43 protein-coding genes (2 of these 43 only partly in view) are annotated in these 57,671 nt (G+C 39.8%); 32 read left to right on the forward strand and 11 right to left on the reverse strand.

The features are described from left to right. Positions 1–1,082, forward strand: partial view of a biosynthetic arginine decarboxylase gene (speA, locus tag ACE1EF_RS02175; protein WP_375718965.1) — the 3' portion only. It extends 814 nt beyond the left edge of the window; only the last 1,082 of its 1,896 coding nucleotides appear in the window; the start codon falls outside the window, past its left edge; its stop codon occupies positions 1,080–1,082. Between the two features lies 1 nt (position 1,083). On the opposite strand, the gene ACE1EF_RS02180 is transcribed toward speA, so the two are convergent. Then, a complete protein-coding gene (locus ACE1EF_RS02180; RefSeq protein ID WP_375718966.1) occupies positions 1,084–1,974 on the reverse strand; it encodes an EamA family transporter in 891 nt (296 codons plus the stop codon). A 341-nt stretch (positions 1,975–2,315) separates the two neighbouring features. Between ACE1EF_RS02180 and mce the strand changes: the two genes are divergently transcribed. The 6 genes from mce (at position 2,316) to ACE1EF_RS02210 (ending at position 8,210) form a co-directional block, all read left to right on the forward strand. After that, the gene (gene mce / locus ACE1EF_RS02185) at positions 2,316–2,726 is read left to right on the forward strand and encodes a methylmalonyl-CoA epimerase (RefSeq protein WP_375718967.1); all 411 of its coding nucleotides are present in this window, start codon (positions 2,316–2,318) and stop codon (positions 2,724–2,726) included. Positions 2,727–2,744: 18 nt separating this feature from the next. Further along, a complete protein-coding gene (locus ACE1EF_RS02190) occupies positions 2,745–4,304 on the forward strand; it encodes an acyl-CoA carboxylase subunit beta (RefSeq protein WP_375718968.1) in 1,560 nt (519 codons plus the stop codon). An 11-nt stretch (positions 4,305–4,315) separates the two neighbouring features. Continuing rightward, a complete protein-coding gene (locus ACE1EF_RS02195) occupies positions 4,316–4,672 on the forward strand; it encodes an OadG family protein (RefSeq protein WP_375718969.1) in 357 nt (118 codons plus the stop codon). Between the two features lie 9 nt (positions 4,673–4,681). Then, positions 4,682–5,101, forward strand: coding sequence for a biotin/lipoyl-containing protein (locus tag ACE1EF_RS02200; protein ID WP_375718970.1), 420 nt, complete (start codon positions 4,682–4,684; stop codon positions 5,099–5,101). A 19-nt stretch (positions 5,102–5,120) separates the two neighbouring features. Beyond that, positions 5,121–6,362 carry a sodium ion-translocating decarboxylase subunit beta gene (locus tag ACE1EF_RS02205; protein WP_375718971.1) on the forward strand — a complete coding sequence of 414 codons (1,242 nt, stop codon included), beginning with the start codon at positions 5,121–5,123 and terminating at the stop codon, positions 6,360–6,362. 66 nt (positions 6,363–6,428) lie between these two features. After that, positions 6,429–8,210: a MutS-related protein gene (locus ACE1EF_RS02210; protein ID WP_375718972.1), complete on the forward strand. Its 1,782-nt coding sequence runs from the start codon at positions 6,429–6,431 to the stop codon at positions 8,208–8,210. A gap of 56 nt (positions 8,211–8,266) precedes the next feature. Here the strand turns inward: ACE1EF_RS02210 and ACE1EF_RS02215 are convergent, their stop codons facing one another. Genes ACE1EF_RS02215 through ACE1EF_RS02225 form a run of 3 tightly spaced genes read right to left on the reverse strand, consistent with a single transcriptional unit; the run spans position 8,267 to position 11,344 of the window. Continuing rightward, on the reverse strand, positions 8,267–9,754 hold the full coding sequence (locus ACE1EF_RS02215; protein WP_375718973.1) for an outer membrane beta-barrel protein: 1,488 nt from the start codon (positions 9,752–9,754) through the stop codon (positions 8,267–8,269). 23 nt (positions 9,755–9,777) lie between these two features. Continuing rightward, positions 9,778–10,854: a hypothetical protein gene (locus tag ACE1EF_RS02220; protein ID WP_375718974.1), complete on the reverse strand. Its 1,077-nt coding sequence runs from the start codon at positions 10,852–10,854 to the stop codon at positions 9,778–9,780. Between the two features lie 10 nt (positions 10,855–10,864). Then, complete coding sequence (locus tag ACE1EF_RS02225) at positions 10,865–11,344, reverse strand: RNA polymerase sigma factor (RefSeq protein ID WP_375718975.1); 480 nt, start codon at positions 11,342–11,344, stop codon at positions 10,865–10,867. A 384-nt stretch (positions 11,345–11,728) separates the two neighbouring features. On the opposite strand from ACE1EF_RS02225, the gene mnmA reads away from it, so the two are divergent. The 4 genes from mnmA to ACE1EF_RS02245 all read left to right on the forward strand — a co-directional run bounded on the left by mnmA (position 11,729) and on the right by ACE1EF_RS02245 (position 16,242). Next, the gene (gene mnmA / locus ACE1EF_RS02230; RefSeq protein ID WP_375718976.1) at positions 11,729–12,904 is read left to right on the forward strand and encodes a tRNA 2-thiouridine(34) synthase MnmA; all 1,176 of its coding nucleotides are present in this window, start codon (positions 11,729–11,731) and stop codon (positions 12,902–12,904) included. Positions 12,905–13,160: 256 nt separating this feature from the next. Further along, complete coding sequence (locus tag ACE1EF_RS02235; RefSeq protein WP_375718977.1) at positions 13,161–13,433, forward strand: HU family DNA-binding protein; 273 nt, start codon at positions 13,161–13,163, stop codon at positions 13,431–13,433. A gap of 61 nt (positions 13,434–13,494) precedes the next feature. Next, positions 13,495–14,178: a TrmH family RNA methyltransferase gene (locus ACE1EF_RS02240; RefSeq protein WP_375718978.1), complete on the forward strand. Its 684-nt coding sequence runs from the start codon at positions 13,495–13,497 to the stop codon at positions 14,176–14,178. A gap of 93 nt (positions 14,179–14,271) precedes the next feature. After that, positions 14,272–16,242 carry a ComEC/Rec2 family competence protein gene (locus tag ACE1EF_RS02245; RefSeq protein ID WP_375718979.1) on the forward strand — a complete coding sequence of 657 codons (1,971 nt, stop codon included), beginning with the start codon at positions 14,272–14,274 and terminating at the stop codon, positions 16,240–16,242. Here the strand turns inward: ACE1EF_RS02245 and ACE1EF_RS02250 are convergent. Then, the gene (locus ACE1EF_RS02250) at positions 16,226–17,140 is read right to left on the reverse strand and encodes an ABC transporter ATP-binding protein (protein ID WP_375718980.1); all 915 of its coding nucleotides are present in this window, start codon (positions 17,138–17,140) and stop codon (positions 16,226–16,228) included. The two genes, ACE1EF_RS02245 and ACE1EF_RS02250, sit on opposite strands and share 17 nt — an antisense overlap. Positions 17,141–17,430: 290 nt before the next feature. Here ACE1EF_RS02250 and ACE1EF_RS02255 point away from each other — a divergent pair, with 290 nt between their 5' ends. From ACE1EF_RS02255 to ACE1EF_RS02300, 10 genes are all read left to right on the forward strand, one after another. Next, positions 17,431–18,600 (forward strand): AIR synthase related protein, encoded by a 1,170-nt coding sequence (locus ACE1EF_RS02255; RefSeq protein WP_375718981.1) that lies wholly within the window; start codon positions 17,431–17,433, stop codon positions 18,598–18,600. Positions 18,601–18,607: 7 nt separating this feature from the next. Further along, positions 18,608–19,696, forward strand: coding sequence for a peptide chain release factor 1 (gene prfA / locus ACE1EF_RS02260; protein ID WP_375718982.1), 1,089 nt, complete (start codon positions 18,608–18,610; stop codon positions 19,694–19,696). A 236-nt stretch (positions 19,697–19,932) separates the two neighbouring features. Next, on the forward strand, positions 19,933–20,766 hold the full coding sequence (gene pyrF, locus ACE1EF_RS02265; RefSeq protein ID WP_375718983.1) for an orotidine-5'-phosphate decarboxylase: 834 nt from the start codon (positions 19,933–19,935) through the stop codon (positions 20,764–20,766). 112 nt (positions 20,767–20,878) lie between these two features. Further along, the gene (locus tag ACE1EF_RS02270; RefSeq protein ID WP_375718984.1) at positions 20,879–21,850 is read left to right on the forward strand and encodes a polyprenyl synthetase family protein; all 972 of its coding nucleotides are present in this window, start codon (positions 20,879–20,881) and stop codon (positions 21,848–21,850) included. 63 nt (positions 21,851–21,913) lie between these two features. After that, entirely contained in the window at positions 21,914–23,416 is a 1,503-nt protein-coding gene (gene atpD / locus ACE1EF_RS02275) for a F0F1 ATP synthase subunit beta (protein WP_375718985.1), read from the forward strand. Further along, entirely contained in the window at positions 23,416–23,667 is a 252-nt protein-coding gene (gene atpC, locus ACE1EF_RS02280; RefSeq protein WP_375718986.1) for an ATP synthase F1 subunit epsilon, read from the forward strand. Before atpD ends, atpC begins: the two co-directional genes overlap by 1 nt. Positions 23,668–23,691: 24 nt before the next feature. Beyond that, complete coding sequence (locus ACE1EF_RS02285) at positions 23,692–24,729, forward strand: glycosyltransferase family 9 protein (protein WP_375718987.1); 1,038 nt, start codon at positions 23,692–23,694, stop codon at positions 24,727–24,729. Between the two features lie 231 nt (positions 24,730–24,960). Further along, positions 24,961–26,109, forward strand: a complete 1,149-nt coding sequence (locus ACE1EF_RS02290; RefSeq protein ID WP_375718988.1) for a glycosyltransferase family 4 protein — start codon at positions 24,961–24,963, stop codon at positions 26,107–26,109. Between the two features lie 51 nt (positions 26,110–26,160). Beyond that, positions 26,161–27,015 (forward strand): polysaccharide pyruvyl transferase family protein, encoded by an 855-nt coding sequence (locus ACE1EF_RS02295; protein ID WP_375718989.1) that lies wholly within the window; start codon positions 26,161–26,163, stop codon positions 27,013–27,015. 56 nt (positions 27,016–27,071) lie between these two features. Further along, entirely contained in the window at positions 27,072–28,007 is a 936-nt protein-coding gene (locus ACE1EF_RS02300) for a glycosyltransferase family protein (RefSeq protein ID WP_375718990.1), read from the forward strand. Here the strand turns inward: ACE1EF_RS02300 and ACE1EF_RS02305 are convergent. Together ACE1EF_RS02305 and ACE1EF_RS02310 are read right to left on the reverse strand one after the other, a co-directional pair. Next, positions 28,002–29,051 (reverse strand): glycosyltransferase, encoded by a 1,050-nt coding sequence (locus tag ACE1EF_RS02305; protein WP_375718991.1) that lies wholly within the window; start codon positions 29,049–29,051, stop codon positions 28,002–28,004. The genes ACE1EF_RS02300 and ACE1EF_RS02305 overlap by 6 nt on opposite strands. Beyond that, the gene (locus ACE1EF_RS02310) at positions 29,048–30,142 is read right to left on the reverse strand and encodes a glycosyltransferase family 4 protein (RefSeq protein WP_375718992.1); all 1,095 of its coding nucleotides are present in this window, start codon (positions 30,140–30,142) and stop codon (positions 29,048–29,050) included. The genes ACE1EF_RS02305 and ACE1EF_RS02310 overlap by 4 nt, the downstream gene beginning before the upstream one ends. A gap of 109 nt (positions 30,143–30,251) precedes the next feature. Between ACE1EF_RS02310 and ACE1EF_RS02315 the strand changes: the two genes are divergently transcribed. The 5 genes from ACE1EF_RS02315 to ACE1EF_RS02335 all read left to right on the forward strand — a co-directional run bounded on the left by ACE1EF_RS02315 (position 30,252) and on the right by ACE1EF_RS02335 (position 35,234). Beyond that, the gene (locus ACE1EF_RS02315; RefSeq protein ID WP_375718993.1) at positions 30,252–31,505 is read left to right on the forward strand and encodes a peptidase U32 family protein; all 1,254 of its coding nucleotides are present in this window, start codon (positions 30,252–30,254) and stop codon (positions 31,503–31,505) included. 2 nt (positions 31,506–31,507) lie between these two features. Further along, complete coding sequence (locus ACE1EF_RS02320) at positions 31,508–32,143, forward strand: ribonuclease H1 domain-containing protein (protein WP_375718994.1); 636 nt, start codon at positions 31,508–31,510, stop codon at positions 32,141–32,143. Between the two features lie 119 nt (positions 32,144–32,262). Then, positions 32,263–32,715, forward strand: coding sequence for a D-aminoacyl-tRNA deacylase (dtd, locus tag ACE1EF_RS02325; protein WP_375718995.1), 453 nt, complete (start codon positions 32,263–32,265; stop codon positions 32,713–32,715). Beyond that, positions 32,715–33,023, forward strand: a complete 309-nt coding sequence (locus ACE1EF_RS02330) for a hypothetical protein (protein ID WP_375718996.1) — start codon at positions 32,715–32,717, stop codon at positions 33,021–33,023. Before dtd ends, ACE1EF_RS02330 begins: the two co-directional genes overlap by 1 nt. A gap of 141 nt (positions 33,024–33,164) precedes the next feature. Beyond that, positions 33,165–35,234, forward strand: a complete 2,070-nt coding sequence (locus tag ACE1EF_RS02335) for an ATP-binding protein (protein WP_375718997.1) — start codon at positions 33,165–33,167, stop codon at positions 35,232–35,234. Here ACE1EF_RS02335 and truA read toward each other — a convergent pair. Together truA and ACE1EF_RS02345 are read right to left on the reverse strand one after the other, a co-directional pair. Next, a complete protein-coding gene (truA, locus tag ACE1EF_RS02340) occupies positions 35,203–35,970 on the reverse strand; it encodes a tRNA pseudouridine(38-40) synthase TruA (protein WP_375718998.1) in 768 nt (255 codons plus the stop codon). The two genes, ACE1EF_RS02335 and truA, sit on opposite strands and share 32 nt — an antisense overlap. 98 nt (positions 35,971–36,068) lie before the next feature. Then, positions 36,069–36,644: a superoxide dismutase gene (locus tag ACE1EF_RS02345; RefSeq protein ID WP_375718999.1), complete on the reverse strand. Its 576-nt coding sequence runs from the start codon at positions 36,642–36,644 to the stop codon at positions 36,069–36,071. A gap of 326 nt (positions 36,645–36,970) precedes the next feature. Here ACE1EF_RS02345 and ACE1EF_RS02350 point away from each other — a divergent pair, with 326 nt between their 5' ends. Next, positions 36,971–38,617, forward strand: a complete 1,647-nt coding sequence (locus tag ACE1EF_RS02350; protein WP_375719000.1) for a hybrid sensor histidine kinase/response regulator — start codon at positions 36,971–36,973, stop codon at positions 38,615–38,617. A gap of 77 nt (positions 38,618–38,694) precedes the next feature. On the opposite strand, the gene fmt is transcribed toward ACE1EF_RS02350, so the two are convergent. Beyond that, positions 38,695–39,663, reverse strand: coding sequence for a methionyl-tRNA formyltransferase (gene fmt, locus ACE1EF_RS02355; protein ID WP_375719001.1), 969 nt, complete (start codon positions 39,661–39,663; stop codon positions 38,695–38,697). A 13-nt stretch (positions 39,664–39,676) separates the two neighbouring features. Next, positions 39,677–40,561, reverse strand: coding sequence for an NAD kinase (locus ACE1EF_RS02360; RefSeq protein WP_375719002.1), 885 nt, complete (start codon positions 40,559–40,561; stop codon positions 39,677–39,679). Between the two features lie 248 nt (positions 40,562–40,809). Between ACE1EF_RS02360 and ACE1EF_RS02365 the strand changes: the two genes are divergently transcribed. The 5 genes from ACE1EF_RS02365 to ACE1EF_RS02385 all read left to right on the forward strand — a co-directional run. Further along, positions 40,810–44,826, forward strand: coding sequence for a lectin-like domain-containing protein (locus ACE1EF_RS02365; RefSeq protein WP_375719003.1), 4,017 nt, complete (start codon positions 40,810–40,812; stop codon positions 44,824–44,826). Between the two features lie 376 nt (positions 44,827–45,202). Beyond that, positions 45,203–50,827: a lectin-like domain-containing protein gene (locus ACE1EF_RS02370; RefSeq protein ID WP_375719004.1), complete on the forward strand. Its 5,625-nt coding sequence runs from the start codon at positions 45,203–45,205 to the stop codon at positions 50,825–50,827. A 368-nt stretch (positions 50,828–51,195) separates the two neighbouring features. After that, complete coding sequence (locus ACE1EF_RS02375; RefSeq protein WP_375719005.1) at positions 51,196–51,753, forward strand: DUF4347 domain-containing protein; 558 nt, start codon at positions 51,196–51,198, stop codon at positions 51,751–51,753. Between the two features lie 17 nt (positions 51,754–51,770). Next, on the forward strand, positions 51,771–57,197 hold the full coding sequence (locus ACE1EF_RS02380) for an Ig-like domain-containing protein (RefSeq protein WP_375719006.1): 5,427 nt from the start codon (positions 51,771–51,773) through the stop codon (positions 57,195–57,197). A gap of 268 nt (positions 57,198–57,465) precedes the next feature. Next, on the forward strand, positions 57,466–57,671 hold the start of the coding sequence (locus ACE1EF_RS02385) for a DUF4347 domain-containing protein (RefSeq protein WP_375719007.1). The gene runs 352 nt beyond the window's last position; the window shows 206 of its 558 coding nt (coding positions 1–206); its start codon is at positions 57,466–57,468; the stop codon falls past the right edge of the window.

The raw sequence follows: 57,671 nt of genomic DNA on the forward strand, positions 1-57,671 counted from the left end.
GCAAACTGGGCTTTAATATTGAATTTGTGGATATCGGTGGTGGATTAGGTGTGGATTATGACGGTACTAAATCATCAAACAGTGAGAGCAGTATCAATTATACAATTCAGGAATATGTAAATGATTCAGTCAGTACATTCGTCGATGCCAGTGATAAAAACGATTTGCCACATCCCAATATTATTACGGAATCGGGGCGATCACTGACTGCACATCACTCCGTTCTGATTTTTGAAGTGCTGGAGACCGCCACATTACCCTCGTGGGATGAGGAGAAAGATAAGCTTGAGGACGATGCTCATGAGCTGGTTGTGGAGTTATATAATCTATGGGATACATTAAATCAGACGAAGATACTGGAAACCTGGCATGATGCACAGCAGATACGGGAAGAGTCGCTTGACCGGTTTAGTCTGAGGCTGATTGATTTGAAAACCCGTGCGCAGATTGAACGTCTGTTCTGGAGCATTGCCCGTGATGTTTATGATCTGGCTGTTGAGTTAAAGCATACACCTTATGAATTACGGCAGTTGCCCAAAATGCTGGCAGATAAATATTTCTGTAACTTCTCTCTGTTTCAGTCACTGCCGGATTCCTGGGCAATAGATCAGATTTTCCCGATTTTACCCATTCACAGATTAAATGAAAAACCAACCCGTGTAGCTACTTTGCAGGATATCACCTGTGACTCCGATGGGAAAATAGATAATTTTATTGCGACAAAAAACATCTCATATTATCTCCCGGTTCACCGATTAAAAAGCAATGAATCGTACTATATCGGCGTATTTCTGGTTGGAGCATATCAGGAAATACTGGGAGATCTGCATAACCTGTTCGGAGATACGAATGCCGTCCATGTATCGGTAGATGAAAAAGGGTATTATATTGATCAGGTGATTGATGGAGAAACAGTGGCTGAGGTGCTTGATTATGTGCAGTATAATGCTAAAAAACTTGTTCGTACGGTTGAAACCTGGGTAGGCAGCTCTATTAAAGCCGGTAAAATCTCCATGGAAGAAGGGAAAGAGTTTCTTTCCAATTACCGGTCCGGTTTGTACGGATATACCTATCTGGAGTAAGTCAGCTGATCATCAGCAAAATTACACCGGCCAGAATTCCGGCCAGGTATAAGCTTTTTCTTCGGATATTTTTTTCCCTGAATAAAAGTGCACCGAAAGTGAACGCTACAACTACGCCACTTCTCCGGATGACAGAGATTATTGAAATCAGCGAGTCTTCATAGCTCAGGGCATAAAAATAGGTGAAATCTGAAACGACCAAAAAAAGGCCTATTAAAGGAATAGTCCAGCGCCATTTAAATGGTACAGCCTTGCGTCTGGGATACCAGAATAATAGTGTTGCCGGTAACAAAAGCACAACCTGGTATACTGAAAACCATGCCTGAACAGCAATCCTGTCATAATACCTCATTAAATGTTTATCGTATAGTGCACTGGCTGAACCTAAAAGAGTGGCTAAAATGATAAACCAAACCCACTTATTCGTTCTGAATGATATGCCTTCCGTTTTGCCGGCAGTGGAAAACAGATAGAAAAATATTATTGTAACACCAAGACCTGCCCATTGAACAGGAGTAAGCCGCTCTGAAAAAATCAGTAAGGCACCGGTTAATGTCCACACAGGTGCTGTTGCTCTAATCGGTGAAACAATGGTCAGTGGAAGATGCTTTAATGCAAAAAATGCAAAGATCCAGGACGATACAACAAGTATGGATTTCAGAATGACAAGAAAATGCTCATGTTTGCTTAATGCGGGTAAGTATAATCCAATGGATTTCATTAACTCCGGATGCACAGCAGACATAATAAATACAGGAACAAAAAGTAGTGCAGAGGTTGAACACGAAAATAACAATACTGGAAATACTGCATTGTCATTGACAGAATACTTTTTAAAAACATCATAAATCCCCAGTAAAACCGCTGAAACCAGCGCCAAAGCTAACCACATCCGCTATTTATTTGCGCGCAAAGATAAGACAGGACGGCTTAATTTCGGAATCAGCCGGTATAAAATAGTGATTTTTTTTATGCTGCGGTTGTTATGAACTGGTAGGTTGATTAAATATTTGTTGGTTAAATAAATACATATATAGAAGTTTGTCTATGAGGAATAATTATAAATTACAAATTAAAAAGAATAAACGCTTACAATTGCGTGTTTTTTAATATAATTTTGTGCCTTAATTTCGAATTGGATAAATTTTTCTTTAATTAAAATTCGTAATTTCTGGTGATTGAGCGTTATGTATTCAACAAATAAATTTGGATTATTACAATAAAATTAATTATATGAAACCTTCTTATATTGAACACATTGGTATTGCTGTTAAAAGTTTGGACGAAGCGATTCCTTTTTATGAAAATGTATTTGGTTTGGAATGTTATGCTGTTGAGGAAGTTGCAGATCAGAAAGTGAAGACTGCATTTTTCAAGGTAGGTCAAACCAAAATAGAGTTACTTGAATCTACCGATCCGGAAGGACCGATAGGTAAGTTTTTAGAAAAGAAAGGTGAAGGAATTCACCATATGGCTTTTGCAGTAGAGGGGCTTGCTGATAAGTTAAAGGCTGCAGAAGAGAAAGGGGTAAGGCTTATCGATAAATCTCCTCGTAAAGGTGCAGAGGGCCTGAATATTGCATTTTTACATCCTAAATCCACATTCGGTGTTTTAACCGAACTGTGTGAACATCCTAATGAATAAAATTAAACATTCAAACTTATGTCAAATAAAGATAATTTGAAAAAGCTCATTGACCTGAGAGAACAGGCCAAAATGGGTGGTGGTGAAAAAAGAATTGAAAAACAACATGAACAGGGCAAGATGACTGCCCGTGAACGTATTGAGATGCTGCTTGATGATGGTAGTTTTGAGGAACTCGATATGTTTGTCACACATCGTTGTACAAATTTTGGAATGGAAAAAAAGAAATTCCTGGGTGACGGGGTTGTAACCGGTCATGGTACAATTGATGGTCGTGTTGTTTATGTTTATGCACAGGACTTTACGGTATTTGGTGGTTCTCTTTCAGAAACACTGGCGCAGAAAATCTGCAAGGTGATGGACATGGCAATGAAAGTTGGAGCCCCGGTGATAGGTATCAATGATTCTGGAGGTGCACGTATTCAGGAAGGGGTAACATCGCTGGCTGGTTATGCTGAAATCTTTGAGCGTAACATCCTGGCATCAGGTGTTGTTCCGCAGATTTCTGCCATTTTTGGTCCTTGTGCCGGAGGTGCCGTATACTCACCGGCGCTGACAGATTTCATTATGATGACAGAAGAAAACAGTTATATGTTTGTTACCGGACCTAAAGTTGTTAAAACAGTGACCGGAGAAGATATCTCAGTTCAGAACCTTGGTGGTGCAGAAGTTCATTCCTCAAAATCAGGTGTGTCGCATTTTATGGTAGAAAACGAAGAAGAAGGATTAATGCTTATCCGCAAGCTGATCTCATATCTGCCCCAAAACAATCTGGAAGAACCGCCATTAGTTGAATGTACCGACCCGATAGACCGTCTTGAAGAAGCATTGAATGAAATTGTACCCGATAATCCAAACCAGCCATACAATGTTAAGGATGTCATACACGCCATCGTGGATGATGGTGAATTTCTGGAAATACACAGAAATTATGCAAAGAATATTGTTACAGGATTCTGCAGGCTCGAAGGGATGAGTGTTGGTGTGATTGCCAATCAGCCAAACTACCTTGCCGGTGTACTTGATGTGGATGCCTCGCGTAAGGCTGCCCGATTTGTCCGGTTCTGTGATGCCTTTAACATACCAATTCTTACGCTGGTAGATGTTCCCGGTTTCTTACCCGGTTCAGGACAGGAATATAATGCCATTATTACCCACGGGGCAAAACTGATGTTTGCTTATGGTGAAGCTACCGTTCCGAAAGTAACTGTAACCCTTCGAAAATCCTATGGTGGTGCACATGATGTAATGAGCTGTAAACAGTTAAGGGGAGACTTCAACTATGCATGGCCTACGGCTGAAATTGCTGTTATGGGAGCTCAGGGAGCCATAGAGGTACTAGAGGGCAGAAACATTGCAGCAATTGAAAACGAAGAGGAAAGAGCCAGATATATTCAGGATAAAACAGATGAATATAAAGAGAAATTTGCTAATCCGTATCAGGCTGCTTCCATGGGATATATAGACGATGTTATTGAACCAAGAAATACGCGGTTCAGAATCATCAGAGCATTCCAGAGTCTTCAGACCAAGAAAGTGAGCAATCCACCGAAAAAACACAGTAACATACCATTATAGGAGGAACAGATATGATATTTCTATTTAATTCACAGGTTTGGATTATCACCTTTCTGGGGTATGTAATTGTATTCGTTGCCTTAGTAGCTTTGGTTTATGTATTCTTGCTTGTTCCAAGAATTTTGAATTTTCAAACAAGAAGAAGACTTAAAAAAGAAGGGAAACTTCATCCTGAAGATGTTGTTTCAGATGATGATCTTCAGATTAGTGGTGAGGTAAGTGCTGCTATAGCGATGTCATTACAACTTTTCTTCAACGATTTACGCGAAGAAGAAAGTAATGTGATCACTATTAAAAAGATAGAACGGCGCTATTCACCATGGAGTTCTAAAATTTATGGTTTAAATAATGCAAATTTTCCAAAGTAAGAAGATAAAATGAAAAAGCTTGAATTCACAATAAAAGGCAATAAATACAGTGTCCATATCAAAGACATGGAAGATAATATTGCACATATTGAAGTCAATGGTACTGAATATGCCGTTGAGATTCATCAGGAAGTAAAAAGAACAAAGACTCCCAGGCTGGTACGTAAGGACGTAGTGAAAAAACCGGGAGAAGGTACCATTAAGAAAAGTGCCGGGGGTAGCACATTAAAAGCTCCGTTACCGGGAAGCATTTTCAAAATTCTGGTTTCGGCTGGTGATGAGGTTAAAAAAGGTCAGAACCTGCTCATTATGGAAGCCATGAAAATGGAGAACGAGATACAGGCTGAAAAGGATGGCGTAATCAAAACAGTAAAAGTTAGTGTTGGTGATGCTGTACTTCAGGGAGATGTTTTAATTGAATTTGAATAAGCAGGCTACTATGAAATTTATGAATAAAAAGAACATCGTGATGATCGGTATTGTCGGTGTGTTGCTGGCCCTGAACTATGTTTTGGGTTATGCACAAACCGGAACTGAAGCCGAAGCCACATCCGGTGTTATACGAGGATTATATAAGTTATGGGAGTTCACCGGTTTTGCCAATTTTGATATCCGAAATCTTATCATGATTGGTGTTGGTATCTTTTTTATCACACTGGCCATAACTAAAAATTATGAACCATTGCTACTAATTCCGATTGGAACCGGTATACTTATTGGAAATATCCCGTTTTTAACCGGATATAAGATCGGTATTTATGAGCAGGGATCTGTGATGAACTATTTATACTATGGTGTTCGTCAGGGGATTTACCCACCGTTAATCTTTTTAGGTATCGGAGCCATGACCGACTTTTCGTCTTTAATATCCAATCCTAAGCTATTTCTGTTGGGAGCAGCTGCGCAAATTGGTATTTTCGGAACATTTCTTGGAGCTGTGGCCCTTGGTTTTACCCTACCCGAAGCAGGTGCCATTGGAATTATTGGTGGAGCGGACGGTCCGACTGCCATCTTTCTTTCGTCAAAGCTGGCGCCTCATCTCATCGGACCAATAGCAATTGCAGCATACTCATATATGGCATTGGTACCAGTAATACAGCCTCCTTTTATGCGGTTGCTGATTACTGAAAAAGAATCTAAAATCAGAATGAAACCACCCAGGGCGGTATCAAAAACAGAAAAAGTAGTTTTTCCGATTCTCGGCTTAATTCTAACCTTGTTTATCGCCCCTAGTGCTTTACCGCTTTTAGGTATGCTGTTCTTTGGAAACCTGCTGAAAGAATCAGGTGTAACCAACCGATTGGCTGAAACAGCAAGGACTTCAATGATCGATATTGTGACCATATTACTTGGTGTGACGGTAGGTGCATCAACTCAGGCTGATGTTTTCCTGACCTGGGATTCCATTAAAATATTCTTTCTGGGAGCCATATCGTTCTGTATCGCCACAATGGGTGGACTTTTCTTTGCAAAAGTAATGAACCTGTTTCTGAAAGGCGACCGCAAAATAAATCCCTTAATCGGTGCAGCTGGTGTTTCAGCAGTGCCGGACAGTGCAAGGGTTGTACAACATCAGGGTTTAAAGGCCGATCCGACCAACCACCTGCTGATGCATGCCATGGCACCCAATGTTTCCGGTGTTATTGGTTCTGCAGTCGGCGCAGGTATTTTACTCAGCTTTTTAATGTAATCCAATCATTTATTCTATATTTAAGGGTGCTTTACAGCACCCTTTTTTGTTTAAACAAGTATCACTATGCTACCATCAGGAGAATATAATAAACGTATTGCAGACCTGGACGTTGAAATTCAGAAATTAACAAAAAAACATAATATATATTCTGTTTTGAGACTGGTTCTTTTTCTCATATCAGCAGCAACTATCTACCTTTTTGTTAAAGGGTATTCATTTTTAGTTCCATTAGTAGCGGTGGCGCTTTTTGTAGCCACTTTAATTAAAGATGGCAGATTATCAGATATATTGAAATATAAAAAGGCTCTCAGGGCTTTAAATGAAGACGAATTAAAATCGGAGAAGCAACATTCACATCCTGTATTCGATAATGGAAAAAATTATATTGATCCCAGACATCCGTATAGTTACGACATTGATATATTTGGAGAAGGATCCCTTTTTAAACACATAAACCGTAGCGTCACACCTAAAGGTGAAGTCGTTTTAGCAGCTGCATTAAACCAAATCAGGAAGGATACTGAAACCATAAAACTGCGTCAGGAAGCTATTAATGAGCTCTGTGGAAATACCGCATTAAGGCAGGATTTTATTGCAGAGAAGTACCTCCATCCATTGGTTCCGAAGGATAATATTAAAGAATTGCTTCAGTCAGATGAACTTTATACCGTCCATTCAGAGAAGATTACTTACAGACTACTGTTATTATTTGTGCCATTATTATTCTTGTTTACTGTTATTCTCGCATCACTGGGAACAATAACTTCTACTATTCCTGTTGTTGTTTTTCTGTTGCAGCTTTTTATTGTTGGATCATTTTTAAAACGCATCAACGGCTACCACCGGATTATTGATATAATAAGTAAAAACCTGAAACGGGATGCCAGATTACTTAGAACGATTGATCGGTATAAGTTTAAATCCGCCTTGCTGGGAAATCTTAAACGTGAGTTGATTGATAAACCGGACTCAGCTTTAAATGCCATAAAACAATCGGAACTTTTGCTAAATGCATTTGAAAACCGGTTAAATATGTTTACTTCATTTTTATTGAATGGTATCTATATGCGGGACCTGTGGTTAATTCTTCGGTTTAACCGTTGGCTGAACAGGTACAGGGAAGAGGTTGCGGTATGGATTGTTCAGATTGCGGAATTTGATGCATTAATAAGTATCGGAAATTTTAATTACAATAATCCAGCGTTTGTATTTCCTGATCCAGAGGGAAAAGAATTCTTAAATGCGGTTAAACTGGGACATCCTCTAATTCCTTCTGATAAAAGGGTATGCAATGATTTTATAATATCATCAACAGGTGAATTGCATATAGTTACCGGGGCTAATATGTCCGGTAAAAGTACCTTTTTACGTACTGTGCTGGTGAATCTTGTTCTGGCATCTGCCGGATCCGCAGTGTGTGCCAACAGGTTTCGGTATAAGCCGGCATCCATATTTTCAAGTATACGAACCTTTGATAATTTAATCGATGACGTCTCCTATTTTCAGGCTGAGCTGATCCGGTTGAAACATATGATGGATGAGGCAGTCAAGGGTGAGCCGGTGGTGATAGCGATTGATGAGCCTTTAAAAGGTACAAACTCTGAGGATAAGCGAAAAGGATCAGTATTATTGCTGAAAAAAATGATTGAATTGCCTGTTTGCGGTTTGGTAGCAACTCACGATCTGGAACTTAAAGTATTATCTGAAAATGATAAACGTTTTCATCTTATATGTTTTGAACTGAATTTTGAGGGTGAAAAGGTAATTTACGATTATACCATCAGGGATGGAGTAACAACCACGATGAATGCCACCATATTAATGAAAAATATGGGGCTGATATAAAAAAAGGCAGATGTTGAACCTACATCTGCCTAAAAATGATTAAAACGAATTTAGTATTACATGATACCGATACCAACTGAAAACGGAGTGGTAAGCGGTCCCTTGTTTTCCTGGAATAATTCTGAAACGTAGTAAGTGCCGTAGAGGCTCAGACCTTTGTAACCGATTCTGGCAGTAAAACCATAACGGAACGGATTCAGATAAAAGTCACCATGATTCTTTTCCTTAACATTGGATGTTTTATACTTTGTGTGTGATCCGAGCTTTAGTGCACCGATGGCACCGGCAGATATGAAAGCATCGCCACCTGGCAATGTGATTTCAAGCATGACCGGAACAGTAAGATAACTTGTTGTGAGTTTTGTCTTCTTCGCTTCAATATTTTCTGTAACGCCAAGATCAACCGGTTCAATGCGGTTATTCATTTTTGCAAGAGTCAGATTATTATCGAAGGTATAATTATTAAAATTAAAGCCCAGACCGGCAACAATTCCCATTTTAGCCGAATGCTGAGTCCTGCCGTTAATAATTCCCAGGTTAAAATGGAACGGATTAATATTAACCTCAACGGATTTATTATAATTCAGTTCCATGAATTCATTGGTGGGAGTAAAGCCGGGATTAGCACCGTACATGCTGTAATCGGGAGCAGTAAATGTATTCATCCCAAGATCAAATGTTGACCAGTGGCCTTTGAATTTTCCTTTTTTAACATGATGTTCAATAGCTTCCTCATCGTCATCTTTTTGAATCCTGTCGAATGAAACATCTGCTTTTCCGTTTATATCGGTAACACGCATCATTTTCTTTCCAAGGCGAACCTCAACGGTGTCACCGCCTTTATCTGCGATATATATGTTGTTGTAGCCACCAATTGCCAGTTCGGAAGCATCATTGCCATCAACTACTTTGACTACGGATTTGCCCACAATTTTGACTTCCGTTGTATCTGCATTCGACTTTTTTGTAATGGATGTGGATTTCAGTACCGGTTCAGCTATTTCAATGGTAACTTTCCCGTTGATATTTTCCAGTTCATCACGGTTTTCCATAATAGCATCCTTAACCTTTTTGTACTGTTCCATCTGCGCCAGCTGCTTTCTGTATTCCTGTTCACTGGCTATCATCTGTTCCCTGAGTTCTGACTGCTGTTCTTTCATAGCCATTTTTTGGGCCTCCAGTTCTTTTTTCCTGGCTTCAACCTGCTCTTTAGCCATCTTTTGCTGTTCATCGGCCATAAGCTGTTGCTCTTTTTGATCGATGGCATTCTGCTCTTTAATGGCTTTGTCGAGTTCCTTTGACATCTTATCCATGCTTACTGAAAGTTCCTTGAGCATCAGATTCATACTTTCCACGAGTTCTGAGGCCACGGTTTCAATCACCTGGTTAAGGCTGTCCGCATCAATGGTAATGACCGTTGACGTTCCTTTATTTACAACAGTTACTTCTCCTTTTGTACCTACATCCAATTTTGTAGTATCCTGTGCGCTTATTGACCAGATAAACACAAATAATCCCCCTAGTAAAACTGTTAATCGCTTCATAATTAATATTTGTTAGTTGTTTGTTATTTATTGTTTTTTCTTATGGGTAGAGTAAAAGCCAGTAAATCGCTGTTTACATTTATTTTACTCACCTTGCCATTTTTACTTGTTTCGTAATTTATTCTATCGTTAGATGCCATTTTCAGTACGTTTAACACCCCTTTTTCAACCTGTTCCCGTTCGATATTTATTCCCTGGGAGAGCAGTTTTTCGCCTGTTTTAGCAAAACGCTGCATAGGTTTTTGATCGTTGGCAGCTATGAATTCATCATTGGCTGTAATGGTCGGCCTGACAATCAGAATATATTTAGCCGGCTTTGCTTTTTTGGGTTTAAGTTCCTGATATTCGGTTCGTTCTCCGGTAAACTCTTCAACAGACTCTGTTCTGTAAGCGGTTTGATCCGAAATTTGAACGGTTGAATTTTTAGTCTGCTTATTATTTGCAATTTCTGGCGTAACCACTGCTACAACACCTGCTGCATCTGTTGCATTGTCCTTTAATTCTTTGTCTGTATCCGATAATTTCTCCGCAGAAGAATCTGATTGAATATCTGACAATTCTGCAATCTTTTGTTGTTGCTGAATTTCAATAGGTTGTGTTTTCCGTATCTGCCAAGGTTTAAAATAAAACATGGCAAACAGAAAAATAGCCGCAACTGATGCTATTCTGCCAAAGCGCATAAATAAAGGAATAACCTTTGTTTTATGATATAACATATCCTTGTCAGGAAACAGCACCGTTAAATCAGGCCTGAGTTTGGTTAATGAAAACAACGCGAAAGCTCTTTTTGCTGAATTGTGTGTATTGATAAAGGTCTCAAAATCTGCTTTTTCATCTTCTGTGATATCATTCTCCAGATATCCAACAGCTGTTTCATTAAAGAACACTTCGTCTTCAAATACCGATTGTTTCAGAGCTGCTTTATCCGGGTATGAAATCTTTTCAGGTTTAAGAAATGTTGCATCCAGTCCCTGCACTTCTTTCCATATATCCGGATTTTCCACCAGGAAGAGCTGTAATTCTTTCTTTACATCTTCTGAGATGGTCCCATCCAGCAAATCGACAATAAATAATTCGTAATTTTCTCTGTTAATGTTCATCTCAATCTTTTTAAATAACAACGTCCAATGCGCCTATGTACTCTTTTAAAGCGACTCTGCCACGATATATGGTTATCTTTACCTGACCTTCATTCAATTCCATAATTTCGCCAATTTCCTGGTAAGAATAACCTTCGTAATCCCTTAATATAATAGCGGTGCGTTGTCTTTCATTGATTTTAGAGAGTGCCTCATCCAGGATCTCTTTCAAATCGCTGTAGTTCCGTTCTTCACCCTGTTCAGGCATGGTATCTGTATAAATCTGCCTGTAGCCTTTACGTTTAACATCTATAACCGCATTATACGATGTTTTAAAGAGCCAGGGAGCAGCTTTTTCAACCTCAACCTTTTCACGGTTTTTCCAAAGCTTTTCAAAACTGTCCTGTACGATGTCCATGGATGCATCCGCATCTTTCATGGTCTTCAAAACGTAACGGTAAAGTCTGTCACTAAAATCATCCACTATGATATTGTACTCTTTTGTCGTCACTTTCTCATCTTATTTCCATATGCAAGACGTAATACTATTTAAAAAGTTACATCAGTATTAAAATTTATGAACACGAATTAAATATGCTGTAAATTTAAGATATTGTCTGCAGCAAATAAGAACTTTTAACGAAATACCTGATTGGTAACCCATTAAGCTGACTCCGTAATTCAATTTTCATTTGTTATCTTTGTGGCTTAATAAGTATCAAGTATCAAGAATCAAGACACAAGATAATTTTGGAGATAGTTTATGGGTAGTTGAAGACTGCTAATGAAAAAATAAATGAAAAGATTTAAAAGTCAACAAAATTTGTAATTCAATATTTCAAATTCGTAATTAAAAAGTCCTGATACCTGATACCTGATACCTGATACTTAAAAGATGAAAATAATTGTTGGTTTATCGGGTGGGGTTGATTCCAGTGTCGCAGCATATCTGTTGAAAGAGCAGGGTTATGATGTACACGGTCTGTTTATGGTGAATTGGCACGACAGGACAGGAACAATAACCAGCAGTTGTACCTGGGAGGATGATTGGGATCTGGCACAAATGGTGGCTAAAAAACTGGATATTCCCATTGAGCTGGTCGACCTGTCTGAAAAATACAGGCAGCGGGTTGTGGACTATATGTTTGATGAGTATGGTAAGGGTCGTACGCCTAATCCGGATGTATTGTGCAACCGGGAGATAAAATTTGATGAATTTCTGAATGTAGCTCTTGAAAAAGGGGCAGATCTTGTAGCAACGGGACATTATTGCCGCAGAGCTGAACATAATGGAACATATGCGCTGTTGGCCGGTCGGGATGACAATAAGGACCAAAGTTATTTTTTATGTCAGCTTAGCCAGGTACAGTTGTCAAAAGCTCTGTTTCCTATCGGTGAATTAACAAAACCAGAGGTTCGGAAAATTGCGGAAAAAGCGAAACTGCCTACCGCCAACCGGAAAGATAGTCAGGGGATTTGCTTCGTGGGTAAGGTGCATTTACCGGATTTTTTAAAACAGAAACTGGAACCTCAAAAGGGAAATGTGATAGAAGTGTTCTCTACACAACGAATCTTTAAGGAACAGCAGGATGATAAGATTTTATCGGATGAAGATCTGATCCGTTTATCAGCACCTTATGATTTTACTGCGGTTCGGGGAAAAAAAATAGGGGAACATAACGGGGCGCACTACTATACCGTAGGGCAACGAAAAGGTTTAAACATTGGTGGGTATAAAGAACCCCTGTTTGTATTGGGAACCAATACGGATACCAATATAATATATGTTGGAGAAGGGCAGGAGCATCCGGGATTGTTCAGAAAGGGATTGTTTATAAAAAAGGATGAAGTCCATTGGGTGAGACCGGATTTAGAGATGCAACAGGGTGACGAGCGTAGGTTTGACGTCAGGATAAGATACCGTCAGCCGCTGCAGAAAGCTACTTTATATATGAGGCCTGCTGGTGTGTTTATTATTTTTGATGAATCTCAAAGGGCTGTTACACCGGGACAGTTTGCAGCCTGGTATCATAACGATGAGCTGATCGGTTCAGGTGTAATAGATGCTTAGAATTTAATTCACGGATTTAGATTATTAAATTTGTGTTAAGCAAAAATTTTCATTTTTCGAATAAAAATTCCAAAACGCTTTTCATACGCGAATTTTGGTGCTCTACAGCATATTTTTACTACTTAATATTAAATAAAGGTACAAATCATTAAATAAATGTGATTTTTCCCTGAAAACGTTTGGTTAATTGGTTTTTTCATATAAATTTGTGAGTGTTTCAAGAAAAACTAATTGTTAACTCTAAAAAAAATTTATTATGAACAAAGCTCAATTAATTGATGCAATTGCTGATAAAGCTGGACTTAGCAAAGCCGATGCCAAAAAAGCCCTCGACGCTGTTGTTGCTTCCGTTACTGATGCACTTAAAGCTGGTGATCGTGTAGGTTTAGTAGGTTTTGGATCTTTCTCAGTATCTGAAAGAGGTGCCAGAACTGGTATCAACCCTCAAACTAAAGCTACTATTCAAATCCCTGCCAAAAAAGTTGTTAAATTTAAAGCAGGTGCTGAATTAGGTGATGCAGTAAATTAATCAGTTTTTCTGGTAAAGATATTTGGGAGTGCACAACGCGTACTCCCATTTTTATTTTATAATGTTTGATCCGGATTTAATACAATACCTTACACAATTCCTTACTGATGAACGTAATGCTGTGATAAACAGGGTTCTTGCCGAACGAACCCGTTATATTACTGTTGTTCTGGAAGATATTTTTCAGTCACAAAACGCCAGTGCGGTGCTGAGAACATGTGATTGTTTTGGGGTACAGGATGTACACATCATTGAAAACTATAACGAATACGATGTGAATCCGGATGTGGCACTTGGATCAGACAAGTGGCTGACTATGCATAAGTATAACGGCCGGACTGAAAATACGGCAAATGCATTGAAACAGTTAAAAAATGAGGGATACAGGATTATCGCGACCACACCACATACAAACGATATTTTACTGGAAGATTTTAACCTTGAAGAGGGCCGGTTTGCCCTGGTATTCGGAACAGAGCAATCCGGAATTTCAAATACCGTAGAGGAGTATGCGGATGCATTTCTGCGTATTCCAATGTATGGTTTTACCGAAAGTTACAATATTTCAGTATCTGCAGCCATTTGCCTGCATGATCTGGTTAAAAGATTAAAAGCCGGTGGTATAAACTGGCAACTTACAACGGCTGAATCAAATGCCCTTAAATATGAGTGGTTGACGAAAACCATTAAGAAAAGCGATCTTATCCTTGAGCGTTACAATAAAGAACGAACCTGTTTGAAATAATTTCCTTAAATTTGGTTGTTATCCAAATTTAATGCCTTGAACCCAAAGTCTGTAATACCACTAGTATCTTTTTCAAGATTACTGTTACCGCTCATGACGGGAACATTTGTATATTTCTTTGTCTCCCTGGAAAAACATGATGGTTTTATTTTGCCATTGAGTATAAGCACAGTTTTACTTTGTATTTTTCTTTGTTATTATCACATTCAAAAAGGTCTGAAAAATGCGGTATTTGCTGTATGCCTGAATGTATTCCTGATCGCAGCCGGGTTTCTTTTATTTCATCTTCATGAAGCAAATCATATTGTATATCCGCAATACGGTCGGGATATCATTGTTGGCCGGGTGGAGCAAAAACGTCCTTTAACTGAAGAAAGAGCTATAATAGTGGTTAAAACCATTAAGGCACAAAATTCAGAAAGGGAATATAAGGCAAGCTTATTTCTTAACACAGATGATCCTGAAGTGGTTCCCGGAGCCATCATACTTATCCGTGCTGTTTTCGCTAAAGTTCAGAACAAAGGGAATCCGGGTGAATATGATTTTGCATCATATTTGAAGCGGCAGCATATTACAGCCAGCGGGTTTGTGGAATCGACAGAAGTTTTAGAGGTGAAAAAAGATTATTACCACCTTGTCTGGATGCTCAAGGAAAAACTGAAACGGCTGTATCGTGATGCAGGTTTTAAACCTGAAAATGAAGCATTACTGTATGCACTGACTTCCGGTGATAAAAGCCTGATATCCGATGAGCAGAAACTGGCTTTTCAAAATTCGGGGGTTATACATATTTTGGCAGTCAGCGGCTTACATGTGGGAATTTTATACATGATGATTTTTTCTTTGTTAAAAACTGTCTCTAAAACAAAATACGGAGGGTCGCTTTCATTCTTAATTATTACTGTTGTTCTGGTTCTTTATGCTTTTTTTACAGGTTTAAGTCCATCGGTGACCAGGGCAGTCATCATGTTTATTCTCATTGATCTGACCAGGTTGTTGAGAAAACCTCATCTTATTTATAATGTGATTTCCATCAGCGCTTTTATTATTGTTATAGCAGATCCCCATTATTTGTTTGAACCGGGATTCTGGTTGAGTTATGGTGCGGTTTTATCTATTTTGCTTTTTATGAATCTTGTGGCACCTTACCTGAGAGAAAAGCCGGTTTTAATAAAAAGATTTTTTGAAATATCACTTGTGACATTGGCAGCACAACCAGGGACTTTGCCACTGGTCTTATTATGGTTTAAGCAGTTTCCAAAGTATTTTCTGATCACAAACATATTTATAATACCGTTTATCGGTATTGCGCTGATTTACAACTTTGTTATCATTATCCTCGGAGCAATTGGTATCCCGGTTAGGTTTATTGCCAAACCACTGGATTGGCTTATAACTTATATTAATCTCGTTCCTGAATTTGTTTCCGGATTGAACAGTGCTGTTTTTTCAGGAATTAATATCACTTTTATAATGGTATTGCTATTGTATGGACTTTTCATTGCTGTGATTATGCTGCTGTATCGTCAGAATCCCGGATTAATAAAACACATTGCCGTTTTGGGGATCGCTTTGATTTTGCTCAGTGGTTTCACCAGCTACCAGACAGAAAAGAGGAGAGAGGTGGTTCTGTTTAATTCCGGTTCAACCATTATAGCCGATCGCAGTGGAAAAACATGTACATTTTATCATTCCAATTTGGATGAGCCTGATCAGTGTGTTGAGGATTATGTAAATAGTACAGGTATTCAAAATGTAAATGAAGAACACCTGAAAAAATTTACGTATGCAGGAGAACAACTGTTTCAACTGGTTTCGGATCGAAACGAACGGATGATGGGATTACCGGTTCAAAGATATCTGCTTTTCGAAACCTTTCCCAAGGATTTAATAAGTGCCTTACCCTATATAAAACAGTGCATTATTCTGCGTTCATGCAGTTATTACGACCGGGAAAAGATTAAAGACTGGTGCAAAACAAATACCATTTCTTATCATGATATAAGGGAAGATGGTGCATTTGTTATAGTATTAACTCAAGGGACGATCAGCTTACCACCTTAATAAAAATATCATTCATGCTGGGAATCTGTTCTTCAAATCCGAGGATAGAATGCTCTTTCATCAGAATTTTCAATACTTCGTTTGGTTTATGATCTTCCTCAAGCTGGATCATCAGTTCAAGGTTGTCTTTCTTCTCTTTTTTATCCAGTAATTCAGCCCATTGTGGAAGATCGCCGTTAAGTGAATCGTTTTTCCCTTCGATCATAAACCTGAATTTATTGGATTTATAGGTGTTTTTAATATCCGTAACATTACCTTCAAGTATGACTTTTGATTTATTGATGAGCGCAATGTCGTCGCAGATTTCTTCTACAGAACTCATGTTATGGGTAGAAAAAATAATGGTTGCACCTTTTTTCTTTAATTCCAGAATTTCATCTTTTAACAGTTGAGCATTCACAGGGTCAAAGCCACTGAAAGGTTCATCAAATATGAGCAGTTTAGGTTCATGCAGTACGGTTGTAATAAACTGAACTTTCTGCTGCATTCCCTTTGATAGTTCTTCAACCTTTTTATCCCACCAGGGCAGAATATCGAATTTATTAAACCAGAACTTCAGTTTTTTCATAGCATCATTCCTGCTTAACCCCTTGAGTTGAGCAAGATAAAGAGCTTGTTCTCCAACTTTCATTTTACGGTATAATCCCCTTTCTTCAGGCAGATAGCCGATTTGTTCCACATCCAGGTTAGACATTTTTCGTCCGTCAAGCAGAAGTTCACCACTGTCGGGTGCTGTAATCTGATTAATAATGCGGATCAGAGTGGTCTTTCCGGCTCCGTTAGGTCCGAGTAACCCAAAAATATGGTTTTCAGGAACGGATATGGACACTTTATCCAACGCTACATGATTGGAATATGCTTTTACAACGTCGCGGGCTTCGATAAGGGACTTACTCATATTTTTTTGTTTTAAGCAAAAATACATTTTTTCTTTCAGAACCAAGAAATCAGACACAAGACACAAGATTTTTTACAAAAATCCTAATTGTGTATACGAAAAATCAAACCTTGATTTGTATTTGTGGTGAAGAATGTTCATTCTAAAATCCTCGATTCCGATGTATCTGAACATCTCCATTTTCAAAAAAGGAAAATCTTGATTCTTACGTCATATATCTTGTGTCTTAAATAAATTTGCTGCTTTGATGTTAGTTCGGTATTTTTGCACAAATTTTTTCAACACTTACAATGGAGAGCAGTTCAAGGTACGATAAACGCGGTGTTTCAGCTTCAAAAGATGATGTACACAATGCCATAAAAAATGTGGATAAGGGAATTTTTCCAAAGGCTTTCTGCAAAATAGTGCCCGATTATCTCGGTGGCGATCCTGATTACTGCAATATCATGCATGCAGATGGAGCAGGTACAAAATCTTCGCTGGCTTATATGTACTGGAAAGAAACAGGCGATTTGTCGGTCTGGAAAGGTATTGCGCAGGATGCCCTGATTATGAATATTGATGATTTGCTATGTGTTGGAGCCGTTGAAAATATTTTGGTTTCATCTACCATCGGACGGAATAAAAACCTGATTCCCGGTGAAGTGATCTCTGCGATCATTAATGGCTCGGAAGAGCTGATGCAGGAAATGCGGGACATGGGGATTTCGGTGTACAGCACCGGAGGAGAAACGGCAGACGTGGGCGATCTGGTAAGGACCATCATTGTGGATTCAACAGTTACAGCCCGTATGCATCGTTCCAGGGTAATCTCCAACGATAATATTAAAGCCGGTGATGTCATTGTTGGGCTGTCATCTTCCGGTCAGACAAGTTACGAAAGTGCATACAATGGTGGTATGGGCAGTAACGGACTGACATCAGCACGTCATGATGTATTTGCACATTATCTTGCTGAAAAATATCCTGAGAGTTACGATGCTGCCATAGATGACGATCTGGTATATTCCGGATCATACCGCTTAACAGATAAAATTGAAGGTCTGGGACTGGATGCCGGGAAGCTGGTGCTGTCGCCAACCCGTACATATGCGCCAGTCGTTAAAGCGCTTCTGGATGAACTTGGTTCTGAGGTTAACGGAATGGTACATTGCTCCGGTGGTGCGCAAACCAAGGTGATGCATTTCGTAAATAACCTGAAAGTAATAAAAGATAATCTGTTTCCTGTACCACCTCTTTTTGAACTTATTCAGAAAGAATCGGGGACGGACTGGAAGGAGATGTATAAGGTGTTTAATATGGGGCACAGGATGGAAGTTTATCTGCCTGAAACTCATGCACAAAAGGTGATGGATATTGCAAAATCGTTCAATCTGGATTCCAGAATTGTTGGACGTTGTGAAGCATCTGATGCCAATTCCCTGACCATCAGATCTGAATTTGGGGAGTTTACTTATTAAAACAATTATGGCTGAAAAGAATAGTCTTTTGCAACGGCTCGAAACCGTGAAGATCCGGTTTGAGGAAGTGTCGCAGTTAATTACAGATCCTGAAGTAATTGCTGACATGAACCGTTATGTAAAACTGAATAAGGAATATAAAGATTTAGATAAACTCGTTAAGGTTGCCAAATCATACGAGCAAACGCTGGATACCATTGCCACTGCCAAGGAAATTCTTGCAGAGGAGAGTGATCAGGAATTGCGTGAAATGGCAAAAATGGAACTGGAAGAACTGGAACCACAGGTTGCACCGAAAGAAGAGCAGATTAAAATTATGCTTGTTCCGGCTGATCCGGAAGATGCCAAGAATGCGGTGATGGAAATTCGTGCAGGAACCGGTGGTGACGAAGCCAGTATTTTTGCCGGTGATCTGTTCCGCATGTATACCAAATATTGTGAAACCAAAGGCTGGCGGGTTGAGGTTACGCATTACAACGAAGGTACATCGGGTGGATACAAGGAGATCGTTTTTAATGTAACTGGAGAGGGCGTCTATGGTATACTGAAATATGAATCGGGTGTACATCGGGTACAGCGGATTCCTCAGACAGAAACACAGGGACGTGTACATACGTCTGCTTCTACCGTGGCTGTTCTTCCAGAAGCTGAGGAGTTTGATGTGGAATTGCGGAATGAAGATATCCGGCGGGATGAATACTGTTCATCTGGCCCGGGTGGACAGTCGGTGAATACAACATATTCAGCCATTCGCTTGACTCATATACCATCTGGTATTGTGGTAACTTGTCAGGATCAGAAATCCAAGCTGAAAAACCTGGATAAAGCAATGGCTGAGTTACGTACCCGTTTATATAATCTGGAATATCAGAAACGAATGGAAGAGTTATCTGCCAAACGTAAAACAATGGTGTCAACGGGTGACCGTTCGGCCAAGATCCGTACGTACAATTATCCGCAGGGACGTGTAACCGATCACAGGATCAACCTGACACTTTATAACTTATCAGCAATAATGGATGGCGATATTCAGGATATAATTGATAAGCTGATGATAGCTGAGAATACTGAAAAACTGAAAGAAGCAGGATATTAATTGCAGACATAAGACATTAGTTTTATTTATTATATGCCCCTTGTTCCCCGCAAGGGGTTTTTTATTGATGTTCATTTATAATGCCAATTATACATTTAAGCAAATCAAACCTCGCGTCTTAAATCTTACATCTTATAACTTGAGTCTTGATCCCTGCTGCTATTTTTAACTGTCTTTTAGAATAAATGGGATGCATAAAAGAGATAGTTTATTATTTTTGCACAAAAACATAAAAAATGGATTCCAACGCACTTTTCGGGCAGATCAAACTGAAAAAATCATTTTTATGTGTCGGGCTAGACACTGATATTAACAAAATTCCCAAACAATTAAAGGATACAACCGATCCGATATTTGCATTTAATAAAGAAATTATAGATGCCACGCATAAGGTAACTGTTGCTTATAAGCCAAATCTAGCCTTTTATGAATCGCTGGGTGTAAAAGGATGGGAAAGCCTGGAGAAGACGGTGAATTATATCCGGAGTGTAGATGAAAATATTTTTATTATAGCAGATGCAAAACGTGGTGATATCGGAAATACTTCAGCCATGTATGCCAGGGCATTTTTCGATCACATGGATTTTGATGCTGTTACAGTGGCACCATATATGGGTGAGGACTCCGTGAAACCTTTTATGACATATTTTGAAAAGTGGGTGATCTTACTTGCACTAACATCGAATAAAGGTGCATTCAATTTCCAGTTTATAAAAGACAATGAAACAGGAGATAAGCTGTACGAACAGGTTATAAAAACATCTAAGGCATGGGGCGATATCAATAATATGATGTACGTTGTTGGTGCCACAAAAGCAGAAATGTTATCCGATATAAGAAAAATTATTCCGGATCATTTTTTATTGGTTCCGGGTGTTGGTGCACAGGGCGGAAGTTTGCAGGACGTGGTTAAATACGGCATCAACACGCAGTGTGGTCTGCTTGTAAATTCTTCACGGGGCATCATTTATGCTGATTCATCAGATAAATTCGCTGAGGTTGCAGGGCAAAAAGCAAAGGAACTTGCTGCAGAAATGGCTGAAGCACTCAGCACATATAATTTAATTTAAATAAAAGACGATTGATATAAGACGATAGACCATAGACAAATATCAACTTTAAATGTCTGCGAAAGTATCTTAATTTATATCTTAAATCTTGTTACATATCTTTACATAGCTAATGAATTTTACCGATGCACTTAACCTGGTGGAAGAGAAGCTGGGGGAAATAAATTTTAAAAGGCCACCTCAGGGGTTGTACGACCCCATTGCTTACACTCTTGCTAACGGAGGAAAGCGCATCCGTCCGGCCCTTGTTCTTATGGCTCATGCTTTGTTTGATTCCAAACCGGAAAAAGCACTGATGCCTGCGATCGGCATAGAGGTATTCCATAATTTTACCTTACTGCATGATGATATCATGGACATGGCTGATATTCGGCGTGGTAAACCATCTGTTCACGTGAAATGGAACGAAAACACTGCAATTTTGTCCGGAGATGCCATGCTCATTATGGCCTATCAGTTTGTTGCCGGATGCGAACCCAGGTATCTTCAGGACGTACAGAATGAGTTTTCGAAAGTGGCACTCGAAATATGTGAAGGGCAACAATACGATATGGATTTCGAGAACCGGGAAGATGTTACCATTGACGAGTACCTCAACATGATCAGGCTGAAAACAGCTGTCCTGCTTGGATCAAGCCTTAAGATCGGTGCTATAACCGGAAATGCATCAGCTGAAAATTCAAATCATTTATATAACTTCGGAATCAATATCGGATTGGCCTTTCAGTTAATGGATGACATTCTGGATGTTTATGCCGATAAAGATAATTTCGGGAAGGAACCCGGTGGGGATATCGTTTCAAACAAGAAGACTTTTCTGCTGCTGTCCGCATTAAACGAAGCCAAAGGTCAGGAAAGATCGGAACTCGATAAATGGTTAGGTGCCGATGAGTTTGACCGGAATGAAAAAATCAAAGCTGTTCGGGAAATCTACGATAACACTGGCGTAAAAGTTCTGGCAACAAAAAAGATGGAATCCTTTTACAACACTGCAATTACCGAGTTGGAAAAAGTGTCGGGTAATAAAGATGTAGCGGTTGAATTAAAAAATCTGGCTGATTCATTAATGAAGCGAACAAAATAATTTCGAAAGGGTTCTTTTATTACAAACAATAAATTCATATTTTAGCACACAAAAACCAGAAATATGTCATTAGCAGAAGGTAAAGTTTCCCAGGTCATTGGTCCTGTTGTTGATGTTAGTTTTGAAGGTGAAGGCATAGAATTGCCCGCCATTTACGAAGCACTCGAAATTCCAAGAGATTCAGGTTCTCCACTTGTGGTGGAATGTCAGCAACATATAGGTGAAAATACCGTTCGTACCATTGCAATGGATTCCACTGACGGACTTAAACGGGGGATGAAGGTTATTATAACCGGATCACCGATTAAAGTGCCTGTCGGAGACCAGGTTAAGGGACGTTTACTGAATGTTGTTGGTGAAACCATTGATGGTTTGAGTGCCATTTCTAAGGAAAACAGTGAACCCATACATAAAGCACCCCCTGCATACGAAGATCTTTCTACCAAGACGGAGGTATTATTTACCGGTATTAAAGTTATCGATCTCATTGAACCTTATGTAAAAGGGGGTAAAATTGGTCTTTTCGGTGGTGCCGGTGTGGGAAAGACTGTGCTGATACAGGAGATGATCAATAATATTGCAAAGGGACACTCCGGATTATCTGTGTTTGCCGGTGTTGGTGAACGTACGCGTGAAGGTAATGATCTTCTGCGTGAGATGATTGAATCCAAAATTGTGAAGTACGGCGACGAATTCCTGAAAAGTATGGAAGAGGGCGGCTGGGATTTATCCAAGGTGGATGAAGAACAGATTAAGGACTCACAGGTAAGTATGATTTTTGGACAGATGAACGAACCTCCCGGAGCAAGGGCAAGGGTGGTTTTATCAGCTCTTACGGTTGCTGAAAAGTTTCGTGATGGTGACGGAACAGGAGCAGGTCGTGATATTCTGTTGTTTATAGATAACATTTTCCGTTTCACCCAGGCTGGTTCCGAGGTTTCTGCTCTTCTTGGGCGTATGCCTTCAGCAGTAGGTTACCAGCCTACACTTGCTACAGAGATGGGGAATATGCAGGAACGCATTACATCAACCAAAAACGGTTCCATTACTTCGGTTCAGGCTATTTATGTGCCAGCCGATGACCTTACGGACCCGGCCCCTGCAACAACTTTCTCGCATCTGGATGCAACAACCGTGTTAAGCCGTAAAATATCCTCTATGGGTATCTACCCGGCCGTGGATCCACTGGATTCAACATCAAGAATTCTGACACCGGATATTGTAGGTGAAGAACATTATAACTGTGCGCAGCGTGTGAAGGAAATTCTTCAGCGTTACAAGGAACTGCAGGATATTATTGCTATTCTTGGTATGGATGAATTATCTGAAGAAGATAAAATGGTGGTGCACCGCGCAAGACGCGTACAACGCTTCCTTTCACAACCATTCCATGTAGCAGAGCAGTTTACCGGTATTAAAGGCGTCATGGTTCCTATTGAAGATACGATTAAGGGTTTTAACATGATCATGGATGGTGAACTGGATAAGTATCCGGAACAGGCCTTCAATCTTGTTGGTTCAATAGAAGAAGCAATAGCAAACGGAGAAAGACTGTTAAAAGAATAATGGCTATGTATGTAGAGGTGATTACACCAACCAAAGTCCTTTATAAGGGAGATGCTGATATGGCAGAATTTCCTGGTGAATCAGGAAGTTTCCAGGTTCTGGAGGATCACGCACCGTTAATGTCTGTACTGGCATCCGGGAAGGTGGCACTAAGTAAGGGTGGCCACATCTATGAGACCTATAGCATCAGTAGTGGCTATGTGGAAGTGAAAGATAACAATATTACTGTCCTTATAAACGAAGCTGTTTAATTTCCTTTCTGAAAGCATTTCAACTTGAAGATATTAATCATCCGGTTTAGCTCTATTGGTGACGTCATACAATGTATGTCTGTCACCAGTGGCTTTCATCGTAAATATGATAATCCGCAGATCCACTGGATTACCAGGACGGATATGGCGTCTATACTGAAGACCGATCCGCATATTTACCGTGTCTGGGATTTTGACAGGGAAGATGGTTTATTCGGTCTGATCAGGATGGCCAGAGCATTGAAAAAAGAGAAGTTTGATTTGATTTATGATGCTCACTTGAATATAAGATCATACACGGTAAGGTTCGTTTTAAATCCTCTTATTTTTCGTTTTTTCAAAAACAGTCCAAAGGTGATTGTGCGCAAAAAACACCGTTTTAACCGGTTTTTATTTTTCAGTTTGGGTAAAAAAGATGCTATTCCACAGCCATTCAGAGGCATGATATCTTTTCAGAAGCCACTGAGAAAACTGGATTTAGATTTTTCTTCGCGTAAGCATAAGAACTGGTTATTTCCCAAAACGGTGACCAGTAGTGTAGATGCATTGCTGAGCAGTGAACAGTTCAGTATCGACGAGAAAACAATTACTATAATTCCTTCGGCTGCCTGGGAACTGAAAAGATGGCCCCTGGAACATTGGAAGCAACTGGTAGAAATAATGCCGGAATACAAGTTCATTGTCGTGGCAGGACCGGATGACACATTCACCAAAGAGATTGCTGATATTGCCCCGGACCGTGTTTTAAACCTTGCTGGTCGAACAAACCTGAATGAAAGTTTTTATCTGGTTAAGCAGTCTAACTTTATTGTATCGGCAGATACCGGTTTTCTGCATGCTGCAGATCTGTTTGGTAAAGACGGTATAGCATTTATGGGACCAACGGCTTTTGGACACACCACAGGCGAAAGTATAAAAGTATTGGAGATTGATCTTCCCTGCCGTCCATGTTCCAAGGAAGGCAATTCAGAATGTAAGATTGCAGAAATAAAGAAATGTCTGTTTGATATTACTCCCCGTTTGGTTAAAAAAGAGATCGAAAAAACCCTGCAGATTGGTTAAGTCTGATTTCTTTGCGTTAGCTGGCTCAAAATAACCGTTTTAATGGTAATAATAAATCATTATCTTTGCGCCTTAATTTTACAATGGGCTACAGGAAAATGCATCAAATGATTTACTCCGGTGTATTTAACTGCGCTGCAAAATAACCGGAGTGAAATGATCAACATGAAAAACGCCCGTTTTAGTTAATGTACTCCCGGCTTTTTCTGGTTTTGGATGAGATTTGAAAAAATGAAGCAACTTAAAATAACGATTTGTTCAGAAGATTTTCCACCGGTGGTTGGAGGAATAGCCCAGTGGGCCAAAGGTATTGCCGATGGCTTGGTTGAGCAGAACGTAAAAGTTAATGTACATTGCAGACATTTTGATAATTATCCACCTGAATTTGACAAGGATTTTGGCTACCGGGTTTCATATCATAAAAGAAACGACTGGAAGCGTAAACGGACTTTTTACTGGAAACAAATATTGGCAGAACAGATAGAGCAAGGTCATATTCCTGATTTTTGCATTGCTACAACCTGGAATGCTTCACGTGGATTAACCGGTATTTGCAGAAAAAACGGGATTAAATTAATCACGATTGCACATGGACTTGAGGTAACACGCAAGATGCCGGTTCTGAAAAAATTATGGCTGAAGCATACATTTAATCAATGTTTCAGGATCATTGCCGTAAGTGAGTTTACCAAAGCTAAAATTACTGAAAATTTTAACACCCCTGTATCAAAACTTGCAGTGCTGCCTAATGGTGTGGACTACAACTACTTTAAACCGGAAAGCAATACGGATTATCTGCGTGAACGCTATGGTCTGGATGGTAAGAAGATAATTATGACACTGGCCAGGGTTAATCCAAGAAAAGGCCATGATGTTGTCATTAAAGCTATTAGTAAGATTAAGGACAATCTGGGAGAGGTGGTTTATCTTGTTTCAGGACCATACAATGAGAATTACATGGCTGATTTAAAGCAACAGGTCGAAGAACTGGAGCTTGAGGATCATGTTTATTTTTCAGGATATGTTGAGAACTCTGAAATGGTGGATCACTATAATCTGTGTGATATTTATGTTATGCAGAGCCGGTATCTGAACGGGGACAGCGAAGGATTCGGCATTACATTCCTGGAAGCCAACGCATGTGAAAAACCTGTAATCGGAGGCAACTCAGGTGGTGTGCCGGATGCCATCGAAGAAGGTTACAGTGGCTTTCTGGTTGATCCTGAGGATGATGAAGCCCTCTCGGAAAAGATTTTATATCTGCTTCAGAATGAAGACAAAGCTTTAGAGATGGGGAAAAACGGACGAAAAAGGGTGATTAAAACATATAACTGGCCGGCTATTTCACGGCAGTTACTTGATATTATTACAAAAGGATAGACCATCTCCTTTGAGAGGGTCAGAAATGGTATTGGTTTTTGTTGAGGTTAAATGTTGAGGAATTACTTATTAAAAAGAAAATTCCGTCATATTGAACACAGTGATGTGAAATATGATGGTGTGATAAATATTCATCGGTTCAATACTAATAATGTAGGCGACAATGTTTCTGCACCCTATCTTTATTTTCCAGAATTAAGCAGTAACCGGATGGATATTCTGGGTTACCGTGAAAAGACAGATTATTTGCAATGGACCAACGAAATTGCTCAGAATAACGTAGTAGTGGGTGGTGGTGGTTTCCTGGAGCGAAAAGGATTTCGCCATTCTATAGACTTCTTCCTTCACCTGGCTGAAAAAGGCCGTAAAGTTGTGTTCTGGGGAATCGGACATAATGATCCCAACATGGGTTCATACGATTATTATCAGCAAAAATACTCTCATGACATGTCCGGTATTAAACTGTTTGGTGCCCGTGATATCAACAAGCATGAATGGGTTCCATGTGCCAGTTGTATGAGTAGTAATCTGGATAAAAAATATGAAATAAAACAGGAGATTGGCATTATAAAGCACCATAGTTTTGATAACCTTCAGGAATCGGATCATCCGGTCATATATAACGATAGTTCCTTTGAGAAAGTGACGAAATTCATCGGAGAATCAGAATATATTGTAACTGACAGCTATCACGGTATGTACTGGAGCATTCTGATGAAAAAGAAAGTCCTTGTCGTGCCAAATTCTACTAAAATGTTCAATTTCAGGTTTTCGGTACCACATACGGATTTCAGTTCATTTCAGAACCATTTGGGTAAAGCTGTTATTCATGATGATGCCCTTGAAATATGTCGTGAACGCAACACCGGTTTTTCGGAAAAGGTATTTGACTATCTGGGTTTATGAATATTCAGATCTTTTTACAGTAATTGTATATTTGTGAAAAATAAATCGAATTATATATGAAACTGGGCCTGTTTTTTCCGAAAAAGACCACTGATTTTAATAAGGCTGCTGCATCACACTGGATAAGAGTGTTGCAGATGGAAAAGTATTATAAAGAACTGGGAATAGAAGTTTATATTAATAAACCATTTAAAACCTACGATTTTGCAATCTTTTTCAGAAAACCCAAACCTAAATACTACAGGTTCATGCAATACCTGCGATTTATCTCGCGCAATATTTATTTTGATACCTGCATTAACATTTTTGACGAACACGAGGAAATCAACAGTAAACGGCTTGAAGCTGCCCATAAAATTGCTGCTATTTGTGACGGTATCATCTGTGCTTCAGATAAGATTGCAGAAAAAGCTGCACCGCATGCAAAATCGGTATTTGTGATGGATGATCCGGTCGATTTTGAACACTTTAATAAAGTAAAAGAGAAAATAAATTTTGATAATCCGATTTTTGGATGGTCAGGGGTACCGCATAAAGCCATATATCTGAACAAATATAAGGAAGTAATTGACGGTAGAACAAGATTAATTACAAAGGATTATATCAAAGATGTTCCCCTGGAATTTAAATACGAATTTATTGACTGGGACTACAATTCATTTCCTGAAGCATTATTAAAATGCGATATTGGTTTTCTGCCACGTGATATTGATGAGGCCTATAATTCGGGTCACAGTTCACATAAAGCGCTCGTATTTGCCAGCCTGGGTATTCCGGTAATTGCGAATAAAATTCCATCCTATGTTAAACTGGCCGGGTATTACGATGGTATCGTTTTTCTGGAAGATTTTAACGACGATGTAGAGGCCTGCATTAACGAACTGAAAAAACGCGATCCGGATATCAGCAGGTTGAAAAACTATTATTCATGTGAGAACCAGGCATCGCGAATGCTGGATTACCTGACGAGCAGAATCAGGTGTTGTTCATGAATTGAATATTTCAAACAGGTTTTTACGAAAGACTTCTTCGGCGAACAATCCCGAAACCGTTTTCTGTCCTGATTTCCCAATATCCTTTAAAATATTATTTGGCATTTGTATCAATTCAATTAGTTTGTTTGCGACAGTTTCAGCATTACGCTCTACAATAAAACCATTTTGACCGGAGTCTATAAACTCGGTAGAACCCCCTGAATCAGTTGTCAATACAGGAACGCCACATGCCATGGCTTCAAGCAGAGCATTGGAAATCCCTTCGTTTTCTGATAATAATACAAACAGTGAGGCTTTTCTAAGAAATGATGAAGGTTCTTTTTGAAAGCCGGCAAGTTTAATCGTTTGGTTCAAAACAGATGAACTAATCTGGGTTTCCAGGTCCTCTTTTTCACGTCCCTGTCCGATGTAAACTACTTTAATGTTTTGTTTCATGTTATCAGGTAGAGCTGCAACGGCTTCTGTAAGAATATGAAATCCTTTTCTTCTGGTCAGCATACCAGTGCTGATAATGGTAAACTTATCAGGCACTTCTTTTTTAATGCTTAATAAACCCGAGAGGCCTGGAATTGCATTATAAAGGACAAAAACCGGTTTGTTCATCATAAACGGCGCAGATCTCAGATTTTTTTCAATCCGGTGGGCATTGGCAATAATACCATCATTGAGTTTGTTGTAAACCAGATTATGCCATAGCGGGCGATTCATATCCCTGACGATGCCCAGCCGGATCAGATGCCTGATCTTCATTATACGCGATATGATGCCGAAGATAAAATATTCCTTCTTTTTAGTACTGACAATGCAGTCAATCCTGTTCCTTTTTACAAAATGCCAGGCTTTGAAAAAGGAGTACAGATCAAAGTAGGCAATCATAGGCGCAAAGGCTTTTATATATCCTGATCCAAAATTTTCAGCCAGCTTTTTTTTGCGTCCAAAGAAAAATATATGATGCTGTTCCGAAAGTGTTTTCATCGCCATGGTTGTCCATTTTTCATTTCCTCCCCATGATTTTGCCGAACATACAAACAGGATATTCATGTTGTAGTATTAAGTTGGTTTAAAAACAAAGATTCCAGTTTTCTGCTCATGACTTCAGTGGTAAAATGCTTTGATATATGGGTTCTTGCAGCTTTTCCCATTTCTTTACGGTTTGTGTGATCAGAAAAGTATAATTCCAGTTTTTCGACAATTTCTCCGGCCGATTCCGGTTCTATAAGATAGCCGTTTATTTCATTTTTTATAAGTTCTTCAGCACCGTTCACCCGTGTTGCTATAGCAGGTGTCCCGTGCGCCATTGCTTCCATTACCACATTGGGCATACCCTCGTAAAGCGATGGAAGCACAAACACATCAGCAGCCTGATAATACGCGGACAGATCTTCAATAAATCCAATAAAATGTACATGTCGTTCAAGACCAAGTTGCTGTACACTGGTTTTTAATTCCGACTCCAGTTTACCCGATCCTGCAATGAAAAACCGGAAATCCGGGTTTTTATTTTTACACATCTTTGCAGCATCAATCAGGAAACTGAATCCCTTCTGCTCTGACAATCGTCCGGCTGAGAATATGATTTTTTCATCTTTTGTTGTGCCAAAAAGCCTTTGCCTGTTAACTGTTTTATCGATTTCAGGCATAGACATTCCATTGTATATAACATGTATAAAATCGTTTGGAAACCAGCCAAACGATTCGTAAATCTGTTTTATGGAATGTGTATTGGTGATGATTCCATCGATAAGTCGGGTAAACGGGTATTTATATTTTCGCTTATTTGTAAACAGCTGCAGTCCCTGTCGTGAAAATACAGCTTTAGTTCCTGCCTGTCGGGCTGCCCGTCCTCCGATTTTGACATCCTTATTCTGACAGCACACCAATACGTCAATATGACTGTTTATGAGGATTTTTTTTAATTTGGGAATGGATAAAAAACTGATATCCGACGGAATTCCAAATTCAATGGTTTCAACACCCTTTTGAACTGCTTTATGTTCTATGAAGGAATTTTTTAAACATCCAACAATGGTATGATGCCCCAGAGCTGATAGCCCCGCAGCGGCTTCCACCATCCATTTTTCACCGCCACCCCAGCGGTTTTTTCTGAGTGAATTTATGAAGAGTATGTTCATAAAAGGTATTTTCACAGCAAATATAACAGCTTTACAGGTTTTACCCAATATCTTTGCAGGGTTGCACAGAGCAAAAACAAGTCGTAATTTTGTGCCAGTTTAAAAGAATATGAAGCGGGAAGATATAGAAATAATGGCGCCGGTTGGTTCATTTGAGTCACTGATGGCTGCCATACAGGGAGGTGCAGACTCTGTATACTTTGGTATCGGGAGTCTGAATATGCGTTCAAGATCGTCTTTAAACTTTACTGTTGATGATTTGCACGAGATTGTTTCCATCGCAAAAAAGCATCACATTAAAACGTATCTCACCTTAAATACGGTAATGTACGATAACGACCTGAATCAGATGCGCAGTTATGTCAACGCGGCGAAAGAATCAGGCATCTCTGCTGTAATTGCTTCCGATGTGGCTGTGATGCAATATGCCAACAGCGCCGGTGTGGAAGTGCATTTATCTACTCAGCTTAATATTACGAACTATGAATCCCTGCAGTTTTATGCCCATTTTGCCGATGTGGCAGTATTAGCAAGGGAACTAAACCTTGAACAGGTGGCTCAAATGTACATACAGATTACGCAGAATAATTTATGCGGACCCGGAGGAAAACCAATCCGGCTTGAAATGTTTGTGCATGGTGCACTATGTATGGCGGTTTCAGGAAAATGTTACTTGAGTCTTCATGAAATGAATGCCAGTGCGAACCGCGGAAACTGTATGCAGGTTTGCCGTAAAGGCTATAATGTGACAGACAAGGAAACCGGTATTGAACTGGATATTGATAATGAATACATCATGTCGCCCAAGGATCTGAAGACTATTCATTTTTTAAATAAAATTCTGGATTCAGGTGTCAGGGTACTTAAGATCGAGGGTAGGGCCCGTAGTGCTGAGTATGTAAAAACTACAGTTTCGTGTTACCGTGAGGCAGTGGAAGCCTGGCTGGATGATTCATTTACAGAAGACAAAATTGCGGATTGGGATAAACGTCTGAAAACGGTTTTTAATCGCGGCTTCTGGGACGGTTATTATCTTGGTCAACGGCTCGGGGAATGGAGTGCCAATTATGGATCAGAGGCTACAAAGAGACGAATATATATTGGGAAAGGGACAAATTATTTTTCAAAGCTGGGTGTAGCAGAATTCCAGATGGACGCCATGGATCTTTCTGTCGGGGACGAAATATTAATTACCGGTCCAACAACCGGCGTAATAGAAATGACTGTAGATGAACTTCGCGTTGATCTGGAACCGGTTCAGATAACAAGAAAAGGGGAACGGTTTTCGATTTCGGTTCCGGAAAAAATAAGACGATCCGATAAATTGTATAAAATGGTTGATGCCAAAACCTTACCTCGTTGATTATGGGAAAAAGCAAAAACAACTATTACGTTGTCTGGGTTGGAAACAATCCCGGTATTTATGATTCATGGGAGAAATGCAAAGCTCAGGTTCATGGATTTGAAGGTGCCAGGTATAAAGGATATAAGACGAAGGAGCTAGCGGAAATAGCCTATCAAAAAGGACCGGAAAATACAGTTGGTAATAAAGAAGTAAGTGAAATAAACATAGAGTTATTTGAAAAACCGGATGGACCAATTGCCGACAGTATAGCTGTTGATGCAGCCTGCAGCGGGAATCCGGGTAAAATGGAATACCGGGGCGTATATACATATTCCGGGACGGAAATCTTCAGGCAGGGACCACATGAGGAAGGTACCAATAATATTGGTGAATTTCTGGCTCTGGTTCATGCACTGGCATGGCTCAAACAAAAAAAGCTTGACATGCCGGTGTATACGGATAGTAAAAATGCATTGGCCTGGATCAGAAAAAAACGGTGTAATACAAAACTGACTCAGACCAGTAAAAATGCCAGGATTTTTGAACTGATCAAAAGAGCTGAAATATGGCTCAGATCAAATTCGTATGACACAAAAATCCTTAAATGGGACACCAGGAACTGGGGCGAAATACCTGCAGATTTTGGTCGAAAGTAAGTATGTGTCAATGAGACGTAAGACGTAAGACACAGGATGTAAGACATAAGACGTAAGACGTAAGACATAAGATTCAGGATAAAATTTCTATTACCTGTTTTAAAATTCATAATTAACATATGAGGGCAGTAATTCAAAGGGTAAGCAAGGCATCGGTAACAGTAGATGAAAATCTTGTTTCTTCCATTAAAAAGGGTGCCCTGATTCTTTTGGGAATTGAGAATACAGATTCTCATGAAGACGTAGAATGGTTGTCAAAGAAGATAACTAATCTTAGGATATTTCCGGATGATGAAGGCGTTATGAACAGATCGCTTTTGGAAACAAAAGGTGAAGCTTTGGTTGTAAGTCAGTTTACACTGCATGCCCAGACCAAAAAAGGAAATCGTCCTTCATACATCAAAGCAGCCGGCCCTGATAAAGCTATACCTTTGTATGAGGCATTTTGCGGTAATCTCTCTGCTCAACTGGGTAAGGAGGTGGGAAGAGGCATTTTTGGGGCCGATATGAAAGTGGAATTACTAAATGACGGACCTGTAACAATAATTATTGATACGAAAAATAAAGCCTGATGTTTGACTGGATAAAAGAATTCGATGGTGCCGTAACGGTTTGTAACAGAGATTTCATTATTGTATACATGAATGAAACCTCAATCAAAGAATTTGAGAAATACGGGGGTGAGGGGCTAATAGGTCAGAATCTGCTGGATTGCCATAATGCTGTTTCCAGGGAGATGATTAAGGAGCAAATGAAAACCGGTCAACCACATACTTATATAAATGACAAAAAGGATGGCCGAAGAAAGGTCATTCATCAGTCTCCCTGGATGGAAAATGATAAAATTAAAGGGCTTGTTGAAATTTCTTTTTACCTGTAAGTTGTATTTATATCCTTAGTACTAAGTCGTTTTCATGTTTATTACATGTTAAATAGTTATTTAAATAAGTAAATTTTAAATTAATACTTGTTAAATAAAAGTTAAATTAGTAGTTTTGTATGCAAATCAATCCTACTACTCATGAAGAATTTAAAATTTCTGTCACTATACAGTTTTCTTTACATTCTTATCGGAATTGTCTGTTTTAACAACATTTATATACCGGTTGATGGTTACTTCTCTCTATGGTTAGCCGGAGGTTTTGGATTTATTATGCTGGCACGCTATGGGAAAACGGCACTGCCCTTTATGGTATTATCCAATATTATCCTGCAGCTTTTATTGTTCAGAATAAACAATCCGCAACCGGGGAATTATCTGTTTTACACTGCCGTAACTTTAAGTTCTGTCATAAAAACAACACAGCCGCTTATGGCCTGGGTAATCTGGGATAAACTGGAGCAGAAAAAAGGGCGGGCACTTTTTCAGCAGGGTTTTGATGTATTTCAGTTTCTGTTGTATATAGCTATTATTCCGGCCATCCTGACCAGTTGGGGATACGTACTGCTCAATGAGTTATATGCAGGCCGGGTCAGTACGCAGGAGATCATGTACAACGTTCTCAGAATATCCATTGCGGATGCATTGGGGTTATTCCTTTTCGGACCGCTGATTTACAGTATTAAATCGTTGAAAATGATCCCACCAAAGGAAATTGTGATACTGGTGGGCAGCTATCTTATCCCGTTTGTTGCAGCAAAGGCAATTAATAACAATTTTTTATTTGTAATTGTTACCCCCGCAGCGATTATAGCGGCTTATTATATTGATATTAAAAAGCTGATTCCGTTTCATTTGGTGGTTCTGATTCTGGTAATGTGGTTGTCAACCCATCAAATGACTGTTTTTTCTAATGAGATGGCCGATAAAGGATTTATGATATTTATGGTCTTTGCATTTATTGCTACAATAACTTTATTCTATACAAGCATTTCATTTACTGAATTAAAAGAACATAAGCAAAGCCTCGAAAAGCTTGTTGCGCAAAGAACCAGTGATCTTGAAAATGAAATTCAAATCAGAAAAAACACTGAAATTGAGTTGAAGAACAAGGATCGCCTGGTGAACACCATTCTGACTTCATCACCCATTGGGATAACCTTAATAAGGAACAGAAGGGTGGTATGGGTTAATGAAGCTGCCACGGCTATTTTAGGCTATGATGCTATTGAGGTTATATACAATGATACGATGATGTTTTATGCAGATAAAAATGAATATAAGAAGATAGGAAGCCAGTTGTATCCTGAATTGCATCAAAAGGGATTTGGATCCATAGAAACCAAACTGAAGAATAAAGATGGTAAAGTGCTTGAGGTGCTTCTTCAGGCAGTCCCCCTGAACCGAAAAGATCTGACGGATGGCTTAATATTTGCCATTGTGGATATTACCTCTTTAAAATGTGCTGAACGGGAATTAAAGGAGCGGTCTGTCAGACTTGAAGAGATAAACAGAGAACTTGATGCATTTGCCCATTCCGTTGCTCACGATTTGAAAAACCCACTGAATGCTGTAATGGGCTTCTCTGAGCTGCTGGTGAATGAAGGACATATTTTTGATGATGAAGAGAAGTCCGAATATCTGCGCAGGATCAATTTGCAATCAGAAAAAATGTTGCAGATTATTGATACATTGCTACTGCTTTCGGGCGTAAGAAAGGAAAAGGTCAGGCTGGAGTACTGCCGGATGAAAGATGTTGTAAGCAGATCTGTTACCAGTCTTGATGAAATGATCCGTTCCCAAAAAGCGAAAATCAACATACCGGAAATTATGCCGGAAATCAAATCTCACGGGCCCTGGCTGGAAGTTGTTTGGGTAAACCTGATCTCCAATGCGCTTAAATACGGAGGAGATCCTGCTGAAATCAGAATTGGTTACAGGGAATATGATGCCTATGTTCAGTTTTGGGTTGATGATAACGGTTTTGGGATCCCCGAAGATAAAATGGATGCATTGTTTAAGGAATATGTCAGGATCAAATATGACAAGAACGGCCATGGTCTGGGGCTCTCAATCGTAAAACGGATTGTGGAACGCCTGAACGGCGATGTATTTGTTGAAAGTAAACCGGGAGAGGGAAGCCGGTTTGGCTTTAAACTTCCAAAAGTAAATATTGAAGTTAATCCGTTACGCGTTGAAACAAATGTTTAGGATAAACCACATCAGTTAAAAACAGGGCATGCCCGGGAACAGATGTTCCGGCTTTACTGCGGTTACGGCTTACAATGACATTCTCAAATTCTTCCGGTGTCATCCTGTTTTTTCCTACCTCAAGTAAGGTACCCACAATGGCTCTTACCATGTTCCTCAGAAACCGGTCTGCTCTGATATGAAATACCAGGTCATGCGATGACCTGTTCACCCATTCTGCCCTGAGTATTTTGCAGTCATTCGTTTTTACATCGGTATGTAGTTTGCTGAATGATGTGAAATCAGTATAATCAAGAAGCAATTTGGCACTTTTGTTCATGCTTTCAACGTCCGGTTCATAGGGTAAATGAAGTGTTGTGTCCTTTAGAAACGGGTCTTTACGTAAAATTATATGATATTCATACGCTCTTTCAACTGCATGAAAGCGGGCATGAGTCTCAGAATCAACAGCCGATATGGAATAAATAACGATGTCAGCTCCCAGATAACGGTTGAGCTGATACATAAGTTGTGTTGGTTCAGATAATGCCTCTTCAGTATCGAAATGAGCCACATAATACCTTGCATGTACGCCGGTATCCGTTCTTCCGCATCCGGTTATCTGAATGTTTTGCCGGGTTATAAGAGAAAAAGCTTTTTCCAGGGTTTCCTGCACCGAAGTTGCATTAGGTTGTATTTGCCATCCATGAAAAGAAGCTCCGTTGTATGCCAGTTCTGTAAAATACCTGTAACGCATAGACTAAAATAAAAATCTGTCAAATATACCAAAAACAAATAAAAAAGGCTGCCCGGTTCATTTTCTGCGGACAGCCTGATTAAGGTGTTTCAGATCGTTTAATAGCGATCTGCAATAATATTCCAGTCTATAACATTCCAGAATGCCTGAATGTAATCGGGACGTTTGTTCTGATAGTCCAGGTAATATGCATGTTCCCAGACATCACAGGTTAAAAGTGGCTTCATGCTGTCTGTGAGCGGGTTGCCTGCATTGCTGCTTTGGATAATTTCCAGTTTTCCGTTGCTATTTTCAACCAGCCAGGCCCAGCCAGATCCAAACAATGTGGCTGCAGCTTTACTGAATTTTTCTTTAAATGCTTCGAATGAACCAAAGTCCTTATCGATAGCTTCAGCTAATTTACCGCCCGGAATTTTGGGTCCATCAGGTGAAAACTGGGCAAAATAAAACGTGTGATTCCAGATTTGAGCTGCATTGTTAAAAACGCCGCCTTCTGAAGATTTAATAATCTTTTCAAGACTCATATCCGCGTATTTTGTTCCTTCAATCAGGTTGTTCAGATTATTAACGTAAGCCTGATGGTGCTTTCCGTGATGAAACTCCAGAGTTTTTTTGTCAATGTGAGGAGCCAGAGCATCTAATGCATAGGGTAATGGTGGGAGTTCAAATTTCATGATCTTTTTGTTTTAAATTATTAATATTAGAAACTTTCTTTCGTAATATGCTGCATTATAAGGACATAAAAAAATGTTGTTTGCTTTATAACGCACCTGCTAAGGTAAGGCTTTTTAAGCGGTTTAACGTTTAAATTGTGTTAACATATAATAGGTAAGTGTTACTTTTGACCGTATTGTTCTGTAGGAGAAAGTGATCAACGGTATCTTTTTGAAAGCAAAAGAAATTGCTATATTTAAGCAGTGTAATTTCAGATTATCCGGCATTGAAAGTAATATTTATCATTAGTGATGAACTGTAATTTATACTTTGATAGATTTTCGATATGGAAATTATAAATGAGTATCAGCGTATTCTGGGATTAAAGCCTAAGATTGATCCGCAGGATTATATTGTCATTCTGGAGACACTTTTAAATAAAATGGTTGGTGACAGTCGATCTTCCAGGGTAGAATCCATGACTTACTATACGCTTTTTCAGAAGGCTCCGGTTGTTTACCTGGTTCTTAATGAAACATACCGTATTCTCGATGTTAACCATAAAGGGATTGATTTACTGGGAAAGACTAAAGAAAATTTACGGTCCGCATTGTTTACTGACTATATTGTTCCTGATTATAAAGAGATCTTTAATTATTACATGGAACAGGTTCGTTCTATGTCTGATTTAGGCTTTTGTGAAGTAAAGCTGAAAAGCGCAGACGGCAAAGCGTTATTTGTTCGTATTCTGGGGAAATTCAATCACAATGATACAGACGGAAATGAATTCTGGTTGAATATAGTGGATGTTAATTCTCAGAAGGAATACGAGTCTAAAATACTTTCTGAAAGGGATAAAGCACGTCAGAGTGACTTGCATAAATCTACCTTTCTGGCGGATATGAGCCATGAAATCCGCACCTCGATGAATTCGATCATCGGATTTTCAAATTTACTGGCCGATCGGGGAATTTCAGATGAACAAAAGAGAAACTACCTTGGCACAATCAAGGAATCAGGTAATCAGCTGCTCAAAACCATAAATGATGTCATCGATCTGTCCAAGCTGGATGCCGGACAGTTAAAGATTAATCGTGCAGAATGCAACATGATCGAAATCTGTTCTTATTGTTATAATGTTATCAGTAATGATCCGGTTAAACTGCAAAAGAAGGATGTTGAGCTAAGGCTGAATTTTACAGAAAAAAACCGTGACATAAATGTGTTCAGCGATTCTGAACGGATTAAACAAATCCTGATTTACCTGCTTACGAATGCGGTTAAATTTACCGACAGGGGCTTTATTGATTTTGGGTTCAATATTAAACATTACGACCAAAAGCCATTCGTTGAATTTTATGTAAAGGATACCGGATGTGGCATTCCTACGGAAAACCTGCAGCAGATATTTAACAGGTTTTACAGAGCCGGCAATTCTGAGGATCAGGTTGGGGCAGGACTTGGTTTAAGTATCAGTAAGGGCCTTGTGGAGTTGTTGGGTGGTGATATTTATGTAAGTTCAAAGGTGAACGCAGGTTCCGTCTTTTCGTTTGCCATTCCCTTTGTGTCAGGAAATACAAAAAAGGCAGAAAAGACAATTTCTGACAATGCTGCGCTGAACATGGAAGGTATGACCATAATCATAGCAGAAGATGATGAAGCCTCCTATTTGTATTTGCGTGAGTTACTGAGCGGTTTTAATGCCTCAATAGAACGGGCCAAAAATGGTAAAGAACTGCTTAAATTAACTGATACAGAGGAGCCGGCCTTGATTTTACTGGATATAAATATGCCTGAAATGGATGGTTATGAAGCGCTGATAAAACTAAAAAGTAAAAAGATCAGCAGTAAAATCATCGTTCAGACCGCCTATGCACTGAGTGAAGAAAAGCAGCGATTCGTAAACGCCGGGGCGGATGGCTACATATCAAAACCCATCATTAAGAAAAACATCCTTGATCTTATTGCCAGAACGATGAGGGGTACTAATTGAAACTGCGAAAATTCACCTTTTAATAAAGCAGATACTGAATTGGGTTCAATACCTTTAGTAAGTTGGAACGGTTTCGGTTATTCTGCAACGGCATGTTCAAAATGGTATCCTCTCAGCAGATCTTCAACGGGCATGCGCTTTTTTCCGGCAAGTTGAATTTCTTTAATGCTGATCCATCCATCTCTGCACCCAATTTTCAAATAGGTTTTGTTATCTGTTACAAGCTGACCCGGTTTAGATTGTGTATCCGGTTGAAAAACAGACTTGTATATTTTTGCACTGGTGTTTTTTGACTCATCATCAAAACGAAGCTGTGTCCAGGCCGCAGGATACGGGCTTAAGCCCCGGATATGGTTATAAATTTTGTGCCCCTGTTGATCCCAGTCAATTTTACAATCATCCCTGAAAATCTTAGGTGCACTTTTTAATTCTGTTTCATCAGAAAAATATGAACCTTGTGGCTGTGTTTTTACTGTTCCGTCAATAATGCTCTGCACCGTTTCGATGACAAGCTCTGCACCGGTTTCCATCAGCAAATCATGGAGCTCACCGGCATTCATATCATCTGTAATACTTACGGCCTTTTGTTGAATAATTTCACCCGTATCAATCTTTTCATCAATAAAGAAGGTGGTCACGCCCGATTTTTTTTCTCCGTTCATTACCGCACGGTTGACAGGAGCAGCACCGCGATACTGTGGAAGTAACGAGGCGTGCAGATTAAAGGTTCCGTGTGTGGGTAAAGACCATACTACTTCCGGCAACATTCTGAAGGCCACTACTACCTGAAGATCCGGTTTGAGGGCTCTTAACTGATTCAGAAAATCTTCGGATTTCAGCTTTTCCGGCTGTAAAACAGGTATCTGCTTTGACACAGCATATTTTTTAACGTCAGATTCAATTAACTTCTGGCCTCTTCCTGCAGGTTTATCCGGTACGGTTACAACACCAGCTATATTATACCCGTTCTCAACAAGAGCCTTTAAACTACCCGTAGCAAATTCAGGTGTTCCCATAAATACAATCCTGAAATCTTTCCTGTCCATAAAATTGTCTTTTTTAAGATTGATTGCGTTTATCCTGTCCCCATAATAGTTTGTTACGCAATGTTTCGTAAAAGTCGTTGTTTTTGCGTTTGAGAACATTGATGGTAAAGTCGGCTTTGGTAATCAGAAGTTCTTTGTTGATATCAAAGGCCATGGAATGAGAATCCACAGATACAAGATAGTTTGAGGACCTGGATTCGATATTAATTTTAATCTTCTGGGCATCCGGTATAACCAGTGGTCTGACGGTAAGACTGTGTGGTGCGAGAGGTGTTAATACCAGGCTGTTGGACTGGGGCAGGACGATTGGTCCTCCGGCACTCATGCTATAAGCCGTGGAACCGGTAGGTGTAGATATGATTAGTCCATCGGCCCAGTAGGAATTGAGAAACTGATCGTCTATAAAAACATGGATGACGATTAACGATGATGTATCGCGCCGCAGAACAGATATGTCATTCAGAGCATAATTGCAATTATCAAATGAATTACAGTCAGAGTGTAGCTTTATCAGGCCTCTCTTTTCAAGAATGTAATCTCCGCTGATGATATCATCAAGAATTTCATTAATTTCTGCAAGAGTTACATCTGCAAGAAAACCCAGTCTGCCGGTATTGATCCCTATAATTGGAATCCCTGAATCACCTACCAGTCTTGCCGAACGCAGAAATGTTCCATCACCACCGATGCTGAATACGAAATCGAAAGACTTCAGATCGGCATGCTGATCCAGAATATTGATTTTGGAAGGAAGCTCTATACCATGTTGTTTGACGTCTTCGATAAGAAGTTCTGAAATTTCAAAATGGATCTCCGCTTTCTGACATTGTCTGATAAACTCTCCAAAGTGTGCCTTATACTCTTCTGTAATTTCTCTTCCAAATAGCGCAATTCTCATACCTTATTTTTTACAAATGTAAAAAGAATTAAGTGAATCATTTGTAATAGAAGTTTTGAACCATACAAATTAATGATCCGGCCCGGCCTGGTCTGTCTGTTGTAGATACATGTTAGATTAATATAATATTTACACGTAATGTATTTTAGTATGTTTTTGCTTATTTATTTGGTTTATAAGTTAAAATTATGTTAATTTGTACTTATTTGTATTAATTTAAATAAAATATTTAACATAATCTTATAGCAATGAATCCATCCTCACTACTCAAACTCAAGATTTTATTTCTTCTGATACTCTGTAATATTCCACTATTCAGTGGTTTTTCACAGGTTGAAGATTTAAGGGTTGCCGGCGATGCTTATTTGACTGATGTCGATATTGCAACGTTAACAGAAAATTTACAAAATAGTTCAGGTGCTGCCTGGGCTGCTTCGCGTGTTAATCTTAATTACAATTTTAAGATAAATGCAAAGATCTATTTTGGTGACAATGACTCCGGTGGAGACGGAGCTGCTTTTGTGCTTCAGAAAACGTCGAATCGTGTTTTTGCTACACAGGCTGGTGGCCTGGGTTACAACGGGATTACTCCTTCACTTGCGGTTGAATTTGATACCGATTATAATTCATCTTATGATCCGGTTTCAGGAGATCACATAGCGATCATAAAAAACGGAAAAAGTAACCTGGCTTCTGCACATGAAGAATTGGTTGCTGTATCTAATGTTACTCAGATGGAAGATGGGATGTGGCACAGTGTAGAATTTTCATGGAAGGCCACCCAAAAGGAATTTCAGGTAAAATATGATGCGCAGACGATCAGTTCTGTTAATATTGATTTGATCAATGATGTTTTTGGTGGTGATAATTATGTGTATTTCGGGTTTACAGCATCTACAGGTGCTGTATCAAACCTGCAGCAGGTTGAACTGGTAAATGTTGCTACTTCTCATATTAATAATTCTTTACCCTATATGTCAGATATAGATGATATCAGTACATGTGAGTCCGTTCCGGAGTTGGCATTTACATTTACTGCCAGCGATGATGAAACCCTCCCGTCAAAAATATATCTTGAGGCTTCCTCGTCAAACGATACGCTGGTACGATCAGATCAGATCACATTTACCGGGGATGATACGGTAAAAACAATTCATATTGTACCTGAGCCGGGTCAGTCCGGAGTTGTGGATATTTCTGTAACAGCTTATGATGCTGATGGTGCATCAGTCAGCAGGACCTTCACGTATACGCTTATTGACTGTGATTATGATAACGATGGTGTGATCAATGAACTGGATGCCTTCCCGTATGACCCAACTGAAACGGTGGACACGGATAATGACGGTATTGGTAATAATGCGGATACCGACGATGATGGTGATGGATTCCTTGATAGTGATGAAACCGATAATGGAACGGATCCTTTAAATGCCGGATCGGTTCCATCCGATAATGACGGAGATAAAATAAGTGATCTCAATGATCCGGATGATGACAATGATGGAGTTATAGACACAGCAGATGATTTCCCGATGGATGCATCAGAAAGTGTGGATACGGATAATGATGGCATTGGAAATAATGCGGATTCCGATGATGACGGTGACGGATATTCGGATACGGATGAGGCGGCCAATAACACCGATTCTCTGGATGCAGGTTCTGTACCTCCAGATAATGATGGTGATAAGCTTAGTGATCTGAACGATACTGATGATGATAATGATGGCGTGATAGACACAGCAGATGAATTCCCGCTTGATGCTTCAGAAAGTTTGGATACTGATCATGACGGCGTGGGAAATAATGCAGATACTGATGACGATGGTGACAGCTATTCTGATGCGGATGAGGCGGCCAATAACACCGATCCTTTGGATGCCGGTTCTGTACCTCCTGATAATGATGGGGACAAGGTTAGTGATCTGAATGATCCGGATGATGATAACGATGGTGTAATTGATACAGAAGACAAATTCCCGATGGATGCGTCTGAATCGGTGGACACAGATAACGATGGAGTTGGAAATAATGCAGATACCGATGACGACGGTGACGGCTATTCTGATGCGGATGAGGTGGCTAATAATACCGATTCGTTGGATGCCGGTTCTGTGCCTTCTGACAATGATGGAGACAAGGTTAGTGATCTGAATGATCCGGATGATGATAACGATGGTGTAATTGATACAGAAGATAAATTCCCGATGGATGCGTCTGAATCGGTGGATACAGATAATGATGGTGTAGGAAATAATGCGGATCCGGATGATGACGGTGACGGCTATTCTGATGCGGATGAGGCGGCCAATAACACCAATCCGTTGGATGCCGGTTCTGTGCCTTCTGACAATGATGGAGACAAGGTTAGTGATCTGAATGATGCAGATGATGATAACGATGGTGTTATTGATACAGAAGATGAATTCCCGATGGATGCGTCTGAGTGGATCGATACGGATAATGACGGTACCGGAAACAATGCCGATACTGATGATGACAATGATGGTTATCCCGACGTGGTAGAACTGTCAAATGAAACTGATCCGCTGGATGCAGAATCGGTTCCGGATGATATGGATGGTGATGGAATAAGTGACAAAGATGATCCGGATGACGATAATGACGGTGTGCTGGATGTTGATGATGCATTTCCGAAGGATCCGACAGAAAGTATAGATACAGATAACGATGGTATCGGCAATAATGCTGATTTTGATGATGACGGGGACGGTTATACTGATGCTGATGAGCTGGCAAACGATACTAATCCGCTGGATGCAGGTTCTGTGCCGCCGGATAATGATGGTGATAAGGTGAGCGATCTGAACGATCCGGACGATGATAACGACGGTGTTGGTGATGCGGAGGATAAATTTCCGATGGATGCTTCAGAATCAACGGATTTTGATAACGATGGAATTGGTGATAATGCTGATCCTGACGACGATAATGATGGTGTGATTGATGCTGAAGATGCATTCCCGTTAGATGCAGCGGAAAGTGTGGATACGGATAATGATGGTGTAGGAAATAATGCCGATCCGGATGATGATGGTGATGAATATGCCGATACAGATGAGCTGGATAATGGAACAGATCCATTAAATGCGAATTCAACACCGCCGGATAATGATGGGGACAAGGTAAGTGACCTGAATGATACGGATGACGATAACGATGGTGTTGTTGATACAGAGGATAAATTCCCGATGGATGCGTCTGAATCGGTGGATACAGATAATGACGGGGTAGGAAACAATGCGGATCCGGATGATGATGGTGATGGTTACGGTGATGCTGATGAGGTGGCGAATAATACCGATCCGTTGGATGCAGGCTCTGTACCTCCTGATAATGATGGAGACAAGGTTAGTGATCTGAATGATCCGGATGACGATAACGATGGTGTGAGTGATGTGGATGATAAATTCCCCATGGATGCCACTGAATCAGAGGATTTTGATAATGATGGGATTGGTAATAATGCTGATTCTGACGATGATAATGATGGTGTGAATGATGCCGAAGATGCTTTCCCGCTGGATGCATCAGAAAGTGTGGATACAGATAATGATGGCGTAGGAAACAATGCTGATCCGGATGATGACGGCGATGGGTACAGCGATGCCGATGAGGTTGCTAACGAAACCAATCCTTTAAATGCAGGCTCTGTGCCTCCTGACAATGATGATGATAGGATCAGCGACCTGAATGATCCTGACGACGATAATGATGGTGTGAATGATGCCGAAGATGCTTTCCCGCTGGATGCATCAGAAAGTGTGGATACAGATAATGATAGCGTAGGAAACAATGCTGATACAGATGATGACGGCGATGGGTATTCTGATACAGATGAGCTGGATAATGGAACAGATCCTCTGGACGCGAATTCAACACCGCCGGATAATGATGGTGACAAGGTAAGTGACCTAAATGATTCTGATGATGATAATGATGGTATTCCTGATGATGAAGATCCGACTCCTTATGGCACAGCAGATGCAGTTAAGTCGGCATCACTACTTAAGGCGAATATATATCCATCTGTTGGACATGGAATAGCAACCATTAATGTCGACAACGGTCAGGGCTATACAGTTACAGTTTATGGCTTAAGTGGTCGAATAATTTGTCAAATTGATGATTGTTCGGGTAAGCAAAAGCTGGATATAAGTGATCAGGCAGCAGGAGTGTATATCATAAGAATAGCTCAGGATTCCAGGCAGGTTGCAAATCTGAAGCTTATGAAACAATAAACAAAAACGTTCTCATTAGAAGGGAGGTGCAATAAAGTGCCTCCCTTTTTTTATGCCTGGATGGTTTCCTGTCCAAAAGCTTTATAATATGTGAGTCTTATTTATTAGTGTTCTGCTTATTTGAAAAGATGCCTGTGGGTCTAAAATTGCAATCAAAAAAAATAGATGTAAAAAACGAAACCGCAGGGCTAAATATTAAATGTTAAAATAATATTAATAATTGCGTCCTGGGCGATGTTTTAAAGCGGTAATATTAATAATATATTAAGAAAAGTAATTTTAAAGTTAATAATACTTGTTATTAATATTAATTATATGTTAATTTGTACGTATTGAAGTTAAGTTTGTAAATGTTAAATAATAAAATCTCAAGGTTATGAAAAAAGATTTACGTTTTAAAGCATACATGGTTTTAAGTATGCTTTTTGTTTTGGTATTGTTTACAACAAGCCTGAAAGCACAGGTTGATGTTGCTGTTATTGATCCGGATCTTCCTGATAAAGAAATGCTGGTCAATAGTCTGCAATCAGGCATTTTAGTAGAATTTCTCGATAATAGTGAAGAGGTAATGAATTCAATTTCAAAAATTGTTATGAAATATGAATCTATTTCATCTTTAAATGTCTTTACACATGGTGCTCCCGGGATGATTTTTACAACAAGTTCAGTTTTAAATACTGAAAACGTTGCAAAAGCTGATGATGTATCTGAATGGAAAAATCATTTTAGTTCAAATGGTATTATAAATTTATTTGGATGTGATGTTGCAAACGGTGTAAAAGGTGAAGCTTTTGTAAATTTATTAAATGATAAAACCGGTCTTGCAGTCTTTGCCTCAAATGATAAAACCGGGAGTTTTTCATTAGGAGGTAACTGGAAGCTTGAATATGGTACAGGAAAAAAGGAAAATTATTCTATTCTGAAAGAAGGAATAGAAATGTATAGGCATTTGCTTTACAAAGTGTTCGTTAGAGGTGGTAGTGGACTTTATGATTTTGCCAGCTCAATACATACTTTTTATAATTCGATATCCGGTGTAAGCTCAGTGATTATCAATGATAGTCAATCAAAAATTACAAATCTTGACGGGTATGATTTAGCATGGATTGTTACTCCATATTCAGCTTTAACTACAGCTGAGATTAGTGAACTAAGGGCACTTCTTGAAAGAGGAGGACGAATAATCTGGATAGGTGAACATTCCGGATTTTCTGCACAGAATACATTTGTTACAAATGCCGTAAGCGCTTTAGGGGGCCACTTATCAATCAAAAATGAAATGTTGAATTCTGGTGGTGTAACCTTATCAGCAGGGGTAGAGTTTGATTCAAACATTGATTTATTATCCGGCGTCAATTACTTAAGCAGTAATGCTGCTTCAACCATCAATATTGGAGGAGATGCCAGAGTGCTTTGTAAGATTAAAGAAGATCCTTCAAAAATATTTATTGCACAGGAGTACTTGTATAATGGTGACATTATTGCCTGGGCCGATGTTAACTGGGGATCTTTAACTACATCTACAAGTAACGGAAAATTTTTTTACAACGCTCTAGTATTGGCTGGTGATCGAATAAGTAACCTGGAGAAAGCGGTGCTTACTACAACTGAAGCATATTCAATTTCTGGTTCCTCAGCTATGTCTGGTGGAAACATTATTGATGACAAAGGTTCAACCATTACGGAAAGAGGTATTTGCTGGAGTTCATCCAATACAACGCCAACCGTAAGCGATTCAAAAGTTACTGATTCAAATGGCGGAACTGGATCATTCAGTTTACAGGTAGCAGGATTAAGTCTAAATACAACATATTATGTTAGGTCTTATGCAATAAATGATAATGGTACTGCCTATGGTAACGTGATCTATTTTACGACACCTGCCATACAAAATACTTCTCCAACAGCAGTTGCTGATAATTACACTTGTCAGGTTGGTTCAACAATATATGGTAAAGTTACTGATAATGATTTTGATGATGATGGAGATGCAATATCAGCAACTATAGTAACGAAACCCAGTTATCATAATGGTACATTTACTTTAAATTCAGATGGATCATTTACATATTCACAAAATGGTACCGTTGCACCGTCTGACTTCTTCTCTTATTATCTTTCTGATGGGAAGTCTATTTCATCTACCGTTAGTGTTAGTATTAATCTTTTTGTACCTCAAAATGCACCAATTGGTGGGAATGGCTCTGTTAATGCAGTTGCTGACGAAGCCTATTCTTTCAAGGCCGCAGATTTTACCTTTAGCGATGCTGACGGACATACCTTTAATGGAATCAAGGTAGTTTCGTTGCCGGGTTCAGGCGCTTTAAAATATAATGGATTGCCTGTATCTGCCGGAGCAAACTGTAATGTTATATCAAATCTGTCGTTTACAGGTTCGTCAACCATCACATTTACATTCAAGGTTATTGACTCTTCGGGAGAGGAAAGTGATGCTAGCTATACTATGACCATTAATGTTGAAACACCTCTGGATTGTTCAGAATTCAATGTGAACGACCTGACGTTAAGTGGTGATGCATCCATTTCCGGCAATGTAGTAACATTGACTGAAGATGCCGGAGGTCAGACCGGTTCGGTCTGGGGAATTTCAAGGATTGATTTAACTCAGAATTTCAGGATCACGTCAAAAGTATTTCTGGGAAATAATGAGAATGGTGCTGATGGAATTGCATTTGTGATTCAAAAATTATCGTCCAATGCCGGTTCTACAGGTGGTGGTTTAGGATATGGTGGAATTGATCCTTCTTTAGCTGTAGAATTTGATACGTACAATAATGGTAGCGCTGATCCAATGTCAAATGATCATATTGCAATTGTTAAAAATGGTCAGGCCGGAATCGCCAGTGCGCATAATGAGTATGCCTCAGCTTATGATGCCGGCCAATTGGAAGATGGAGCATGGCATGATTTTGTTGTTGAATGGAATGCATCCGCAAGGGCATTTAAAGTAACATTTGAAAATAGTGTATTATTTGATGTTACGATCGATCTTGTAAATAGTATATTCTCAGGTGACACCTATGCTTACTGGGGTTTTACCGGTGCAACAGGTGGTTCTACAAATCTGCAGCAGGTAGAAATTGTTGAGTATTGTATTACCAAGATAGTAAATACCAATCCGGTAATTTCGGAATTGACAGATGTGAATGATTGTACATCAGAACCAGGTGTTTCAGTTGATTTTACGGTTACAGATAATGAATCTCTTCCTGAAAAAATGACAATTGAAGTGAGTTCTTCAAATCAGAGTCTGGTTAAGGATTCCAGGTTAATTGTATCAGGTTTAACTTCTTCTAGATCACTGGAAATAACCCCGGAAGAAAACCAGACTGGTGAGTCTGTAATCACAATTACAGCAACAGATGGTGATGGAGCTTCAGTCCAAAAAACATTCAAATACATACTTGAGATATGTGATAGTGACAATGACGGCATCACAGATAATGAAGACGCTTTCCCTAATGATCCTAATGAATGGATTGATTCAGACAATGATGGAACAGGAAATAATGCCGATACCGACGATGATAACGATGGTTACACCGATGCTGATGAAGCAGACAATGATACCGATCCGATGGATGTAGCATCTGTACCGGCTGATAACGATGGTGACAAGGTCAGTGACCTTAATGATAACGATGATGATAATGACGGTGTTGCAGATGCGGAAGACAAGTTCCCGATGGATGCAGCAGAGTCAGCAGACAATGACAATGACGGAATTGGAGACAATGCCGATACAGACGATGATAACGATGGTTACACCGATGCTGATGAGGCAGCCAACGAAACGGATCCGCTTGATGCAGCATCAGTACCTGCTGATAACGACGGAGATAAGGTGAGTGATCTGAACGATAATGATGACGATAATGACGGTGTTGCAGATGCAGAGGATAAGTTTCCGATGGATGCAGCAGAATCAGCAGACAATGACAATGACGGAATAGGGGACAATGCCGATACCGACGATGATAACGATGGTTATACTGATGCCGATGAAGCTGCCAATGATACCGATCCTCTGGATATAGAATCAATACCTGCAGATAACGATGGCGACAAGGTCAGTGACCTGAACGACAATGATGACGATAATGACGGTGTTGCCGATGCTGAGGATAAATTCCCGATGGATGCCGCAGAATCAGCAGATAATGACAATGACGGAATTGGAGACAATGCCGATACAGACGATGATAACGATGGTTACACTGATGCTGATGAAGCAGCCAATGATACCGATCCGATGGATGCAGCATCTGTACCGGCTGATAACGACGGAGACAAAGTCAGTGACCTGAATGATAACGATGATGATAATGACGGTGTTGCAGATGCAGAAGACAAATTCCCGATGGATGCCGCAGAGTCAGCAGATAATGACAATGACGGAATAGGGGACAATGCCGATACCGACGATGATAACGATGGTTATACTGATGCCGATGAAGCTGCCAATGAAACTGATCCGATGGATGCAGAATCCATACCGGCCGATAACGATGGCGACAAGATCAGTGACCTGAACGACAGCGACGATGATAATGACGGCGTTGCAGATGCAGAAGACAAATTCCCGATGGATGCAGCAGAGTCAGCAGATAATGACAATGACGGAATTGGAGACAATGCCGATACAGACGATGATAACGATGGTTACGCCGATGCTGATGAAGCAGCCAATGATACCGATCCGCTTGATGCAGCATCTGTACCGGCTGATAATGATGGCGATAAGATCAGTGACCTGAATGACGACGACGACGACAATGATGGCATTGCCGATGCAGAAGACAAATTCCCGATGGATGCCGCAGAATCAGCAGATAATGACAATGACGGAATTGGTGATAACGCCGATACAGACGATGATAACGACGGTTACACTGATGCCGATGAGGCAGACAATGGCACTGATCCTCTGGATATAGAATCAATACCTGCAGATAACGACGGTGACAAAATAAGTGACCTGAATGACGACGACGACGACAATGATGGCATTGCCGATGCAGAAGACAAATTCCCGATGGATGCCGCAGAGTCAGCAGATAATGACAATGACGGAATTGGAGACAATGCCGATACAGACGATGATAACGATGGTTACACCGATGCTGATGAAGCAGCCAATGATACCGATCCTCTGGATATAGAATCAATACCTGCAGATAACGACGGTGACAAAATAAGTGACCTGAATGACAATGACGACGATAATGACGGCATTGCAGATGCAGATGACAAATTTCCGATGGATGCCGCAGAATCATCAGACAACGACAATGACGGAATAGGGGATAATGCAGATAACGATGATGATAACGATGGTTATACAGACCAGGATGAGATAGATAACCGCTCGAATCCATATGATGCAACTGAAACACCTCTTGATAATGATGGAGATAAAATCAGTGACTTACATGACGATGATGATGACAATGACGGTGTGAGTGATGAAGAGGATGAGTTCCCGATGGATGCAACAGAATCAGCAGATAATGACAATGACGGAATTGGAGACAATGCCGATACAGATGATGATAACGATGGATATACCGATCAGGATGAAGCTGATAACGGAACCAATCCTTTCGATTTGAAGTCGGTTCCGCTTGATAATGATGGAGATAAAATCAGTGACATGAATGATACCGATGATGATAATGATGGTATTCCGGATGATGAAGATCCAACTCCTTATGGAACAGCAGATGCAGTTGAGTCAGCCTCTCTCCTAAAGGTGAACATATATCCATCTGTTGGACACGGAATAGCAACCATTAATGTCGACAACAGTCAGGACTATACAGTTACTGTTTATGGTTTAAATGGACGTATAATTCGTCAAATAGATGATTGTACAGGTAAGCAAAAGCTGGATATCAGTGATCAGTCAGCAGGGATTTATATTATAACAATAACTCAAACTTCCAGGCAGGTTGCAAATCTGAAGCTTATGAAACAATAACTAAAACAGTTCTCATCAGCAGGGAGGTACAGCAAAGTGCCTCCCTTTTTTATATCTGGAACGTTTTGGGCCGGATGATTAAAAATATGGCAACATTATTTTTTGGTGTGCTTATTTGAAATGATACCTCTGAATCTGAAATTGTGACCTGTAAAACACATGTAAAATCCAATTGCATAGTCAGGCTTTCAGTGTTAAATAAATATCAATAATATTACTGTTTTATGGTGATTGAATTAGTTTGTATTAACAAAATATTAATTAGTATCATTTTTAGTTTAATTATACTTGTTTTTAATATTAAAAATATGTTAATTTGTACGTATTGAAGTTAAGTTATAAATATTAAATAATAAAATCTCAAAGTCATGAAAAATGTAGTCGTCTTTTTATTGCTCTCTTTGGGTATAAGTCTTAATGTGTTATCACAGACCAGGGACTTGGTAGTAATTGATGAGAGTATTCAGGATATTGACCTGCTTAAAAGCTCAATACTGAGGCAGGCAGATATCCTTTTAGTAAACAATCAGTCTGAAGTCTGGTTTGAAATTTACCAGGCCATATCGGATCAACCCGCCATCACACAGGTTCATCTTCTGCTGCCTTCTTCCGAAGGGGAGCTTGTTATCGGTGGCACAAGCTATGATGTTAATACCATTAGTGAAGTATTTGATCTGAAACTTCTGAAAAACAAGGAAATCTCACTTCTGTTTTATGGATCAAACCTCGCAGAAATTGAAGAAGGTAAAGCTCTTGTAAATAAAATTGCAGAGATAACTAATCTTGATATTTCGGCATCCACCACCACGACTGCAGGTAAAGATGCAGGAGGGGACTGGCTTTTGGAATATCATACCGGTAATTCTGCAGAATATGATCCCATTTTTAATGATGAAAGCTTAAAGAACTATCCCTATAATTTCTAATATAAAACAAGTAACATATGAAAATTATTTACAATTATATCGTTGTTGTATTGTTGGTGCTTATGGCTCAGGCAATACAGTCGCAGTCTGTTAACATGACGGTTCAGCAGGGACCTAATATTGACGTGATGATGACCATAGGATTTTCGGATCTTAATATTGATAATTTTGAAGCCGACTTAAATGCCGCTCTTCAGAATAAAGGAATTCCATCTGATAAATTAAAGGTTGAGGCCTTTGAACGTTCCACTACTTCTTCAAATTCAGAAGATGCAAAAGCCATTTTCGATACATGGACACGTTATGGTTACAATAGTGAAACCTGGGAATTTGTTGATGCAGATAAATATATCAGACGTTTAAACAATGATAAACTGGCTGGGTTTTACGATCCGGCTTTTAATTCAAGCAAATATACACTCGAAGTGGATATGCTGAGCACCAGTGGCGGTGATAATGATGATATGGGGATTACCTTCGGCATGAATGATGGTGCTGTTGGTTCATACCTCTTCAATTTTTCAGGTGCCGTAAGATCCATGAATTACAGTGAATTCATACCAGGTGATGGTTTCGCTTCAGGATTGTACCTGATAACGAAAGATAATGGAGCTTCTGTAGATGAAAGGTATTATGTAAAAGGTCTGGTGGATTGTAAAAATACCATTTTTTCTCCGTCTAATCACAGTATCTGGTATCACCTAAAACTTGAAGTTAACGGTAAGAACGTCCAGATATGGATGGATGGAGTTAAGGTTGTGGACTATAATGCGCCAACAGATATTACAGGTACTTACGGATTTTTCTCCAATAGTCAGCCTTCCGCTACATTCAAGAATTTAGAGGTTACTAAACTTACTTTACGAAAATTCAAAGATGTGTTACGCGAACCACAGTGGCGGAACAGTGCCCTGCGTTTTAATGTAAACCTTGATGATCTCGAGGTTGAGGACTTTAATTACGATGACGATCTTTCTGAAATTCTGATGCGTTGTATTAATGAAGATATTCATTTTCTGGGCTGGGGTGTCGATGCAAACAAAGCACAGTATGAGCGCTTTGTAGTGCAGAATAATGATAAGGGTACCTTTATAAACAGAAGTAGTGGTACCTGGACTACCTGGATTGAGTCCATTGCTCAGTATATATACGACCTGTATGTTCAGGAAACTGTGGAAGGTGATTATTTTATTGCAGGAATATCAGTAGAGATCAATGTTGATCCGGCTGAAATGAAAACGGCTACGGCTAATGCCGACTATCCGGGCGGTAGATGGAATATCACACACGATAATACCTACTTTGCCAATAATAACGGAACCGCATCGTGGAATGGCCTCTACCTGGAGGATGTGCCCGAGTTTTATGATAAAGTTGGAAAGTATAGTTTTACTTTCGAAGATTTGCAGACGGATCCATCTGTACTTTATTTTCACAGGAAACCGGTGGCAGGATTCAGTTATATTGCCAGTACGGGTGCAATAACAGATAATTCATATGATCTTGATGGAGGTGCCAATAACGGAATATCTGAATCGGTATGGCAATGGAAGCCTGTAAATGCTATGACTGCAGATGCCTGGAATTCAGGAATCTTTGATAAAAACAGCGTTCCTGATGGGGAGTATCTGATTATGCTGGCAGTAAAAGATTATCAGAATACATGGAGCCGTCCAAGCTGTAAGTATATTGAAGTCTCGGGTTCAACTGGTAATGCTGATCAGTTACCAATCGCTCAGTTTAATATTCAACCTGATGTATTAACAACCTACAGTGGAAGTATGACTATATCCATAGACAATACTTCTGTCGATCCTTATAACCGTACACTAAATCAGGAAGAATGGATTGTGGTTCAAAGAACATATGACATAAACGGTGATCCGGTCGATGCAGAAATATATAACAGCAATACTTCTCTGACTGACTTTTCGACATACAGTAATTTATCAGCAGATTATATAATCAGTCTCAGGGTGATGGCAAATACAGGTGTTTGGTCACTGCCGTATTATCGTACACTTACAGTCATCGATGACAATACGGCACCTGTAGCACAGGTGAATCCCGCCAGTGGATCACTGACTACTGATGATGTAATAACACTGATATTTGCGGATGAAAATGGCGGAAGTGGATTTGATGTCCAGCGTTTTGCGATGACTCAAAGTGTATCAGCTCCATCAACTACCGATGCCGCATGGGGTTCATGGAGTAACAGTCAAAGTAAAAATGTGAGTTTTATCAATGGTGGAACCGGTTGGTATATTCATACCCAGGTTAAGGATCATGCCTCAAACATGGCTACTCAATCATTCGGGCCGTATGATGTAACTCTGATTGTAAGCGCGGTTAATGATCTGGTTCTGACCAGTGAGGAAACATCAACATCTCCGGTCAATGTATTGTACAACGATAAGTACAGTACGGGAGGAAGTCCTGTGGTTACTATAACCAGGCAAGGCACAAAAGGTAGTGCTGTTGTTGATGAAAACGGACGAATTGTATATACGCCGGATAAAGACAAGTTCGGATCAGACAGTTTGTTTTACCAGCTCAACGATAATGGGACTACAGATGAAGCCAAACTGATTATTTCTATCAGTAATGTGGATGATGCACCTGTAGCCGTAGCTGATGAGTTCTCGTTGAATGAAAATGCAACATGTTTAGGGAATGTATCGGAAAATGATATCGAAGTGGATAATGATCCAAGAGTTTATCATCTGGTCAGTGGACCGTCACATGCATCTGCATTCAGTTTAAACGAAGATGGCTCCTTTACTTACACGAATGATGGAAGTGAAAATGTGAGCGATTCATTTACTTATAAATTCGAAGATGCTAAATCATTCAGCTCGGTAGTTGCAGTTACCTTGAATATAGCCCTGCAAAATGATCTTCCCGTAGGACAGAATGAGACTGTTGATGTTACAGAAGATGTTGTTTATCACTTTGAAGATCAAAACTTCACATTTAATGATGATGATACAGATGATCAGTTGAGTGGTATCAAAATAGAAACTTCTGTTGCACAGGGAACTTTGAAATATGATGGAAATGCAGTGAATGATGGTGATGTTTGTCCGGATGTAACGCTCCTGACGTACCAGACAGAGACAGGAGGTACAGGTGATAGTTATGCAGGATTTACCTTCAGAATTATGGATAAGGCAGATGCATTGAGTGCTGATTCATATGCCATGCAGATAAATGCGTTAATTGATACTGATGGTGATGGCATTGCTGATATAACAGATCCGGATGATGATAACGATGGTGTTGCTGACGAAGTGGAAATAGCAAATGGAACTGATCCGCTTTCTGCTGATACCGATGGAGATGGTATAAATGATAAAGATGATGCTTTCCCGAAAGATGAAGGTGAAAGTCTCGATACCGATACCGATGGCATTGCAAATAATGCCGATACCGACGATGATAACGATGGTTACACCGATGCTGATGAAGCAGCCAATGATACCGATCCGCTTGATGCAGCATCTGTGCCGGCTGATAACGATGGAGACAAGGTCAGTGATCTGAATGACAATGATGATGATAATGACGGTGTTGCAGATGCAGAGGATAAATTCCCGATGGATGCCGCAGAGTCAGCAGATAATGACAATGACGGAATTGGAGACAATGCCGATACAGACGATGATAACGATGGTTATACTGATGCAGATGAAGCAGCCAATGATACTGATCCGATGGATGCAGCATCTGTACCGGCTGATAACGATGGCGACAAGGTCAGTGACCTGAACGACAATGACGACGATAATGATGGCGTTGCAGATGCGGAAGACAAATTTCCGATGGATGCATCAGAATCAGCAGACAACGACAATGACGGAATTGGTGATAATGCGGATACGGACGATGATAACGATGGTTATACTGATGCAGATGAAGCAGCCAATGATACCGATCCGATGGATGCAGCATCTGTACCGGCTGATAACGATGGTGACAACATCAGTGACCTGAACGACAATGACGATGATAATGACGGCGTTGCAGATGCAGAGGATAAATTCCCGCTGGATGCATCAGAATCAGCAGATAACGACAATGACGGAATAGGTGACAATGCCGACACAGATGATGATAACGATGGTTATACCGATGCTGATGAGGCAGCCAATGATACCGATCCGCTTGATGTAGCATCTGTACCAGCCGATAACGATGGTGACAAGGTCAGTGACCTGAACGACAACGACGACGATAATGATGGCGTTGCAGATGCGGAAGACAAATTTCCGATGGATGCCGCAGAGTCAGTAGATAATGACAATGACGGAATTGGAGACAACGCCGATAGAGACGATGATAACGACGGTTACACCGATGCTGATGAGGCAGCCAATGATACCGATCCTCTGGATGTAGCATCTGTACCAGCCGATAACGATGGTGACAAGGTCAGTGACCTGAACGACAACGACGACGATAATGATGGTGTTGCAGATGCAGAAGACAAATTCCCGATGGATGCCGCAGAGTCATCGGACAATGACAATGACGGAATTGGTGATAACGCCGATACAGACGATGATAACGATGGTTACACCGATGCCGACGAAGCCGCCAATGATACCGATCCGCTTGATGCAGCATCCGTACCGGCCGACAACGACGGTGACAAAGTCAGTGACCTGAACGACAATGATGACGATAATGACGGTGTTGCAGATGCAGAGGATAAGTTCCCGATGGATGCCGCAGAATCATCAGACAACGACAACGATGGAATTGGTGATAATGCCGATACCGATGATGATAACGACGGTTACACCGATGCCGACGAAGCAGACAATGGCACTGATCCTCTGGATATAGAATCAATACCTGCAGATAACGACGGTGACAAAATCAGTGACCTGAATGACGACGACGACGATAACGATGGCATTGCCGATGCAGAGGATAAATTTCCGATGGATGCCGCAGAATCATCAGACAACGACAACGATGGAATTGGTGATAATGCGGATACCGACGATGATAACGACGGTTACACTGATGCTGATGAGGCAGACAATGGCACTGATCCTCTGGATATAGAATCAATACCTGCCGATAACGACGGTGATAAAATAAGTGACCTGAATGATCCGGATGATGATAATGACGGTATTTTGGATGACGAAGACCCGACACCATTTGGAACAACTGATGCATTGAGTAATCCTGGTGGAATAAATGTTAAGATCTATCCGACCATTGGAAATGGTACTGCTACCGTTACTGTAGAAAATAACAGGAGCTATGCGATTAATGTGTACACATTAGGTGGACGATTGATAAAACAGGTAGTAAAAACATCCGGTACTTATCAGTTGCATATTACAGATCAGCCTGCCGGTATTTACCTGGTAACTGTCGTGCAGGAAAATGCAGTGATATCAAATCAAAAATTGATTAAAAAATAAGACAGCATTGCAGTTTTTTAAAAAGGAAAGAGGTGTCCGAAAGACACCTCTTTTTTGTGTTAGTATGGTGTAATCTTTTATTTTTACAATAAAAAAATAAAAAATTTATTAATGATGTTTTTTCGCTGTTAAAGCATGTTCTGACGTATATTGTTTAAGTAATATTTAAATTAAAATTAACAAAATTAGGTTTTAAGATTAAATCTATGTAATTTTATGTTGTATTATTAACAAATACGTTAAGCTAAAACAATAAAAACACAACATCATGAAGATCTTTACCGTTACCTTTGTACTTTTACTGAGTGCAGGGTTTAGTTTACTCTCCCAGACAAAAGATCTTGTCGTCATTGACGAAAATGTCGAAAAAATTGATCTTTTAAAGGGTGCAATGAACCGCAATGCTGAAGTATTGCTTGTAAATGAAGAATCTGAAATATGGTTTGAGATTTACCGTTTGGTTACTTCTAATCC

This window comes from Quyinboa sediminis (assembly GCF_042219855.1).
Taxonomy (GTDB): domain Bacteria; phylum Bacteroidota; class Bacteroidia; order Bacteroidales; family UBA5342; genus JBHJHP01.

Excerpts from the sequence above, each read along its gene's own strand:
- ACE1EF_RS02180 (WP_375718966.1), bottom strand. The coding sequence starts at position 1,974 with ATGTGGTTAGCTTTGGCGCTGGTTTCAGCGGTTTTACTGGGGATTTAT.
- mce (WP_375718967.1), top strand. The coding sequence starts at position 2,316 with ATGAAACCTTCTTATATTGAACACATTGGTATTGCTGTTAAAAGTTTG.
- ACE1EF_RS02190 (WP_375718968.1), top strand. The coding sequence starts at position 2,745 with ATGTCAAATAAAGATAATTTGAAAAAGCTCATTGACCTGAGAGAACAG.
- ACE1EF_RS02195 (WP_375718969.1), top strand. The coding sequence starts at position 4,316 with ATGATATTTCTATTTAATTCACAGGTTTGGATTATCACCTTTCTGGGG.
- ACE1EF_RS02200 (WP_375718970.1), top strand. The coding sequence starts at position 4,682 with ATGAAAAAGCTTGAATTCACAATAAAAGGCAATAAATACAGTGTCCAT.
- ACE1EF_RS02205 (WP_375718971.1), top strand. The coding sequence starts at position 5,121 with ATGAATAAAAAGAACATCGTGATGATCGGTATTGTCGGTGTGTTGCTG.
- ACE1EF_RS02210 (WP_375718972.1), top strand. The coding sequence starts at position 6,429 with ATGCTACCATCAGGAGAATATAATAAACGTATTGCAGACCTGGACGTT.
- ACE1EF_RS02215 (WP_375718973.1), bottom strand. The coding sequence starts at position 9,754 with ATGAAGCGATTAACAGTTTTACTAGGGGGATTATTTGTGTTTATCTGG.
- ACE1EF_RS02220 (WP_375718974.1), bottom strand. The coding sequence starts at position 10,854 with ATGAACATTAACAGAGAAAATTACGAATTATTTATTGTCGATTTGCTG.
- mnmA (WP_375718976.1), top strand. The coding sequence starts at position 11,729 with ATGAAAATAATTGTTGGTTTATCGGGTGGGGTTGATTCCAGTGTCGCA.
- ACE1EF_RS02235 (WP_375718977.1), top strand. The coding sequence starts at position 13,161 with ATGAACAAAGCTCAATTAATTGATGCAATTGCTGATAAAGCTGGACTT.
- ACE1EF_RS02240 (WP_375718978.1), top strand. The coding sequence starts at position 13,495 with ATGTTTGATCCGGATTTAATACAATACCTTACACAATTCCTTACTGAT.
- ACE1EF_RS02245 (WP_375718979.1), top strand. The coding sequence starts at position 14,272 with ATGACGGGAACATTTGTATATTTCTTTGTCTCCCTGGAAAAACATGAT.
- ACE1EF_RS02250 (WP_375718980.1), bottom strand. The coding sequence starts at position 17,140 with ATGAGTAAGTCCCTTATCGAAGCCCGCGACGTTGTAAAAGCATATTCC.
- ACE1EF_RS02255 (WP_375718981.1), top strand. The coding sequence starts at position 17,431 with ATGGAGAGCAGTTCAAGGTACGATAAACGCGGTGTTTCAGCTTCAAAA.
- prfA (WP_375718982.1), top strand. The coding sequence starts at position 18,608 with ATGGCTGAAAAGAATAGTCTTTTGCAACGGCTCGAAACCGTGAAGATC.
- pyrF (WP_375718983.1), top strand. The coding sequence starts at position 19,933 with ATGGATTCCAACGCACTTTTCGGGCAGATCAAACTGAAAAAATCATTT.
- ACE1EF_RS02270 (WP_375718984.1), top strand. The coding sequence starts at position 20,879 with ATGAATTTTACCGATGCACTTAACCTGGTGGAAGAGAAGCTGGGGGAA.
- atpD (WP_375718985.1), top strand. The coding sequence starts at position 21,914 with ATGTCATTAGCAGAAGGTAAAGTTTCCCAGGTCATTGGTCCTGTTGTT.
- atpC (WP_375718986.1), top strand. The coding sequence starts at position 23,416 with ATGGCTATGTATGTAGAGGTGATTACACCAACCAAAGTCCTTTATAAG.
- ACE1EF_RS02290 (WP_375718988.1), top strand. The coding sequence starts at position 24,961 with ATGAAGCAACTTAAAATAACGATTTGTTCAGAAGATTTTCCACCGGTG.
- ACE1EF_RS02295 (WP_375718989.1), top strand. The coding sequence starts at position 26,161 with ATGTTGAGGAATTACTTATTAAAAAGAAAATTCCGTCATATTGAACAC.
- ACE1EF_RS02300 (WP_375718990.1), top strand. The coding sequence starts at position 27,072 with ATGAAACTGGGCCTGTTTTTTCCGAAAAAGACCACTGATTTTAATAAG.
- ACE1EF_RS02305 (WP_375718991.1), bottom strand. The coding sequence starts at position 29,051 with ATGAATATCCTGTTTGTATGTTCGGCAAAATCATGGGGAGGAAATGAA.
- ACE1EF_RS02310 (WP_375718992.1), bottom strand. The coding sequence starts at position 30,142 with ATGAACATACTCTTCATAAATTCACTCAGAAAAAACCGCTGGGGTGGC.
- ACE1EF_RS02315 (WP_375718993.1), top strand. The coding sequence starts at position 30,252 with ATGAAGCGGGAAGATATAGAAATAATGGCGCCGGTTGGTTCATTTGAG.
- ACE1EF_RS02320 (WP_375718994.1), top strand. The coding sequence starts at position 31,508 with ATGGGAAAAAGCAAAAACAACTATTACGTTGTCTGGGTTGGAAACAAT.
- dtd (WP_375718995.1), top strand. The coding sequence starts at position 32,263 with ATGAGGGCAGTAATTCAAAGGGTAAGCAAGGCATCGGTAACAGTAGAT.
- ACE1EF_RS02330 (WP_375718996.1), top strand. The coding sequence starts at position 32,715 with ATGTTTGACTGGATAAAAGAATTCGATGGTGCCGTAACGGTTTGTAAC.
- ACE1EF_RS02335 (WP_375718997.1), top strand. The coding sequence starts at position 33,165 with ATGAAGAATTTAAAATTTCTGTCACTATACAGTTTTCTTTACATTCTT.
- truA (WP_375718998.1), bottom strand. The coding sequence starts at position 35,970 with ATGCGTTACAGGTATTTTACAGAACTGGCATACAACGGAGCTTCTTTT.
- ACE1EF_RS02345 (WP_375718999.1), bottom strand. The coding sequence starts at position 36,644 with ATGAAATTTGAACTCCCACCATTACCCTATGCATTAGATGCTCTGGCT.
- ACE1EF_RS02350 (WP_375719000.1), top strand. The coding sequence starts at position 36,971 with ATGGAAATTATAAATGAGTATCAGCGTATTCTGGGATTAAAGCCTAAG.
- fmt (WP_375719001.1), bottom strand. The coding sequence starts at position 39,663 with ATGGACAGGAAAGATTTCAGGATTGTATTTATGGGAACACCTGAATTT.
- ACE1EF_RS02360 (WP_375719002.1), bottom strand. The coding sequence starts at position 40,561 with ATGAGAATTGCGCTATTTGGAAGAGAAATTACAGAAGAGTATAAGGCA.
- ACE1EF_RS02365 (WP_375719003.1), top strand. The coding sequence starts at position 40,810 with ATGAATCCATCCTCACTACTCAAACTCAAGATTTTATTTCTTCTGATA.
- ACE1EF_RS02370 (WP_375719004.1), top strand. The coding sequence starts at position 45,203 with ATGAAAAAAGATTTACGTTTTAAAGCATACATGGTTTTAAGTATGCTT.
- ACE1EF_RS02375 (WP_375719005.1), top strand. The coding sequence starts at position 51,196 with ATGAAAAATGTAGTCGTCTTTTTATTGCTCTCTTTGGGTATAAGTCTT.
- ACE1EF_RS02380 (WP_375719006.1), top strand. The coding sequence starts at position 51,771 with ATGAAAATTATTTACAATTATATCGTTGTTGTATTGTTGGTGCTTATG.